Consider the following 57,671-nt stretch of genomic DNA (forward strand, 5'->3'; position numbering starts at 1 on the left):
TGACATAATGACTAAAAAATGATATTTAACTATTTCACCATCGGGTTGCGTAACCTTTCGAAAAGAAAGGGCTACACGGCGTTAAACATTTTAGGGCTTGCTATTGGCATTACCTGCTGTTTACTGATCTTTCAGTATGTATCGTACGAGCGGAGCTATGATACTTTTCAGAAAAATTCATCGCAGATAGTTCGGCTCCGGTTGGATCAGTATAAACAGGGCAAAATGATGTGGCAGTCTGCTACCTCCTACCCCGGCATTGCACCCACAATGAAAAAAATGTATCCCGAAGTAGAAAACTACTGCAGGATAATTGATGACGAATTATTGTTGAGCAATGATGCAAGGAATGTAAAATTCTCGGAAACCAAAGGTTATTATGCCGATCCGTCAGCCATAAATATGCTGGGTGTTGAAATGATCAGCGGCAGCAATACGACATCGTTAATTGGCCCCAACAAGATCATTATCTCGCAAAGTATGGCCAAAAAATATTTTGGAACTGATGATGTTGTTGGTAAAACACTGCTTGCCCGCAGCAGCAGCTTAAATGAATCATTGCAAATAGGTGGTGTATTTAAAGACTATCCTAAAAATTCGCACCTCATAATAGATTACCTGGTGTCGTACAATACACTGGAGGCTGAGTTGGCTATAAACGGTGATAAAACTGACCGGGCAAACAAATCATTCGGCTGGTACGATTTTTATACTTATTTCCAGCTAAAACCCGGTACCGATCCTCAAAAATTTCAGGCCGAATTATCCGGCATTGCCGATAAGTACATCAACAGTAAACCTTATGCCAAAGCAAATAATATAAAAGACTATCTCTATACAATTCCGCTTAGGGATATCTACCTGTACTCAAACTATAACCAGGAGGCCGAAACAAATGGCAGCGGCAGCGCAGTAAGCTTTATGTTTTTAATAGGCTTTATTATTATGGGGATTGCATGGATAAATTATATCAACCTGTCTACCGCCCGCTCAGTTGAACGCGCCAAAGAAGTTGGGGTGCGCAAAGTTTTAGGCGCAGCCAAATCAAACCTGATCAGGCTGTTTATGCTGGAGAACGTGATATTAAATTTTATGGCGATAGTTATTGCAGCAATAACTGTGTTTGCCTTAACCCCGTGGTTTAATAATTTAATGGGACGTGAAACGGCTATGGGTTTCAGCTTGTCGGCCAAATATTGGCTCATATTTTCGGGGATCTTTATTGCAGGCACATTGCTATCGGGCTTATACCCTGCATTTGTACTTTCAGGCTACCAGCCGGTTGCCGTTTTGAAAGGTGCGTTTAAAAACACCTCGGGCGGGCTGTTTTTGCGCAAAAGTTTGATCATTGTGCAGTTCAGCATTTCTGTTATCCTTATAGCAGGCACCATTATCGTTTACCAGCAGGTAAGCTTTATGCGGAACCAAAAACTTGGGGTTAACATCAATCAAACCCTTGTACTTAATGGCGCGCAGTCGGTTACCGATTCGCTGTATAAAAACGAGTTTCAAGCTTTTAAGTCTGATCTGCTAAAAAACACGGGGATTAAAGGTATGGCTGCATCCTCAAGCGTTATGGGTAAAGAAATTTACTGGACAAGCGGCTTTGAAAGCCTTGATCATAAAGAGCTGGGCGGCGGCACCTTGTACCAAATGGCTATCGATTATGATTTTCTCTCTCAATTTCAGTTAAAGCTGCTGGCCGGCAGAAATTTCTCAAAAGATTTTGTAACCGATAAAAAAGGCGCGATAATAAACGACAAGGCCTCCGTACAACTGGGCTTTAAAAATCCGCAGGATGCAATAGGCAAAAAAATTACATCAGGAGACACGCTTACCATAGTTGGTGTAATACAAAGCTTTCACCACCTGGGTCTCCAAAAACCTATCGACCCGCAGGTCATCCGTCTTCGGCCTGAAGTGCGGGGGGCATATTCCATCAAGCTGCAAACAGCCGACCTGCAGAACACTATTGCAGGCGTAAGAACTACATGGAACAGGTATTTCCCTAATGATCCTTTTAACTATTTCTTTTTAGACGATCAGTTTAACGGCCAGTACAAAAACGATCAGCAATTCGGCAAAATGTTTACGCTGTTTGCATTCCTTGCTATATTGATTGCATGTTTTGGCCTGCTGGGTTTATCAGCCTATAACATTTTACAGCGCACAAAGGAAGTGGGCATCCGCAAAGTATTGGGCGCATCAACACAAAGCGTAGTATATATTTTATCAAAAGATTTTATGGTGCTGGTGGTGATATCATTTGTATTATCCGCACCGGTATCATGGCTGGTAATGCATAGCTGGCTGCAAGGTTTTGCCTACCGGATAAATATTAGCCTATGGGTGTTTGGAGCAGCGGGAATTATTGCAGTAGCTATTGCGCTATGCACCATAAGCTACCAGGCAGTTAAAGCAGCATTAACAAACCCGGTAAAAAGTTTGCGCTCCGAGTGAGTTTTGTCATTGGGCATTATTCATTGGTCATTGCCTGTCCAGTGAATAAATGACCAGCGACTGACCCCACCAATGACTAATGACATAATAACTAATGACCAACAACAATGATAAAAAACTATTTAAAAATTGCCTGGCGTAACCTTGTACACAACAGGGTTTCGTCACTGATCAATATCGGCGGATTGGCTGTTGGTATGGCGGTTGCTGTATTGATCGGCTTATGGATCTGGGATGAGTTGTCGTTTGATAAATACCATAAAAACTACGACGATATTGCCCGGGTTATGCAAAACCAAACAGCTAACGGAGAAGTCAATTCTTTGAAAGCTATGCCTATCCCTGTAGCTTATGAGCTTCGCCATCTTTATGGCAACGATTTTAAATATGTAGTGTTATCCTCATGGACCAACCCTCACCTTCTTTCATTTAAAGATAAAAACATTTCTATGCCGGGCAATTTTATGGAGCCCGATGCACCGGAAATGCTCACCTTAAAAATGATCAAAGGTATAAAGAACGCATTAACAGATCCATCGTCAATATTATTATCCGAATCGGTATCCAAAGCTATTTTTGGTGATGCCGACCCAATAAACAAAATATTAAAGTTGGATAACTTTACTTTGAAGGTAGCAGGCATATACCAGGATCTGCCTTCAAATGCAAGTTTCAGTGATGTTAAATTTATTGCTCCCTGGGGTTTATATGAGCATACACCAGAAATGCAGCAAGCCAAAACCAACTGGAATGCTAATTCATTCCAGGTTTTTGCACAGGTGGCTGATCAAAAAAACATAGCCGAGGTTTCAGCAAAAATAAAAGACCTTAAACTTAACAATGAAGACCCGGATGGCAAAAAAGGAAATCCGCAAATTTTCCTTTTCCCGATGAGCCGCTGGCATTTATATGCCGAGTTTAAAAATGGCGTAAATACCGGTGGAAGCATCAAATATATCTGGCTCTTTGGGATAATTGGCATTTTTGTGTTAATGCTGGCGGGAATAAATTTCATGAACCTGAGTACAGCGCGGTCCGAAAAACGGGCTAAGGAAGTTGGGATCAGGAAGTCGATTGGGTCTTTGCGGGGGCAATTGATCTGGCAATTTTTAAGTGAATCTTTGTTGGTGGCAGTACTGGCTTTTTTAGCCGCGTTGTTCCTGGTGCAATTAACCCTTCCATTTTTTAATGATTTAACGGGTAAACAACTATTTATTTTATGGAGTAACCCATCGTTTTGGCTAACAGGGATAGGATTTGTAATTATTAGCGGACTATTTGCCGGCAGTTACCCTGCTTTTTACCTTTCCTCTTTTCAACCTGTAAAGGTATTAAAAGGTTCATTTAAGGCCGGTAAAATGGCCAGCATTCCCCGTAAGGTACTTATTGTTGTTCAGTTTACATTTTCAGTAACAATGATAATTGGAACCATAGTGGTACTGCGGCAAATTCATTTTGCTAAAGATCGCCCTATTGGTTACAGTCGCTCCGGATTAATTATGGTTAGGCCATATTCAGAGAACCTGCACAGGAATTTTGATGCACTTAGGAATGAGTTGCTTCAAACAAGAACAATAACAGAAATTGCTGAATCAGGAAACCAGATAACAAAAGGGAGCAGATCAAGCGGCGGTTTTAGCTGGCAGGGTAAAGACGCCGGTACCGCAGGCGAATTTGCCACTTTTGCCGTAACCCCCGGATACGGTAAAACAGTAAACTGGCGATTTATCCAGGGCAGGGATTTTACAAATTCATCTGCTTCAGATTTAAATGGATTGATCTTAAATGAATCCAGTGTAAAATACATGGGGCTTAAAAATCCTGTTGGCCAAATAGTAAGCTGGGATGATAAAAAATATACGGTATTGGGTGTTACCAAAGACATGATCGTAGAATCGCCATATGAACCTGTAAAACCGACTATCTTTTACATTGAAGGCGGCCCGGGCCTGGTAAATGTGCGCATCAATCCTACAATGAGCGCAAGTACAGCAATAAGCAATATCGAAGCCGTTTGCAAAAAACATGCCCCCGGAGACCCTTTTGATTACAAATTTGTTGATGACGAGTATGCCAAAAAATTCGGAGACGAAGAACGCATAGGTAAGTTGGCAACTTTCTTTGCCAGTTTGGCAATATTCATCAGTTGTCTTGGTTTGTTTGGCATGGCATCATTTATGGTAGAGCAACGGACCAAAGAAATTGGAGTGCGAAAAGTGTTGGGCGCTACAGTATTCAACCTATGGCAGATGTTGTCAAAAGATTTTGTATTCCTGGTTGTTATTTCATTACTCATTGCAACCCCTGTATCTTATTATTTTATGCACAACTGGCTGCAGAATTATCAATATCGTTCTGAAATAACATGGTGGATCTTTGTTGTAACCGGGCTGGGCGCCATGATGATTACGTTACTTACAGTTAGCTATCAAAGTATAAAAGCAGCACTGGCAAACCCGGTGAAAAGTTTGCGTTCCGAGTGATTAGAGATTAGGGACCGGAGGTTAGGTGAGAAACAAGTAATTATATAATTATAAAAAATAAATAACAGGAAGTTAACAGTTTGCAGTTGGCCGTAAGCAGTTAATGCCCTTAGATAAATTGAATATCTGGAAAAGTAATTCGGCAAATGACTAAACTCATTTGTTGAATTACCTATGGCATTATTACTAATTACCAATAACTAACAAAATGATAAAGAATTATTTAAAAATTGCCTGGCGAAACCTGATCCATAACAGGGTTTCATCAATGATAAACATTGGCGGGCTGGCTGTTGGTATGGCTGTAGCTATGCTGATAGGCTTATGGATCTGGGATGAATTATCTTTTGATACCGGTTATAAAAACCGCGACTGCATTGCAAGAGTAATGGACAACTCCTTTATCAACGGCCAAACGGAAACCTGGGGGTCATCGGCATGGCCACTGGCTCCGGGCCTGCGGAGTAATTTTGGCAGCTACTTTAAACATGTGATCATTACTTCGTGGACCGGCGATCACCTTTTAACCTATGGCGATAAAACCGTTACGCAAAAAGGGAATTACATGGAGCCTGCAATTACCGATATGCTATCAGTAAAAATGCTGAAAGGTACTGCTAAAAGCTTAAACGACCCTACATCTATCATACTTTCCCAAACAACAGCAAAAGCAGTTTTCGGTGATATTGACCCAATAAACAAACTGATAAAGATAGACAAGAAGCTGAATGCCAAAGTAACCGGCGTTTACAAAAACCTGTCCGAAAACTCATCCTTCGGCGATTTGACTTTTATTGCCCCATGGCAAATGCTGGCTATTAGCCAGAATTATCCCGGCAGGTTTAATAACCCATGGGGCGCCAGCTGGTTTCAAACATTTGTACAGATTGCCGACAATGCCGACATGGCACAGGTATCAGCAAAAATTAAGGATTTAAAACTAAACGCACTGCGGGGCCTGAATAACAGCGATGCCCGTTACAAATCGCAGCTGTTCCTGCATCCCATGGGCAAGTGGTATTTATACGGCGAGTTTAAAAACGGGATAAACACAGGTGGCCGCATTCAGTACGTTTGGCTGTTTGGCATAATAGGCATGTTTGTATTGCTGCTGGCTTGTATTAACTTTATGAATCTGAGCACGGCACGCTCCGAAAAACGCGCTAAAGAAGTTGGCATCCGCAAGGCAATCGGGTCCGTTCGCAGCCAGCTTGTTGCGCAGTTTTACAGCGAATCGTTATTGATCGCTATCCTTGCATTCTTTTTATCATTGCTTTTGGTACAGCTGTGCCTGCCCGAATTTAACCAGCTTGCGGCTAAAAAAGTAAGCATCCTTTGGGGCAATCCATTATTTTGGATGTTGGGCGTAGCATTCACTTTATTCACCGGGCTTATTGCGGGGAGCTATCCGGCATTATACCTGTCGTCTTTCAGCCCGGTAAAGGTGCTGAAAGGAACATTCAGGGTGGGCAGGTTGGCTGCTATTCCACGCAAAGTACTGGTAGTGGTACAATTTACCGTTTCGGTAGTGCTCATTATCGGTACCATAGTAGTTTTTCAGCAGATCCAGTTTGCCAAAAACAGGCCTGTTGGCTATAGCCGAAATAACTTACTAAACGTGAGCCTGCAAACGCAGGATTTAAACAAACAATACCAGGCATTAAGGAATGATCTGCTTGCCAGCGGTTCAGTAAGTAACGTTTCCGAATCAGAAAACCCGGTAACAGCTGTATATATCAGCAATGGCGGTTTTACCTGGAGAGGAAAAGATCCCGGTGTACAGGAGCAATTCAACAGCATGTCTGTAACTGCCGACTTTGGAAAAACCGTAAACTGGCAAATTAAGGAAGGCCGGGATTTTAATCCTGCATTCCTGTCAGACTCTTCCGGCTTTATTATTAATGAAGCTGCCGTAAAATTCATGGGCTTTAAACATCCCATTGGCGAAACTATCGAATGGATTGGTAATGGCAAGTATAAAATTATTGGCGTGGTAAAAGATATGGTTAACCAATCGGCTTATGAAACGGCAAAACAGTCATTCTTCTATTTACCAAGAAATTGGAGTCAGTTATCAAACATCAACATAAAAATTAACCCGCTGGTTAGCGCACATAGCGCAATGGATAAGATCAGGGGAATTTTGAAGAAATACGATCCTTCATCTTCTTTTACTATCCGCTTTGTTGATGAGGATTATGCGGGCAAGTTTGATAATGAAGAACGCATAGGCAAACTGGCCAGCTGTTTTGCAGGCCTTGCCATATTTATCAGCTGCCTGGGCCTTTTTGGTATGGCATCGTTTACAGCTGAGCAACGCATTAAAGAAATTGGTGTGCGCAAAGTATTGGGCGCGACGGTATTTAACCTGTGGCAATTGCTATCAAAGGATTTTGTGGTGCTGGTAACCATATCATTACTGATAGCATCGCCAATGGCTTATTATTTTATGCACAACTGGTTGCAAAGCTACCAGTACCGCACCGAAATAAGCGGCTGGGTCTTCGCTGTTGCCGCAGTTGGCGCGATGATAATTACGCTGTTAACGGTTAGCTATCAAAGCATAAAAGCTGCATTGGCAAATCCTGTAAGAAGCTTGAAGAGTGAATGAGTTTTGTCATTGGGCATTAGTCATTGTGTCATTGGTCATTTCCTGTCCGGTGATTAAATGACCGATCACCGAACCCACCAATGACCAATGACACAATGACTAATGACCAACAAAAATGATAAAGAACTATTTAAAAATTGCCTGGAGAAACCTCATTAAGAATAGGGTTTCATCAATGATAAACATTGGAGGGCTGGCTGTGGGCATGGCTGTAGCTATGATAATAGGTTTATGGATCTGGGACGAGCTGTCTTTTGATACTGGTTATAAAAACCGCGACCGTATTGCCCGTGTGATGGATAATCAATTCATCAACAACGAAATGCAAACCTGGAATACATCGGCATGGTCGCTTACGTCTGCTTTGCGCAATAGCTATGGCAGTAATTTTAAACACATAATTATTGCGTCGTGGACCGACGTGCACCAGTTAACCTACGGCGATAAAACAGTTACACAAAGCGGTAATTATATGGAGCCGGCCATTACCGATATGCTTTCGGTAAAAATGCTTAAAGGTAGCGCCTCAAGTTTAAACGACCCTTCATCTATCATCCTGTCGCAAAGCACAGCAAAAGCAGTTTTTGGCGACGTCGACCCTATAAACAAATCAATAAAAATTGACAGGCAGCTAAATGCCAAAGTAACCGGCGTGTATGAAAACCTGCCCGAAAACTCGTCATTTGGCGACCTTGCCTTTATTGCACCCTGGCAAATGCTTGCTGTTAACCAAAATTATCCCGGCAGGTTTAACGGCAACCCGTGGGGCTACAGTTGGTTTCAAACATTTGTACAGGTAGCCGACAATGCTGATATGACGCAGGTATCGGCAAAAATTAAAGATGTAAAGTTAAATATACTTAAAAGCCTAAATTCCAGCGATGTGCGCTTTCGCTCGCAAGTTTTTTTACAGCCCATGAGTGATTGGTACTTACGGAGCGAATTTAAGAACGGGGTTAACACAGGCGGCCGCATTCAATATGTTTGGCTGTTTGGCACCATCGGCGCATTTGTATTGCTGCTGGCTTGTATCAACTTTATGAACCTGAGTACCGCACGCTCCGAAAAACGGGCTAAAGAAGTAGGTATCCGTAAGGCAATAGGGTCTGTACGCAGCCAGCTTGTCGCCCAATTTTATGCCGAATCGATGCTGATTGCTGTGATAGCATTTTGCCTGGCACTGCTATTAGTGCAGTTGAGCCTGCCTGCCTTTAATGATGTTGCTAATAAAAAGGTGGGCATACTTTGGAGTAATCCTGCGTTTTGGGTTGGCGGAGTTGCATTTACCCTGTTTACGGGGCTTATTGCAGGCAGTTATCCTGCTTTGTATTTATCGTCGTTCCGCCCGGTTAAAGTGCTGAAGGGCGCGTTTAAAGTTGGCAGATTGGCCGCCGTCCCCCGCAAGGTTTTGGTGGTAGTTCAATTTACCGTGTCGGTAATACTTATTATCGGTACCATTGTTATTTTTCAGCAGATCCAGTTTGCCAAAAACAGGCCTGTTGGCTATAGCCGAAATAACTTACTAAACGTGAGCCTGCAAACGCAGGATTTAAACAAACAATACCTGTCGTTGCGTAATGATTTACTGGCAAGCGGAGCAGTAACAAGCGTGGCCGAATCCGAAAGCCAGGTAACCAATGCATTTAGCAGTGCCGGCGGATTTAACTGGCGCGGCAAAGACCCCGGCTTACAGGAAAATTTTACGACCATGTCGGTAACGTCGGAGTTTGGCAAGACGATTAACTGGCAAATTAAAGAAGGCAAGGATTTTAACCCGGCGTTTCCATCAGATACCGGCGCCTTCATTGTTAACGAAGCTGCCGTAAAATTTATGGGCCTTAAGCATCCAATTGACGAGACAGTGGATTGGGCAGGTTATGGTAAGTTTAAAATTATCGGGGTAGTAAAGGACATGGTTAACGGCTCGGTGTACGAAACCACTAAGCAATCCTTTTTCTACCTGCCAAGGCGCTCGACTCAAATGGGAAACATCGCTATAAAAATTAATCCACTGATTGGAGCCCATTCAGCAATGGATAAAATAAATGTTTTATTAAAAAAATACGACCCTTCAACCTCGTACACCATAGGTTTTGCCGACGAGGAATATGCCAAAAAATTCGATAACGAAGAACGCATAGGCAAACTGGCCAGCTGTTTTGCGGGCCTTGCAATATTTATCAGCTGCCTGGGTTTGTTTGGCATGGCATCGTTTACAGCCGAGCAACGGATTAAAGAAATTGGCGTGCGCAAAGTATTGGGTGCAACTGTATTTAACCTGTGGCAATTGCTATCAAAGGATTTTGTGGTGCTGGTAATTATATCATTGCTGATAGCATCGCCAATGGCCTGGTATTTTATGCATAACTGGCTGCAAAGCTACCAGTACCGCACCGAAATAAGTGGCTGGATCTTCGCCATCGCAGCAGTTGGCGCAATGATAATTACCCTGTTAACTGTAAGCTATCAAAGTATAAAAGCAGCGCTGGCAAATCCTGTTAGAAGTTTAAAGAGTGAATAGTCATTGGTCATTGTGTCATTAGTCATTTGGATAACTCCATCAATAACTAATGACCAATGACACAATGACCAATGACGTAATGACTAATGACTAATGACCAACACCATGATAAAGAACTATTTAAAAATTGCGTACCGAAACCTTGTTAAGAACAAGGCGCATTCGTTCATCAACATTACCGGATTATCGGTAGGTATGGCGGTAGCTATGCTAATAGGCTTATGGATCTGGGATGAATTATCGTTTGATAAGAACTTTAAAAACTACAACAACCTTGCCCAGGTGAGGCAAAACTTTAACATTAACGGCGAAACCGGCACAGGTACGAGTGTGCCCTGGCCAATTGGCGCCGAGATCTTTAAAAACTATGGCAGCAGCTTTAAGGCTGTCACCATGGCTTCATTTACCTATAACCACATACTTACCCTTGGTGATAAGAAATTAACCAAAAGCGGAACATTCTTTGAGCCGCAGGCGCTGGATGTGTTTTCGATAAATATGCTCAAAGGCAGCAGGGCCTCCCTTAATGATCCGGCATCTGTTATCCTCTCCGAATCAACAGCCAGGACTTATTTTGGCGATGCTGACCCGATGAATAAGGTGATGAAAATTGATAATAACCTGGTTGTAAAAGTTACCGGTGTTTACCAGGATTTTCCTTACAGCTCAACTTTTGCCGATGTAACCTTTATTGCCCCATGGGAGCTTTTATCAACCTCGCAGGGTATGAGGCAGCAAAAGGATACCTGGCGGTGTAACTGTTATATGGCTTTTGCACAGGTTGCTGATAACGTTGATATGAAAACCGTTTCGGCAAGGATAAAAGACGTAAAGCTTAGCAAAGTCGATAAAAGCGAATTGAAGGAGAAACCAGAGATTTTCCTTGATCCGATGAAGAACTGGCACCTTTTTTCTGATTTTAAAAACGGCAAAAACGTGGGTGGCCGCATCCAGTATGTTTGGTTGTTTGGCATCATTGGTGTTTTTGTGCTGTTACTGGCCTGTATCAATTTCATGAACCTGAGCACTGCACGATCTGAAAAACGGGCCAAAGAAGTAGGCATCCGTAAAGCCATTGGTTCCTTACGGTCGCAGCTTATTTACCAGTTTTTAAGCGAATCACTGCTGGTGGTTGTTTTTGCATTTGCGCTGGCTATCCTGTTCGTACAGCTTGGGCTTCCATTTTTTAATGATGTATCGGGTAAAAAAATGGTTATCCCATGGGGCAGCCCTTTGTTCTGGCTAATGGGCATTGGTTTTAGTTTGATAACAGGGCTTATTTCCGGCAGTTATCCCGCATTGTACCTGTCATCATTTCAACCGGTAAAAGTATTGAAAGGCACGTTTAAGGTTGGCCGGCTGGCAGCTATCCCGCGCAAAGTATTGGTGGTAACGCAATTCACTGTTTCAGTTACGTTAATCATCGGCACCATTATAGTTTACCGGCAGATCCAGTTTGCCAAAAACCGCCCGGTGGGCTATACAAGGGATGGTATTGTGATGCTGCCCATGGTTACCGGTGAAATTCATAATCAATTTGCTGCAGTTAAAGACGAGCTATTTAAGTCAGGCATCATCACCAGCATTGCCGAAGCAAGCAGCCCTACCACCGGCGTATATGGAACAAATGCCGGTTTCGACTGGAAGGGTAAAGACCCATCCCTTGCCGTTGATTTCCCTAATACGGATGTATCGCTTGATTATGGCAAAACCGTAGGCTGGCAGTTTAAAGACGGACGCGATTTCTCTGCGCAATTTTTAACTGATTCCGTTGCATTTGTGATCAACGAAACCGCCGCGAAATTCATGGGGCTTAAAAACCCGGTTGGCGAAACCATTCGTTGGGATGGCGTACCGTTTAAGGTGGTTGGGGTAATTAAAGATGTGGTTACCGAATCGCCATACGAGCCTGTGAGGCCCATGCTTTATCACCTTGCAAAAGGAGGCGTCGATTTTGTTATCCTAAAAATAAATCAAAAAAACAGCACAAGCGAGGCTATAGATAAAATAGGCCGGGTGTTTAAAAAATACAATCCCGCCCAGCCATTTGATTACCAGTTTGCGGATACGGAATATGCCAAAAAATTCGGCAACGAAGAGCGGATAGGCAAGCTGGCAAGCGCTTTTGCCGGCCTGGCCATATTCATCAGTTGCCTGGGGCTGTTCGGCATGGCATCATTCATGGCGGAGCAACGCATAAAAGAGATCGGCGTGCGCAAGGTATTGGGTGCAACCGTATTCAACCTTTGGCGTTTATTATCAAAAGATTTTGTGATCCTGGTAACCATTTCGCTGCTGATTGCAACTCCGGTAGCTTATTATTTTATGCACAGCTGGCTGCAGGGTTATACCTACCGGTCAACCATAACCTGGTGGATTTTTGCTGTAACTGCTTTTGGCGCCATGGCAATTACCCTGTTAACGGTAAGCTACCAAAGTATAAAAGCAGCATTGACGAATCCGGTGAAGAGTCTTAAAAGTGAGTGAGGGTTGGTCATTGGTCAATGGTCATTAGTCATTTGTGTAGCTGCACAATTCCCACTAATGACCGATGATGTAATGACCAATGACCAAACCACCAATGACTAATGACATAATGACTAATGACCAAACACCATGCTTAAAAACAATCTTAAAATTGCCTGGCGCAATCTTTTAAAAGATCGTCAGTTTGCGCTTCTTAATTTGATAGGCCTTGCAAGTGGCCTTGCTTGTGTTTTCCTGATCTATTTATGGGTAAACGATGAGCTAAGTTTCGATCAATTTCACAAAAACAGGAAACAAATTTACGAAGTAATGCAAAATGTACCGCTTGCCGATGGCGGATTGCTGACTTTGGAAGTTACTCCCGATCATTTAGCTAAAGCATTAACAGATGAAATACCGGAGATTAAAGAAACGGTAGTTATAAAGTCGCCTGATGCTGACGGCAGCCCGAAGGGGATCCTTTCAGTTAACAATTCAGGTATCAAAGCCGTTGAATTATATGTAACCCCTAATTTTTTTAATGTTTTCTCTTATCATCTTATCAAAGGGGATAAAAACGCATTATTTCCCAATCACCAGAGCGTTCTTTTGTCATCGGCCATGGCTGTTAAATTATTTCACAGCACGCAAAATATTGTAGGCAAAATGGTAAAATGGGACCGGGGTGCCAACGGCCCGGAAAAGCTAAACGGAACCTACATGATATCAGGTATTTTTGAAGGCCCGCCTGCTAATTCAACTACCCAGTTTGATCTTTTGTTTTCAAATACTTTATATGCTGAAAATATAAGGCATAATATTAATTGGTTAAGTAGTAGCCAATCTACCTATGTTGTTTTAAAAGATGGAGCTGATGAAAAATTGCTTAACAAAAAGATCAAAAATTTCATCAGGTCAAAATTCAAAGCAGGGGATGACGGATTAAAATGGGCCGGCACTTTATTTCTTCAGCGTTATTCAGACAAATATTTATATAACCGCTATGAAAATGGAGCAGTTGCAGGTGGCCGCATTGAATATATTAAGCTATTTTCTATTGTAGCCATCTTTATATTGGTTATTGCCTGTATAAATTTCATGAACCTGTCTACCGCAAAAGCATCAGGCCGGATAAAGGAGGTTGGCATAAAAAAAGTGGTTGGCGCAGGCCGCGGGACACTTATTTTCCAATACATCACCGAATCGGTGTTAATGTCGCTTTTGGCGCTCATTATAGCTGTGGGGCTTGTTTGGCTTATGCTCCCTGCATTTAAAGAGATCACCGGGAAAAATCTCAGCCTTAATTTCAGTACCGGTTTTGTATCTTATTTAATATTGATAGCCGTAGTTACAGGCATTATTTCAGGCAGCTACCCGGCATTGTATCTTTCGGGTTTCAGGCCTGCCGCAATATTAAAGGGCCAGTTAAATGCTTCGGGCGGCGAATCAATAGTTCGTAAAGTATTGGTTGTTTTTCAATTTACCATCTCTATAGTGCTTATCGTGTCGGTAATGGTTGTTTACCGGCAAATGCAATTGATCCAAACCAAAAACCTGGGTTATAACAAAGATCATATCATTAATTTTTCAAACGATGGAAAGCTGCAACAAAATGAGCAGGCATTTTTAACAGATGCTAAAACCATACCGGGTGTAGTAAATGCAACAGATATGGAGGGAGATATGCTTGGGAACCACAGCGGTGGCGGAGGAATAGATTGGGAAGGAAAAACTCACCGGATAGAGTTTAGCGGCTTATATGCTGATTACGATTTTATGGAAACGATGGGTTTAAAAACTTCGGCAGGCCGCCCATTCTCCCGTAAATTCGTTTCTGACACTGCCGGAGTAATTTTCAATGAAACAGCCATTGCAGAAATGGGCATTAAAGACCCGATTGGCAAAATAGTTAAGCTTTGGGGAAGGCCGGAGAAAATAATAGGTGTGGTAAAAGATTTTCATTTTGAATCGCTGTATAAAAAAGTGGGGCCATTCTTTTTAAGTTACAGAAAAAACGCAGCCAACCTGGTAATTAAATTAAAAGCCGGAACCGAAAAAGAAACCATTGCAAGACTTGCAGCACTTTACAAAAAATATAATCCCGGGCTCCCGTTTGAATATAAATTTTTAGATGACGATTACCAGGCTTTATATGCATCGGAGCAAAGGGTAGCTGTATTATCACGTTATTTTGCAGGGATAGCTATAATCATATCATGCCTTGGTCTTTTTGGTTTAGCCGCCTTTACCGCACAAAAACGACAAAAAGAAATAGGCATAAGAAAAGTTATCGGAGCTTCTGTAAGTAATGTGGTCGTAATACTATCAAAAGATTTTTTGAAGCTTGTATTTATTGCAATACTCGTAGCATTTCCACTGGCATGGTGGACTACCAGCCAATGGCTGCATAGCTTTGCTTATCGCATTAACATAGGCTCAGGTATATTTTTAGCTGCAGGCGTTTCAACAATAATCATCACTTTAACTACCATTAGTTACCAGGCAATTAAAGCGGCATTAATGAACCCGGTAAAGAGCTTGAAATCAGAGTGAGGGTTGGTCAATGGTCATTAGTTATTTGTGTAGCTGCTTACTTGCACAATCCCTATTAATGACCAATGATATAATGACTAATGACCAAACCACCAATGACATAAGGACTAATGACAACAATGACTAATGACCAACTAAATGATATCAAACTATTTTAAAATCGCATGGCGTATTCTTATCCGCCAAAAACTATTCTCGCTCATTAATATAATGGGCCTGGCAATTGGTATGGCGGCATGCCTGCTTATTGTGCAATACATTAGCTTTGAGTTAAGCTATGATAACTTCCATAAAAACGGGGCCAATATCTACCGCATAAAGCATCAAAACTATAACCAGGGCAACCTGGTCGAGAATATGCCCAAAACCTATTCGGCAGTCGGGCCGGCTTTAAAAGCCGGGTTTCCGGAGGTGAAAGAAATTACCCGCGTTTCAAATTTTGAGGGGCTGGTAACTTCACAACAGCCCAATGGTTCATTAATAGCTTTTAACGAAAGCAGGGTTTACCAGGCCGATGCCTCCTTTCTCCGGCTGTTCTCTTTCCCGATGATAGAAGGCGGAATTACGGCGCTTAATGATCCTAATACGGTTGTTATCAGCCAAAGCACTGCAAAAAAATACTTCCCGGGCCAAAATGCTATTGGTAAAATCATCAGGGTTCAGCAGCAAACCTCCGGTACTGATATCAAGGCAACAGTTACCGGTATTTGTAAAGACGTGCCGGCAAACTCACACCTTCAGTTTGATTTCGTGCTGTCAGGCGACGCAAAGGCCGGGGATTGGGTTTACCCGGATTCATACACCTATGTGTTGCTATCTCCCCAGGCCGATGCCAAATTACTGGAAGCAAAGCTACCTGCTTTTATAAAAAAATCTGCCGTTCAAAATGGGCAGAATGCAGCGAGCCCAACGCAGGGCAAAACCAATATCAATAACATTGCGCTTTCGTTACAGCCGCTGCGCGACATTCATTTGTATTCCAACCTTTCAAACGAGATCAGCAATGGCGGTAATGGTAATTTGGTTTGGTACCTGGGCCTTATTGCGGTGCTAATCCTGCTGATTGCTTATATCAACTACGTAAACCTTTCAACGGCTAAAGTAATTGAGCGCGCAAAAGAGGTTGGGATCCGCAAGGTATTGGGCTCACAGCGGGCGCAGCTTATCAAGCAGTTTTTGTTCGAATCGTTATTGCTAAATGTTATTAGTGTGGCTGTTGCAATATTTATTGTACTGCTTTGTATGCCATGGTTTAGCGCGCTTTGCGGTGTGCGGATTGGTTTTACCTTGTGGAAAGATCCTTATTTTGCATTCGGATTCATCGGGTTATTGATAGCGGGAATTTTGTTATCAGCTACCTACCCTGCCCTCATCCTTTCAAACTATAAACCTGTTCAAATCCTGAAAGGCAAATTCATCAACAACGCCCATGGCATCCCGCTAAGGAAAGCACTGGTTGTTTTCCAGTTTGTTGCCACCATTGCTTTTATGATGGGCACGCTGGTGGTTTACCGCCAGGTTAATTTTATGAAAGCCAATAATATGGGGATGGACATGAAGCAAACCCTGGTTGTTTTAGCGCCGCAAAACGTAAGAGCTACCGACCAGGATGCGGCTAACTTCACCGTAAAAGACAGTGTTTTTCAAACCGAGCTGGCCCGCGATCCGCGGATAAAAAGTGTTACCTCATCGTCAAGCATTCCAGGGCAAAGTATCGGCTATATTATGTCATACACGCGCCACACACAGGCCGGTGAAAAAAGCCTGCGGTTATCAACTTTAGAGATCGGCAACAGGTACCTCAACCAGTTTAAGGTAAATGTTGTTGCCGGCGAAAAGATCACAGCTAATACCAATTTCTCTAAAAGTCCGATGATGCTGAACGAGGCTGCCGTTGTATCCCTTGGTTTTAAAAATGCGCATGATGCTATCGGCAAATTTGTTGAAACAAAAAACGGCCGGGGCAGGGTGTTTGAAAACGAGGTTATAGGCGTGATCCAAAACTTCCATCAAACCTCGTTAAAAGATGATTATACCCCGTTGGTGGTTCGTGCAATAGATCCGTCGAGCGTAACCCATTACGAGGTAAAGTTTAGCAGCAGTAATTTACCGCAAACCATTGCACAGGTAGAAAAAACCTATAAAAATGTATTCCCTGAGGCTGCATTTCAATATTTCTTTTTAGATGAGTTTTTTGACCAGCAATATAAAGTTGAGCAGCATTTTGGCCAGGTGTTCAGCCTATTTTCGGGCTTCGCCATTTTTGTGGCTTGTTTGGGGCTATTCGGCTTAACGCTGATCACCATAACACAACGTATAAAAGAAATAGGTATCCGCAAGGTATTGGGTGCATCAGTATCAAACATCCTGATGCTTATCTCAAAAGACTTTGTTGGCTTAATATTAATTGCTAACGCGATAGCCTTGCCACTGGCATACTGGGGCTGCTATAAATGGCTACAGAACTACAAGTTCCGCATTGATTTTAGCGCCTGGTTTTTTATAACGCCTATGGTTATGGTGTTTTTAATTGCCATAATAACGGTGAGTTATCAAAGTATTAAAGCTGCACTGGTAAACCCGGTGAAGAGTTTGCGTTCAGAGTGAGTTTAGTCATTGGTCATTGTTTCATTAGTCATTTTGATAACTGCCTATTTGTATAGTTCCCGCTAATGACCAATGACCAATGACTAAGCAACTAATGACACAATGACCAACCACAAAGAGCTTAAATCTTCAGAAGTGAGATTTGGGAGTTAGTTAGTAAGCGTTCCGGGATGAGATCCGGGACGCTTTTTTGTATATTTGAATAACCAATCTCAAGTCTCTAACCTCCAATCTCTATCACCATGTGGATCTGCCCTTTATGCTCACAGGAATTTGTAAATACCAACCAGGTGCATTCATGCAGGGATAAGGAGCTTGCTGATTTCCTGAACGGGAAATCACAACATACCATTGAACTTTTTGATCACCTGGTAAATGAGTACAAACAAATTGGCGATGTGCGGCTGCACCCTGCAAAATCAATGATAAGCTTTGCTGCCCGTAAAAGGTTTGCTTATATTATTCAACTTGGTAAAAACTTTGTTGATGTGGTGTTTCCGTTTAAGCAGGCCTATGAGGATAATTTATGTTTTAACAAGATAAAGCCGGTACCCGGCAGCGATGATTATAACCATCATTTCCGCATGTATTTTAAAGAAGATATTAATGATGAAGTAAGAATGTATATGAAGATGGCTTATGAAATAGGCTGTTGATAATCTTATTTAAACTCTGTGATATTTATGTTCTTCTGCATCGGATAGCCACAAATAACGCCGCTTATTGCATTTGGCACAGAAATATATTTTAATTGGCAAAAAGAAAAGTACATTCCGCAAAAACCAACCTTTCGGAACCGAATAGTGAAACATGGCTTTGCACTTGTGACAGATGAGAAGAGGCTTACTCATGATATCATATATACGATAATACCTTTCCTATGGTTGTCTAACCGGTTAGAAAATAAGACAGTCATAGCATTTTATCCCATGACTGTCCTGACGCGGTAAATTCAAAAAGATCAGCCGTTGTATTTAGCTGCCCATTTAGCTTTAATTGAAGCTCTTGCATTTATAAATTCAACATCAGTACCTTCGGCAATGGCGTCTAATGGAAAACGTAACGGGCGCGTTCCGTCTTGCATATTAATAAGCTTTAACACCCCATCTGCAATGGTTTGCGGGTTCATGTCAAACTGTGCCATTTTTCCAAACATTGCAGCACCCATAGCATTAAATTTTTGCGCTGCAGCATCGCCATATTCAGCAACAATTTCAGCTTTGTCGGCATTTAACCCGGGTTTGGTGCCATTGTTCATTTCTGTAGGATATACTCCCGGCTGAATACTTACATTCTCGATATTATAATCGCGCAATTCATCCTGCATCCCTTCGGTAATGCTTTCCACCCCAAATTTTGAAGCTAAATAAGGGATCATAAAGGGCAGTGTATGACCGCTGGCGCCGCTGGTGATATTAATAATCAAGCCACTTTTGTTTTTGCGCATTGATGGTAATACCGCCTGGTAGGTACGCAGCACGCTGTAAAAATTCACCTCGAACATTTCTTTAACCTGGTTAATGGTGTAAGCCTCTAATAACCCAAAGCCTGATACGGCAGCGTTATTAACCAAAACATCTATCCGGCCAAATTTTGCCAATGTTTGGCTGATGGCATTTGTTACCGAACTATCGCTTGTTATATCTATTTCGGCAACAGTTATATTGCTGATAGCAGAAAGCTCTTTTGCAACCACTTCATTTTTCCCGTTTGTGCCGCGCATGCCGGCAATTACTTTATTTCCGGCATTAGCCAGGGTTATTGCCATTAATTTACCGAAGCCTGTGCTGGTGCCGGTAATGAAAATTATTTTGTTCATTTTATTAATCTTTTATTGTTAATTGAATGAAACAAAATTGCATATAACAAGCCCCAACATCCATTGACCTTTGATGTGAAAAAACTTGACAAATATCAAGAGGGATCTATTTTTTCACCGCCGATTTGCGCACCCTGCTTAAGGTTTCGGGAGAAATACCGAGGTAGGATGCGATCATATGCTGAGGTACCCGCTTAGCTATTTGAGGCGATGTTTTAATAAAGTCAAGGTATTTTTCTTCGGCTGTTTGGCTGATAAATGAATGGACCCGGTTTTGTGATACAACAAAGCTTCTCTCAAGTAGACCGATCACAAAATCTTTAAAAGCAGGGATCTTACTTTTTATCAACTCAAAGTTTTCAATGCTATAAAGCAGCACAACAGAGTCTTCAATAGCGTCAATATTTGATTTTGCAGGCAAGCCGGATAGCAGGCTTTCCCGGTCGCCGGTCCAGTAATTTTCTATCGAAAAAAAAACAATATGCTCAATGCCTTTATCGTCAACATGGTATTTTCTTAAACAACCCTGGCAAACAAAGGCGTTTAACTTCCACACATCTCCCTCCTGTAAAAGGTATTGGTGCTTACGCAATTTTTTCATCACGCCATATTGCTCAAACAGTGCCCATTCCTCATCAGTAATGGTTATTTTATCGATAAGATATTTTTTGAAGACGTGGATCATAATAATAGTGCTAATGTAAACACGATTTTTATGATTTAAATGATTATCAGGATTGATTAGCTAAGTTTAATCCTTAACTAATTCAAACATTATATGCTTTCAGCAAATCCTCAACAAGGATTCCGTTTATCGTCATGCCGGTTAAATTACAATCAGTAATACTTACATTATTAAGGTTACAATCGGTAATGGTGCTGTTGTTTAAATCACAATTCTCAAACGTCAATGGCCTTTGCTTAGCGGCAGGGTCATAATTGGGGTGGCCCTTGGGTGGCATACCTATGTTATGGATATAGGCTCCGCCAAGCTGTGCACCTTCAATCTCAAGGTCGCTTAAATTGGCGTCCATTATTTTTACGCCTGTTGCGCACACGTCTTCAATACATGCATTGTTCATGCAGAACTCTCTAAATTTTGAATCGTCAAGATTTGACCATTTTACGTTCAGGATCTTCCTGGCTTCAAGAATCTCCAAATGTTCATTAGCCGGTTCTGTTTGGGTTGACTTGCTTTCCATAGTTTTTGATTTTATCAAAAATAACAACAAAATCAATGCCCGGCAAAGTGCTGTAATGCCTTTATTACGGTGTATTTGTGCCATACTTTCATAAAAATCCAATCAGATTAGGCCCGTTATATAATGAGCCAAAAATTTATTTTCAAAAACACTTGACTCTTACCTTACGTCATAGCATAGCTTTGTGTTAAGGTATTGATCAAAGTAAAAATGAAGGATAATTATTCTGTAAAACAATTGGCTAAGCTGGCGGGTGTAAGTGTGCGCACACTGCATCTTTATGATCAGCTGGGCCTATTAAAACCATCCATACGGACCGAGAGCCGGTATCGCCGGTATGGTGAAAAAGAATTATTACGGTTACAGCAAATACTTTTTTATAAAGTGCTTGACTTTCCTTTAAAAGAGATAAACCCTATCCTTGATGACCCCGATTTTGACCTGATCAAAGCACTTGAAGGGCACAAAGAATTACTAACCATAAAAAGGGAACATCTCACAACCTTGCTCAATACCATTGACAAAACAGTTAATCATTTAAAAAACAAAACCATGAGCAATTACGAAGAATTATACGAAGGCATGCCAAAAGAACAAACTGAAGCATACCGCAAAGAAGCTATTGAAAAATGGGGCGAGGATGTTGTTATACGATCAGAAAAGGCTTTGCTTGAAATGCCAAAGCTTAATATGGAGCAATTAAAAACTGATCAAAAAGATATTGCCCAAAAACTTGCATCCCTTGTTAATGAAAACCCTGAAAGTGAAGTTGTACAGGAACAGATAGCCCGGCATTACGCCAACATCCGCAGCTTTTGGGGTGTAACAGACCCTACCGACCTGAAAATTGAAACCTACAAAGGCTTAGCAAATTTGTATGTTGCAGATGAACGGTACACAAATGTTGAGGGTAAAGCCAACCCGGCGTTTGCTGCATTTATGCATAAGGCAATGATGAATTTTGCGGATAGTAAATTGAAATAAACAGGTCTTCCACTCTGTGTTTCTCTGTGCATCCCTTTGTGACCTTTGCGGTTAAATTAAACCGTAGCGTTCGCAGAGAATGCACAGAGACCGCTGAGATTAGCTTGTTTTAACATGTCTTTTCAAAACATCAAACAGCTTTTCTATATCCCTTGATGTTGTATATAAATGAGGCGCAATGCGAATGCTCTCTCCTCTGAAACCCACAAAAATATTTTCATTTTTCAAATCAGTTTTTAACGTATCGCTTACACCACCCGGCAAATCGAGGCCGATCATATGTTCAACTCTTTCAGCAGAGTTTGGGAAACCAAGCCCCAGCAAATTTGCCTGTTGCTCTATTTGTTGCGTTACAATTTTTAATTGTGATTGGATATTAACCACACCCCAGTCTAACACTTGTGTAAGCGCTGCTATTGCCATTGGTACGTTTATAAAGCCGGGGAATTCCCCCATATCAAAACGTCTTGCTCCCGGCCTGTAATCATCACGGTAGTTAACCAACCCTGCAAAATTTTCACTGTCGTTTTTGGTGAGCCATGAGTATTCAATTGGTTTACCAGCCGTATGCCATTTTGGTGCGGCATATAAATACCCCAATCCATAAGGCCCCAGCAGCCACTTATACCCTACCGACACCAAAAAATCAGGCTGAACTGTAGTCACATCAATTGGATATGCCCCCATTGCCTGGCTGGCATCTATCACCAAAGCAGCACCAACTGACCTGGCTTTTCCGCCTACTTTCACCAAATCAACAAGTGCACCGTTTGTCCAATGGCAGTTTGATATGGCAACTACGGCTGTATTTCCATTAATTGCAGATAATATAGCCTCTGTCCACGTTGATCCGTCCTTTTTTACGGTTAAAATTTCAGCGCCTTTAGCTTTTGCCAGCTCGGCCCATGAGTAATAATTGGATGGGTATTCTTTATCCATCACCAATATTTGCTGACCTTTCGCAACAGGCACATTGGCTGCAGCAATGCTGATACCATAGCTAACCGATGGAATAATAGCCATGCTATCAGTCCCGGCATTAATAACCCGGGCAGCGAGTGCGCGTAATTTTTCAGGATCAGCAAACCAGTCTGCCGACTGGATCTCCCATGGATGAACCTTCTTTTGCAGCGCTTGCAAACCAGCTGCTGTAACTGATCTTAATTGCGGCGAAAGGCTGGCGCAGTTCAAATAAGTTACGCCTTGGGGGAGATCAAATAATTCAGCTATTCCGTTTTCCATTTATAATGAGGTATTTGTGATGCGGTAAAGTTAGCCTGTTTATAACCTTAAAAGGTTGATAAAAGTCAATTACTACTAATATTTCATAGTTAAAGTCATAGCAAATTCTGCTGCATACTATTATCTTTATCCCTTATATGATCCCCTCTAAACTATACCCACAATTGCTTGTACTGCTATCGGTGTTTATCTTGCAAAGCTGCTCCAATAATTTACCCGGGGTATGGAAAAATGACAGGATAGATGCCGGTAAAAGATCTGATTTCCATGAGCTTAACAACGAAGCTCTTGGTTACCTGAAAGCTAACGGCTTTAAACGTTTAAAATTAATGATGTCGAAGGACTTGAATCACAATAGCTATACAGAACGAATAGTTGGGCGCATCAGCAATTACCTTAATGATAGCAAATACAGCTTATCTGATGAATATTATATAGTCAATAAATACAGGGATGCCGACACTGTAAAATCCGCCGGCAGTCCTACAAATGATTATGGCTTTTTTTACCAAAACCCTGAAAAAGAAATGTACATCGCATTTTTTTTACCAAAAAGCGCTGAAAATAAATATATGATCAGCCTGATTTTTTCCAAATTTGATTATGGCTGGAAAATAAGCGAACTTGATGTTGAGCCCTATACCATTAACAGAAAAACCGGGCCGGAACTTTTTAAAATGGCTAAAGAAGCTTATAGTAAAAACTACCTGATCGATGCGGTAAACCTGGCAGCTTTAGCAAATATCTGTATGAAACCTGTTGACATTTTACAATACCCGGATGAAGGTGAGCTTCATACTTTTTATGGGCAAATTGTAAATGAGGCAAACGACAAATATAAATTTCCGTTTACCCTTACTGATGTACCTACAAAACCCCGGATAATAAGGATCTTTAATCAAACAGATGAGAAAGGAAGTTTCCCTATGATCCAGTATTTAACTGCCATTAATTTAAAAGATACCACTGCCATTAAAAACGAAAATATGCAGATCAGGAAAGTGATAGGCAAGGTAATGCCCGGACTGGATAAGGATAAAAAATATGTGTTTTATGCTGCATTTAATGAAAAGCCATCGAGCTTAAAAGAAGTTGATCGTTTTGAGATGACTGATAAGCTTCAATAAATATTACTACTTGGTTATTATGAGGCTTCATTTTTTAACACAGTTGAGGGTTCTTTATCGATATAATATAGCATTTATTTCTTACATCTCCTCTCCAACAACCCCAAATACGCAATACTTTTAGCAGAAAATATCGGCGGATGAGCAGCATCCTTTTCAGCGGCCTTGTTATATAGATAAAAAAATACAAACGGATCATCCGATCTATCAACCATTTGTTGTTTATAGCCATTTTTAACTATTATCTGCGCCATGTAAAAGCCCGGCATATGTCCGGTTGTTCTTTTCAAAAGGTTCCGGTAATACCTTTCTGTTTGAATATTATCCTTGTTTAAAGCCAGCACCATTATGCATGAATCTAAACTTTTAATGGTGGCAGGTGCCGGGTCAATTAGCCATTCTTTAATGTCCTCCGGCTTTTCCCAGGTTTTATCAATCATATCGGCAATACCCTCGTTCGGGATATTATGAATTGCCCAGAGCAAGCCTGCATCTTTTGGATCCTGGTTTTTACTGATGTCTGTTTCTTCTCTTAAGCGGTGGTGAAGCTCATGCGCTTCTAAAGTGCCGGTTTTTGTTTTTGAATTATCAATAACCGAAAGCAGGCTGAAAAACAGGCCATTTGGGTACGAGATCGCATCGTTTGATAAACAATTGTAATACAGCTTAATATCTTTTAACCGGTGCTGCGATCTTTTCGGCAGGTATTCATAAACATATTGATAGGCTTGGTTAAAGTAATCCGGCTTTTCGGTGATATTTGCCAGGTATGCTTTAAGCTGTACTTCCTCATCTTTATAGCGTTTTGCCAAAATACAATACCAGTCTTTTGCCGTCAGCCTGGCTTGCAGCATGGAATCATTTGTCGGCAGATAAGCTATCTCTATCGCTTTACGATAGCGGATCAGCCTAACCGAATCAAACTCAGATAAAGCATAGGTTTTATTGCCTTCAATATTTATAAAACGTCCCCACTGTGCATCGGTAATTGGTTTATTATGCTTTAACGAATCGGTAAGTTCCCAGTATTTGGTAACGGCTTCAGTGTTGATGGTTTGGGCATGGGCAGATTGATCGATTGTGAATATGGCTGCAATAGCAAAGCAGAATAATTTATATGTAGTTTTCATTGTCTTTTATTTTTGGTTGGTTAATTATTTCCCGTCGACATGCCGTCCGCCAATTGGTCGAATCGGCACCCCACAGGACAAGTCGTCGACATGCTGGTCACTTAGCGTATGGGGTCATGAAACAAGTTCAGGATGACGTTTATTTATTAATCTTTTCCTTTAACCATTTTAATCCTGTAATAATTTTCTCGTCCTTCTTCAAGTCATCAAAATTATCGCCGCCAAGAACTTCCAGGTCTGGCTGTATATTATCCGGGTAAACATGGCCGTTCCGGTCTGCCTCTACGGAGGTTGCCAGGAAAAAGCCAATCTCGTTTGTAAATTGAAATGAGTTGTTTGAAGTGGTATACCCGCCGGAATTCTCGCCAATAAACAAAGTGTTTTTGCGGCCTTTAAATGAGATGACAGTTGCCTCGCCCGAGCTGCGGGTATAGGGGCCTATCAACACCACAACTTTTAAATTATATAAGCTTTTAGCAGGCTGCTTTTGGATGTAAGCTGTATCTATCCCGTCATAAACCATATTATTCTTTACGCCCCATGCTTCTTCTGTATTGCTTACCGGAAAAACAAAAGCGCCCAGTTTGTCAGGTTCAAACAAAGTTATTAGCCCGCCTATCATGGCCCACATATCACCACCGGGATTTAAGCGCAGATCAATGATCAAACCCTTTAACTTTTGTGGCTCCAGCTTAATTAAGGAATCCTGAATTTGCCGGGCAATTTTATTAACATCACCCGGGTGGGTAGGGTTATTATCAGGCACCAGCAGATAACCAAACCCTTTTTCAAGTATCCGAGGCATTAGCGTGTATTCCGTTTTTATTTTCTTTAATAATACCTGGTGGGTTGCTGGATCAACAGGTTTATCGTTCCCCCGCCAGCCATATGATTTATTGTTATAGGTTATAAAGCCATGATGATCGCCCAATAATTTATAAAGCAGCTTAACAGATGGGATAACGTCCTTTACAGTTACTGCATTTGCAGCGGTTAGCCTAACGCTGTCTTCCACTTTTTTCCAATCCACTTTGTTGCGGTAAAGGGAGTTGTGTTTGGTAAAGCTAAGCACAGTATCGAGCAACAGATGAGCACTATCATTTTTTAGGTTGATGTTCTGGGCCGCTGAGATACCAGGAGTTAAGGCGATTGCCAGTATTAAAATGCAGATCAATTTACTTAATGTTTTCATCTCGTTATGTTTTTATAATGACGCAAAGATGTCCGGGATCGGCAACCTGTTCTATTTTATGATCCCAACCCTGTTAATTATTATCCCAACCCGCTATTATCAGCAAAAAGCATATTTTTAAAGCGTTGATATAAGAAAAGGAGCTGTTGGGATAAAATAGCTGCATGATGAGTGCGGGCAGTATATATTTGAATTATGAAAAAAAGCCAATTATATATTTATTACTTGCTGGGCTGGGCATTGTATGTGCTGTATATCTGCATTAATAATTGGGTTGATAAATTGGGCCCGCAGCCCTATGTATGGTCAAACATGGCGGCAAGCTTTGTTGAGTTTACCTTTTGCTTTTTTATTGTTTACCCCAGGTTTTTAAAGCGTAAAACCATACCCCTTTTAATAGCCGGACTGCTCATTGCCGATGCTTTGTTTGTTGGCTCACGATGCTTAATTGAGGAAGTTTTTTATGTGTGGCTGATTGGCCATGGCAATTATACAGCTGATACCACTGTGCTTTATTATATTGGCGATAATTGGTGGCGGGCGCTGCAACCCATCCTATTCAGCTTTTTAGCATGGGCGCTTGTTGATACCTTTAAAAGGGAACGTGAAGCCGAGCAATTGAGCCGCGAAAAAACACAGGCCGAACTACTGTTTCTTAAAACACAGATCAATCCTCATTTTTTATATAACACACTTAATTATATCTATTCGCTGGCTTACCCGGTATCTGATAAGCTGGCTGATGCCATTATCAAACTTTCGCAATTAATGCGCTATATGCTTACCGATAGCGTTGACGGCATGCTGAACCTGCAAAAAGAAGTTGATTACCTGGAAAATTATATCGAGATCTACCGCCTGCGTTTTGAAGATAGCTTTTTTGTTGATTTTAAAGTGGAAGGAGATATCGGTAATAAAAACATTGCCTCACTTATTTTAATTCCATTTGTTGAAAATGCTTTTAAACATGGGGTTGTTAATGATGCCACAAGGCCTGTAAAAATTAAGATCAGCGTAATTAAAGATAGACTAACACTGACCGTAAGCAATAAGATCAACCACAACCAAAAAGATAATTCAAGCGGAATAGGTTTGGCAAACATCAGGCGAAGACTGGAATTGATCTATCCCGGCAGGCATGAATTATTGATTGCTGATAACGGAGAGACTTATAAAACCACGTTGAATATTATATTGAATAATGCCTAAAGTTGCCTCACCTAAATCCTCTCCTTTGGAGAGGGGTTTGGGGTGAGGCGAACAATTTGTTACATTTAATTTTACCTTTAAAATATGATCCGCTGTCTTGCTGTTGATGACGAAGCTTATGCTACCAAAATAATTGCCGATTACATCAGCAAGGTGCCTTACCTTACGCTGCTCGGCACCACAACAAGCGCCATTGAGGCTTTAACCCGGGTACAAGGCGGTGAAATTGATCTCATCTTCCTGGATATTCAAATGCCTGATTTAACCGGGATCCAATTTCTAAAACTTTATGGCGGCAAGTGTAAGGTGATTTTAACAACAGCTTACCCTGAGTATGCACTCGATGGTTTTGAGCACGATGTGGTAGATTATTTGTTGAAACCCATTGCATTTGATCGTTTTTTAAAGGCCGCGCAAAAAGCTTTTAATTTAATAAATCTAGTTAAAGAACAGGTAGCTATTCCGGCACCTGTAGTTAACACCACTATAGCCGTAAATAACCAAACGGATTATATGTTTATTAAAGGCGAAAGCAAGAATAAATTTTTAAAGGTTGATTATAACGACATTCTTTACATTGAAGGTCTGAAGAACTATGTTTCCGTGTTTACCTCCGCACAAAGGATAGTAACCTATCAATCCCTGCGCGATTTAGAAACAACCTTACCCAAGCCACCGTTTTACCGGGTTCATAAGTCATACATTATTTCTGTTGATAAGATCCGGATGGTTGATGGTAATACCGTTTATATTGGTGATCAATCTATACCTATTGGTGAAACTTACAGGGATGGTTTTTTGGGGATGATAAGGGAGGCGGAGTAAGCAACTAATGCAATTTACTACTTATGTCATTGCGAGCGCAGCGCGGCAACCGCACGTATGCATATCCGCCAGGCAAGTTCTACATCTTTCTACTCGCTCTGTAAGCGTGCGATTGCTTCGTACCTCGCAATGACAAGAAGGGCTCCTAAAACCTAAACCCAACAGATATGTACGGCAATGAGCCCTCCTTTGAAAAACCAACGGCTGCCTGGATCAGTACCAGCTGAGCCGGGATAACATAAATACCGCCACCATAACCATCATGCCAGGCATTGGAACTATCTGTTGCCGACCATACTCTGCCAATATCATTAAACCCGATTATCCCGACACTGCCGGGTAACAGGTACGAGGTAAAATCCAATACTTTTAACCGTAGTTCAAGGTTATTGTAAAGCATGGTGCGGCCGGTAAAACGCCAGGTGTGGTAACCGCGCAGTGTTTGCGGTCCGCCGAGTTTGATTTGCTGAAAATAATCGGCATTGCCAAAGTAAGTGCCTCCGCCTGTGCGGTCGGCTATGATAAGTACAGAATCTCTATCGGGATTAAGATAAAAACTAAACTCTGATAGCACCTGTGTGTAGGCATTATGCGACCCATTCAGCGCTTTCATGGAGTTTACCGTTGTGTTCCAGTAAACGCCGCTGGTGGTTATGGTGCCTTTATTACGGGTATCATAAGTTGCACCACCCACTAAGCCAACAGACCATTTTGTAGAAAACACATTTTCATCAGGGTGGGTTGCATTATAATCGTTCAGGAACCGGCTGGTATTGTTACCAGCCTGGCTGTTATAAAATTGCCCGCCTATTCCGGCGTTAAGCACCCAATTACCATACCTGTGATACAGTGAAACATCAGTAGTAACCAGATCGTACCTGTTACGGTAGTAAGTAATTTTCTTATCCCCCTCGTTTACAAACGGAGTTCCGTTACCTATCCCAAAAAAGTTGCTTACATTATTCGGCCCTCTTGATAATGCATTAATGCGGATATCATTATTACCAATAGCATTTTTAAAATCGGCAACGTAAGTAAACAAAAGCGACTTACGCGAAAGCGAATAATTGGTTAAAAATTCCTCCCTGAATGAGTACGGCTCACCCCTAAAACCATGCTTTTCATACGAAAAACCACCGATCAGCAAAATGCCGATATCTGTATTATAATTAGCCAGTATAATTGGTTCAAACCGGTCGTATTTAAAGCTGGTTTTGTTGTAATTATTTACCCCGGTATCCTTACTGGTGCGGATCCTTGCATCAGATGATGGAGGAATAATATTGGTAGAGTCGGACCGGTCATATATATAAAGCTTGCTGCGGTTATTCAGCTTTTTATCTACATAAAAACTATCAACCCCTGCACCGCCTATCATCCGTACTTTTATGGGTGAGGGGGTATCCCCGGTTACTGAAAATACATCATTGCCATCAAAACCGTAAAGCCTTATTTCTTTTGTAACGTCAGGTTTAAATATGCGGTGATAGGTAGTTTTATCAATATCACCACTTTTACTTATTTTTTTAACCGTTACTTCAAGGTTGCCGCCGCTTTGCTCATTAATGCTGAAACTATCACGTTTGTCTGATGCCGGGATCTCTACATAAATGGATAAAAAACGGTAATACTCCAGTGCCTGTTTCATCAGGTTGTTACGCCGGGCTTTCATTTTTGTGATGATCGCATTACCCGAAAGCTTAAAAATAGTATCGGGCATTAATTTAACCGCAGCAGTGATCAGGTTATCGGTCAGTGTTTTTTGAACGTAGGTAATTTGCTCGCGCCAGTCGTCTTCACTCAGCTGGTTTAAAAAATAACGGTCAAAATAACGTGCGTTAAAGTTCCAGCCTTCAATATCCCTGATTTCATCACTATACCCCTGGAATTTTGATTTAAGCCATTGGTGCGATACTATCCACGGAAAAACACCCGATGTTCTGTAAAAAACCTGGTCGCGGTCGCGGGGTACAGGTTCATATAAACTACCTTTCTTTTCATCAATCTTTTCCCAGCGCCACTGGTCTTCATGCCGGTCCCAGTCGCCAAGCAGCAGATCCAGCAGGCGCGCTTTCAGCACTGTCTTTTCATCAACGTGGTTATCGTTATCATCCTTCAGCTTGCGCTGTACTTTTTCGGTATTGTCTGTTTTCTCTGCGTCCAAAGGCTCGCGTTCCTCAAACAAAAAAACCTTATTGGCAAAGTCTTTAGCATACTTGCCCAATGCTGGATCATCTTTTACATAAACTATCTGCGGGTTTGAATGCGGAATACCTAATGCCTGAGCCAATGGCGGCACAGTTAGCGCAGCAAAAGGATGCGCTGCCGATACCTGGTCCTGTAAAATATCCTTAGCTACTGTTGGGCGCAGTCTTGGCGGTAAACCTCGCTCCGGGTATTTCTGGATAGTTCGCAGCACCCATTGCTGCCCGGTTGAATCCTGTAACCTGAGCGACATGGTTTGTAAGCCGCCGCCCTTTTGTAAGATCTTTAAACCTCCCTTTTCATCCTCCAGCCTGAATACACGCACTTTAACAGGTGCGGCCCACAAAGCGCGGTAGTTGTCACCAAACCAAAAACGATGCGCTTTGCCAACCTGGTTATATTCAGGTTCAACAGCTATGCGGATGCTGTCGTTCTTTACCTGCTGGGCATAAGCCCCTGCATAAAAAAGTAAGAATATCAATAATAGGGTAAGGCTTTTTTTCATAGTAGCGCGGTAATTGTAATGAATGATCCGTTTGTTTCCAGGCACGATCAGGGGTTATCTGCTGAATTTCAGATTTTATCACTCAGCAATAAATATACGTCAATAATTTTAGTTAGAAAAAAGGTGAGATTTCAGTTATCAAATAACGCTTTTTAGGATGCCGGTTTAAAAATGAGTTATTTTGTAAACGCTTAACACATTAAAATGGCAGAAGGTTTTTTAAATACGCTGTTTGATAAAGAAATAAAAGATTCTTTTTCAATTATCCGTTACAACAACCAGCAGTTTGACCTTCAGCCGTTGTGCCGGCTTACTTATAACCGTATCTTTTTAATAAATACCGGAAGCGGTGCTATCCGCGTGGACAATGAAACTTATCCCGTTATCGGTAACGAAACATTTTTGCTGGCGAAAGGGCAGGTATATGCTTTTGATCAGTATACTACTATTTCTGGCTATGAGCTTTGTTTTGGCGATTGCTTTTGGGAGAAAACACCGGCAAGTGCCAGTAATTGCAAAGCAGTGCTGTTCAACAATGCCGCTGCAAACCAACACCTGCGTATAAATGCGGAAAGCTTTTCAGAGCTGGACACCTTATTCCGGGTGCTTTATACAGAATACATTGGGACCGATTATATCAATAAATTAGATGCACTGGCTGCCTATTTAAAGATAATTATGATAAAGATTGCTAATGTAAACGCATCTTTAATTAACGGGTATGATAACTTTGAAAACCAGCTGTACCGCCAATTTTTAGAGCTGGTGAGTAACCAGTACCAAACTACGCATGAGGTTGCAGACTTTGCCAATCAGCTGGGGATCTCTGCAAGAAAGCTTTCTGACCTTTGCAAACGCTGCAGCGGTAAAGGAGCGAAAGATATTATTAACGGGCAACTAATTGCCGAAGCCAAACGTTCCCTGCAGTTCTCTTCAAAGCCGGTTAAGGAAATAGCTTTTCAGCTTAACTTCTCCGCACCTGATCAGTTCAGTCATTTTTTTAAGAAAAACACGCAAATCTCTCCAAATGATTACCGCGATCATTTTGTAAATATTGGCAGGTGATTAGCGGTTTTTAACATTCCGCAGGCTATTTAGCTCCGCTACCTTTGTTGATACAAAATCAACAAATATGTCAGTAAATAAATTAAAAACAGTAGCAGGGATCAATATTCCCGATAGCGCCATTGCCACGCAGGCCACAGAGCTTTTATTAACACACGGAACAGAATTCATTTATAACCATTCTCTAAGGGTTTTTCTTTTTGCATCGCTTAATGGTAAACGCAACAATTTGCAGTATGATGCCGAATTGCTTTATGTAAGTTCTGTGTTTCACGACCTTGGTTTAACCAAAAAATACAGCAGTCCCGATCTTCGCTTTGAGGTAGATGGCGCAAATGCCGCCCGCGATTTTCTTAAAAGCCATGGCTTGCCAAAAGAATCGCTCCAGCTGGTATGGGATACCATTGCCCTGCATACCACCATCGGTATAGCCGAACATAAGGAGCCCGAGGTTGCCCTGATGTACTCAGGCGTTGGCCTTGATGTAATGGGAGAAGGATATGAAAACCTGAGCGAGGAAAACAGGATAGAGATCATCAGCGCTTTTCCGCGTAATGATTTTAAGAAGAAGATAATACCCACATTTTTTAGCGGCTTTGAGCATAAAACAGAAACCACCTTTGGCAATATTAAGGCCGACGTTTGTGCCTTTATGATCCCCAACTTTCAGCGCAAAAATTTCTGCGATTGTATCTTGTGCTCACCCTGGAGCGAATAAACTAATCTATCCAAAATTCAGTACAGGGCGATGCCCTGCCCTGAGGTATTTAGCCCTTTCAGGGCTTTTTTGTTTTTCCGGATTTTCCCCTGCCCCTGAAAGTCTGATACGCTAGTGCAAGCTGAAGCCCAATGTCATTAACTTAACGTGAGTTCGACATAAATTCAGATGTAACATTATGATTATCAGTAACTTACACATGTTTAATACTTAATAAATAACTAAATTGTTGATAATCAGCATGTTTCACAGCGTTCCGGGTGTTCCGCGTACAAAAGTGGAACGCTTGCAGCCCAAACTTGCACTTCGCCTCATCTAAAGCTACGAATAATCTCTTCTCAATTCATGAATTGAGAAGACGCGACCCTTCCTGCGCGGTACTATTGCTAAATGTACGAAACGCGCTTCCGACCAAATGCACTTTTTGCCCTACTAAAGTATCACACGAGTTTTCGTGGTGGAAATTTTATGCCTTGTCGAATAATTAAAAATCGGGGTAATTATCCGGCTTGATTTGCAGTGTAATAAAAAAACACAACCCGGTATAGGGGTAAAATTTAAATCAAATGTATTATCAGTATAAAACAGAAACAATAACCCTTAAACACAACAATATGATACCTGCATTAACTATATGGCTCTTTAAAAAATACGGGAGGCCGTTTTTAAATAAACATAATATCACATTTAGCCGGGTAATGGTGCCGGTTAAAAAGTTATCCGTAACTATTTTGTTTTTGGCAATTAGCTCGCTGGCTTTTGCACAGGAACAAACGCTTAATTATAATGTGCTGCACAGCGGCAATACCGTTGGGCATATGAAATTAGAGCAGGTTAAGGATGGCGACGATACCTTTTTAAAGATCGCATCAGATGTTAAAATGCGTTTTGTATTCAGCATCCAGGTAAACATCCAGGAAGATTCGCATTACCGCAACGGAAAGCTGCTTTGTTCACACGTGTCGCGTAAGGTCAACGGTAAACAAAAGGCAGATAAGCTTACCAAGGCAAATGGCGACAGTTACCAGTTAACCGATGATGGCAAAATCAGCTCTATCAACCAAAAACAGATCAGCAATAACCTTACTATGATGTATTTACAGGAGCCGGTTGGCCTGTCGCAGATCTACTCAGATAATTTCCAGCAGTTTGTACAGGTAAAACAGGTAGAAAGTCATACTTACCGCATTAACCTGCCCGACGGCAATTACAATTTTTACACCTACACGAATGGTATTTGCAGCAAGGTTGATATTCACCATTCATTATATACCATTCAAATTCAGCTTGTATAACCATGAAAGTATTAGTAACAGGAGCCACAGGTTTTATAGGCCGCAATTTATGCCTTCACCTTGCCGAACAGGGTTATAATGTAGTGGCGTTGTGCCGCAATACGGCCCACCCCTACCTCATCTCTCATAAAAACATTACTCCGGTAAAAGGCGATATCCTCGACAGGGAAAGTTTAGCAAAAGCAATGAACAGGTGCGGGCAGGTGTATCATACTGCAGCACTGGCTAAAATGTGGTGCCGTGATAAAAATGATTATTACAATATCAACGTAGTAGGCACCCGCAATGTGCTGGAACTGGCGGGTGAATCAGGCGTAAACAAAGTGGTGTACACTTCAACCTGCGGCGTATGGGGACCAACCATAAAGCACCCTATGAATGAAAATGACCCGCGGATTGATGGCTTTGCCATTGACTACGAGCGCACCAAGTACCTGGCAGAAATTGAAACCCGCATTTATTCGGCTAAAGGACTAAATGTGGTAACGGTTAACCCTTCGAGGGTTTATGGTGAAGGACCAATTACCGACAGCAATACCGTTGGTAAAATGATAAGCGGTTATTTAAAAGGTAAATGGCGCATCATTCCCGGTAAAGGCACGCAGATCTCGAACTATGCTTATTTGGATGATGTGATAAAAGGGCACATAGCGGCCATGGAACAGGGGACACCGGGTAACAGGTATATTTTAGGTGGAGAGGATATCAGTTTTAATACATTTTTCAGCACACTGCAAAGCATCACCGGCAAAACATATGGCATGGTTAAGCTGCCGCAAAGGGTGATAGAAGCTTATAGCCGGTTCGAATTGCTGAAGACCACCCTTACTGGTTTGCCGCCCGTATTTTTACCTGAATTTGCCGAGCGTTTAAAAAAGGATCAGAAATATAGCAGTCAGAAGGCGATTACCCAGCTCAATTACAGCATCACTCCTTTTGAGGAAGGCATGGCTAAAACCATTAATCATATTAAAAACTTATGATGCCGCTAACCGCCATAGTAACCGGGGCAAGCGAGGGCCTTGGTAAATCATTAGCGCTTGAGCTGGCCTCGCGCCAGATAGACCTTGTGCTGGTATCATTGCCGGCAAGTGGTTTATCAGAACTGGCTTGTTTTATCCGTAAAAACTTTGAAGTTAAGGTAACCATATTTGAGGCTGATCTGACGCTTGCAGAAAGCTGCACTTCATTATTCGCCTTGTTAAAAAGTGAAGAGCTAACTGCACATATTTTAATTAATAATGCCGGATTAGGGAATTGGTCGTGGTTTGAGGATAAAAACATAGGATTCTATAAAAAGCAGATAGAGCTGAATGTAATTGCCCCTGTATTGCTTACCCACCTGTTTTTAGCACAACTTGATGAAGAGCGTACTGCTTACCTGTTAAATGTGGGCAGCCTTGCGGGCAGGTTTGTTGTACCTAAAAAACAGGTATATGGCGCAACCAAATCATTCATCAGCTACTTTACACGATGCCTGCAGCTGGAAATGGAACGCTCAAATATCAGCATCAGCCTGCTTAGTCCGGGCGGAATAAATACCAAGCCGGAATTGCTGGTACTTAACCACATGCTAAAGGGTATTGCAAAAGCTACCATTACCGAGCCCGACAGGGTTGCTTATGAAGCCATCCATGGTATGTTTTTGGGCAAAAAGGAAATTATCCCCGGCGGTGTTAACAAGCTGATGGTTGTGCTGAACACCATTTTGCCGGGCTTTATTAAAGATATGATTATTAAAAGTAAGTTAAAACCGGTGGTGAAGTTGTGAGGAAATCCCACACACGTCATGCCGTCCGCCAACTGGTCGGATCGGCACCCCACGGGACACTCCCGCATGCATGGTGTACACTTAGCAAGTGGGGTGCTGAAATAAATTCAGCATGACATATTGTTTAAGAATTTAGAATAACCAACCAGGCGTCCTGGAGGGGCAATGCAAGCTGATAATCGCCCTTAAGGGCGCCTGGTTGAAAAAATTGGTGTTTAGCGTAAAGCCATTATCTTTGAAAGGTACAATCAACCTTTTAAAGTGGAAAACAGCGAAAGCACTGTTATTAATTTAATTAAGGAAGGAAATGGGCAGGCGTTTGAAAAAATATTCAGGGAGTATTTTAAAAGCCTGCACGCTTATGCTTATACGTTTATGAAAGATGATGAACAGGCGGAAGAGATTGTTCAAAATGTTTTTTGCCGCATTTGGGAGAAACGTGATCAGCTTAGTCCGGATGGTTCATTAAAAGCTTACCTGTACCGTTCTGTTCATAACGAAAGTTTGAATTATTTGAAACACCAAAAAACACGGGCAGTATTCCAGATGCATTATAGCAATAGTGAAGAACAAGGTGGTAATGAAGCTTCAGAAAAAATAATGATCGCCGAACTTGATGTACATATTCAAAAAGCGCTGAGTGAGCTTCCGCTGCAATGCCGTACCATCTTTCAACTTAGCAGGTTCGAGAATTTAAAATACAAGCAAATAGCCGCGCAGCTTAACCTGTCGGTAAAAACGGTTGAAAACCAAATGGGCAAGGCGTTAAAAGTATTGCGCTTAAAGCTGGCAGAATTTTTACCCATTGTTTTATATATGATAATACGGTTATATAAATGAGTGCAGATAAAGAACATATAACTGATGATGCGCTGGTAAAATACCTATTGGGGGAAACCAATGCAGCAGAAAACCGCGAAACGGAGCAATGGATAAATGAAAATGACGCCAACCGGAAATACTATGCCGATTTTAAACTGATCTGGCAGGAAAGCGAACGCATTGCTGCAAACAGCAACCCTGATGAAGACGGGGCGTGGCTGCGTCTGCAAAATCGGATCAGCATAAACAATGATCAGCAAATTCAGCCAATAAAGTCCGCATCAAAATTTACCTGGTTAAAAATTGCAGCATCCATATTGCTGATAAGCGTTATCGGCTATTTTGCATTCGATCAATTTTTCGGCACAGAGCTTATTAGCAATAGCAGCACGGTAGCGCTAACAAAAGGGTTACCGGATGGCTCTTCGGTTACGCTAAACAGTAACTCACAGCTTAGCTATCCAAATCATTTTAGTGGTGGCCAAAGATTGGTGGAACTTAATGGCGAAGGCTTTTTCAAAATAACTCCCGATAAAACAAAACCTTTCATTATAAAAATAAATGCTGTAACGGTTACCGTTGTTGGAACGTCATTTAATGTAAAGAACGTTAAAGGCAAAACAGAAGTGACAGTTGAAACAGGCATAGTAAAGGTTAATTCGCATGGCAAACAGGTGCTATTGCACCCGGGCCAAAAAGTAATTGCTGATGAGGGGCTAAGTAACCTTACGGTGCAGGAAACCAGGGGCAGCTTATATAATTACTATATAACCAAAGCCCTTATTTGCGACCGTACGCCTTTGTACGAACTGGTTGACAAGCTTAACCAGGTTTACGGCAGTCACATACAAATTGCCGGCAAACAACTGCATAATTTGCCAATTACAACAACATTTAAGGGCCAAACTTTACAACAGGTATTAAATGTTATTGCCGAAACTTTCAAAATAAAAATTGAAAGCAAAGGGAACCTGATCCTTTTAAAATAGCCGTAATGCAGTCTAAACTTATTGTTCAGCTTAAGGGGTGGCTTTTTTTATTGCTAACCATTGCATTAGCACCATGCTATGCACAACCAGTTTTGAACCGTAATATTAGCATGAATGTAAACAGCCAGCGGCTTGGCAGTGTGTTACAGTTAATGGAAGAGCGAGGCAAATTCAACTTCTCTTACAACAGCAACCTGATCCCTAAAGATAGCCTGGTAAATATCCATGTAGCCAATCAAACTGTTAAGGAGGCGCTTGATCAGCTGCTGAAAAACCGGTTTGAATACCGCGAAGCAGAAAACTTTGTGATACTGCGTTATGCACCTTCACAACTGGCAATGGTTACCGATAAGTTTTTAAATGAAGATCAGTATTGCACTATTAGCGGGTATATAGCTAATGAGCGCAATGGCCAAAAACTGGAGAATGCCAGTGTGTATTGCAGGCGCACATTAGAATCGGCACTTACTGATGCCGGGGGACATTTTGAGATCAGGGTTAAAAACGAAAATCAGCCAGTAACCATAACTGTAAGTAAGGAGAATTATAAAGATACATCCATCACCTTTTTATCAGATATAAAAGTAATTGACAATAAAGCCGGGAACGATAAGAATTTTAGTTACCTGCCCGGCGATCCTTCCCGGCTTGAAAAATCGGGTGTGGGCCGCTTTCTTGTTTCATCCAAACAAAAAATACAATCGCTAAATCTTGGCGGCCTCATCACCCAGGCGCCTTTCCAGGCCTCGCTTGTACCGGGGCTGGGTACACACGGATCATTAAGCGGGCAGGTAGTTAACGCCGTTTCACTTAACCTTATAGGTGGCTATAACGCAGGTGTTGACGGTACTGAGATAGGCATATTTAACCTTGATAAAGGCGATGTCAGATCCTTTCAGTTAGGCGTTTTGTTCAATACGGTTGGCGGCACCGTAGAAGGCATTCAGATAGCCGGCGCTTTTAACCAGGTGCTAACCAATGTACGTGCCTTTCAACTGGCAGGGGGATTTAACACTGTACAAGGTAATGTTAAAGGCATTCAATTGGCATTAGGATTTAATGAAGCAAATAAATTAGATGGCGTACAAGTTGCGGCTCTTAATATTGCAGGTGGCAATGCATCAGGCATCCAGTTTGGCGAAATGAATATCGCACAAAAAAAATTCAGCGGGGTTCAACTCGGCGGTTTATTTAATTACGCGCAAAACTTAAGAGGGTTACAGATAGGCCTCGTCAACGCGTCTGATACCTCATCGGGTATAAGTATTGGCCTTATTAACCTTGTGCAGCATGGCTATCACAAACTAGTGCTAACCAGTAACGAAACAACCAATGCTACCCTGCTATACAAAACAGGTACGCCGTGGTTATATAACATTTTGCTTGCGGGCGCAAACCTTTCTACAAAGAACAAACTGTATGCTTATGGTTTAGGCTATGGAAACGAGATCTCCGTCTTTAAATTCCTCGCCTTTAATACTGAAGCTACCGCAAGATATTTATACCAGGGTAACGGCAGGTACCTGAACCTGCTTTACAGGTTGGATGGAACATTAAATATTAAACTCAGCCGGTCGTTCAGCATTATGGCAGGCCCGTCCTTAAACCTTTACTACACCGATCAAAAGAACCCGGTTAACGGATATCAATTTGTTGCCAACCTGCCCAATCATCACCTAACCAATAACCCGCATTATAGCCGATGGATCGGGTGGACAGTAGGGGTCAGTATATTTTAGTAATTACCTGTATTGTTTCAGTGCAGCCAGCGCAATCTCAGCCATATCTTCCAGCGATTTTTTGGGCATTTTTGTTTGATTTTTTATTTTGTTACTGGGTGACAAATAGAAAAATACAAAAGCTTGATTTATTATTTAGAGTTGATTTGTAGAGACGCGATGCATCGCGTCTAAAACCATTAAGGTAGCCATCATGATTAGAATTATTTGCCTGGTTTGTGAAACGTGTTGGCAACCTTTCCGCAGTTAGACGCGATGCATCGCGTCTAAAACCATTAAGGTAGCCATCATGATTAGAATTATTTGCCTGGTTTGTGAAACGTGCTGGCAACCTTTCCGCAGTTAGACGCGATGCATCGCGTCTCTACAAGTACGTATATTTATAATTCCCTATTCTAAATGAAAAACCTTTTCAAGATTTACAACCACCGGCGAATTATCCGGGTTTACATCCATAATATCGGCCATATGATCCCACCATTTTTTCATAATAGCTTCACTACCCAAATTTTGTGATAAGCCTTCGCTGCTTAGTTTTTGTACCGCAAATAAAATATCGGTTTCTTCGTCAAAAAAAATGCTGTAATCACTTACGCCATTTTCTTTTAGCAGTTTTGCTAACTCAGGCCAGATCTCATCATGCCGCTTTTTGTATTCGTCCTTAAAGCCCGGCTTAAGTTTCATTTTAAAAGCTATCTTTTCCATTGTATTGTTTAGGTTGACGAATTTTTTTCGTTATTCATATTGGTTAACGTCCGCTAAGCTGAATGGTTACCGGCCCAACCAATCCCGACTTTAACAGCGGCGATTTTTCATCATAAAAATTGTGCGTTGCGAAGGTCAGCCGTTTGCTGTTTCGGGGTTGCCCGTTAAGCAGCCATTCAGGCCAGCGTTCGTCCTTCACGCCGTCATCCGGGAATTTTGAATCGCCAATCAGCCTGTTTGGCCAAAGGTTTACCACTTCAATTTCCAGCTTATTCCCTTTGTTTAATACGGCTGTGGTAATGTCTACCCGCCACGGTGCGGTCCACACCACACCCAGATCTTTCCCATTAAGCTTTATGCGGGCAAGGTTATTTATTTCGCCAAGATCAAGGTAGATGCGGCCGGTTTTACTTTGATTGAAAGGAGCAGGCTGATCAAAAACTTTTTTGTATACCGCAGTTCCCGAATAATATTTTATCCCGTCTTCGGGCCTGGTGGTCCAATCCTGTAATTTATTAAAGATGACATTTGCCGGGCCTCCCCATTTAGGATCAAAGGAAACTTCCCAGAGGCCATTTAATGTACCGATCACTTTATATGAAGTAAAGTTTTTGTTGATTGATGATCTGGCGATGTTTCCCTTTGCAAAAACAACAAAAAAACTTTGGTAAGCATCAAACTGCATAGGGATAGTTGTTTGCGAACCATTTACTTTATACTCCGGCAAAGCCCTGATCTCATCTGTTATAGGGTCCCAAAGCTGGGGGGCGCCTTTAACGCTTCTGAATATAGTTTGAGCTTTAATTTGTTCCCCGGTACGGTTAGCTACAAAATACAGATCCCAATCGGCGGATGCGCGGTGAGTATATCTTATTTGCCCATCGGTTTCAAAATCAGGTTTAACATTCATTGATTTTAATAATTCAGCCGTAAGCTCATATTCCGGGTAAAGGTTATCTATCTTTTTGTCAAACTCCCCGCCCCAAATTACTTTGCCTTTTCCGTAGGCATGTACTGTTTGTTTTTGGGGTTGCTGACCTTTGCTCCAAATTATGTTGGCCAGTTCATTGATCTTTTCATCACATGCCGGGTAACCGGATAGGCCCGGAGATTTTACAGGTGGTGCGCCTACCACAACTGCACCTGCTTTTATCAACTCGCCAATCTTTTCCAGCAATGCAGGCGTCATAGTTTTCACATCGGGCAATACCATTATCCTGTAGCTTGCTCCACCCGGGAAAATTATCCTGCCATTTTTTACGCTTGCTTTATAAAGCTGACCCGGTGCACAACCGTCAAAATTATATCCCTTTCTATCCGGGATAACCACATCCCCTTCTATGGCCGAAAATGGCGGTCTGAATACATGCGGCGAACCTTCGGGAGTTAAATACAAAACATCGGCAACAGTATTGCCTTGTTGCAAAAGATAAGAACAACGGGAAACATATTGATGATATGTGCCAACCATGGGCCACCAGGTTTGGTTCCTATCCCAATGCACACCATAAGGGCCCATTGTCATGCCCGGCCGCAGTGAATCTGCCAGTACCTGGTTTTGAAACGTGTGGAACACAAAACGGTTTATACCGTTGGCAAAGGCCCAGTCACCCTGGTTTTTCATTGCCCCGGGGTATTGTTTCCACCCTTCATTATCCTGTGCGGTAAAAGCCTCGGCCGGCACTAATGATTTTCCGTTTACATGCGCTATTGATGTTGCCTCAAAACAACTGAATGACGAGTTAAAGCCATATCCTTTGCTCCAAAACTCAGCCATTGGCACATCAGCAATGTTACCCAATTCCAAATCGGCAGTCGGGTTCATATCATAAGGCTCAATAGAAAGGCCGAGATTATTTTTATGCCCGTATTTTTTTACCGCAGCCGCATGGTATTCCAGCACCAGTTCCTGCGATGTTTGGCGCAGGTCCCACAAAAAGCGCTCGCTTATTTCAAGGCTTTCAATAATATTACCGGCATAAACAGGGTAAAACGGCAAGGGATCATACCCCCTACGCTTTATAAATTCAGTCCTGAAATGCGTCGTCCAATTTTGCGAGCCCATTTCCCAGCTATCCATGTGCAGGCGTTTCAAACCACCTGCCAGCTTAGCATTTGGTTTACCTGTTTTTCTTAAAAGCTTACCCACATAGTTATCCAGGTGAGCATTCAGGGCAATAGTATCAAATTTATCGCTTTCAAAACCCAGGCCAGGCACCGGGGCCGGGCGTGTTATAGCGCCGTTATTACGGCTGCCAAATCTTACAATCGTCCAGTTGCCGGGCGGCACTATCCAGTTCAACGTTCCATCACGCTGCAGTTTACCGGTAAGGTCAATTATTTTATTTGGGGGGATGATAGCCTCCAGTGGTAATTGATCATATGCCGGCAGCGAAGGCAGAAACTGCTTCACTCCTTTTACCGATGAATAGGGAGCCCGGTAATACAGCGCTTTTTCATTTATATCATCTATTTTTTTGCTGACAGAAGGTGTTGGATAGGCCAACACGGCTACATCTTCATAAAAATCATCCCATTGCTTTTTTAGTTCGGGCGTAAATGCGCCTTCGCCAAAATAGGGTTTCATTGGTGCAGGCTTAGGAAGAGTTATTTTTCCTTTATCACCACCGGTTACATTTACGGTACTTGATACCAAATGCTGCATAGATTGGCTTGCAGGCACCCATGGACCGCCGCTGCCTGTCCAACCGGGGCCTATGCCTAAAGTTATTTCAATACCAAGGCGTTCTGCTTCCTTTACGGCATGTTTAAACAGTTCCTGCCATTCATCACTCAAAAAATCAACCTTACCACGCGGGATGCCCACATTTACTTCCAGGAAGATCAGGTTGCCGATCCCAGCCTTTTTCATGGCTTCCAGGTCTTTTGTGATAGACCGGGCAGTCATGTTGCCATCCATAAAGTACCAGTAAACGCCCGGCTTTGCGCTCGCCGGCGGATTGATGAACCCTTTCCTTAGGTTGCTTAGCTGGGCATTTGCCGATTGCGGGCAATACATCCAAACAATCATTAAAAAGGAAGCAACAAAAAGGCGGGGAAATATTTTCTGGTTTTGCATAGTTATAAAACGGAATCTACAAATCTATTTTAACACCATCTTACTTATATGGCAATTTAGCTTTTTTAACTTCAAATATTATCCTCAATTTCACCCAACACAGGCAACGCATTCATGTTAAACGCATCTGTGTTAAATTATCTCTATATTCGTGTTAGTTTAAATGCAGATGAATGCCCACAATTCATTTACTGACCTGGAATTAACCGACTTATTAAAGTCGGGAAGCCAGTCTGCATTTACTGAAATTTACGATCGCTATAGTGGGTTATTATACATTTTTGCTTGTAAAACCGTAAAGGATGAAGACCTGGCAGAGGACCTTGTACAGGAAATTTTTATTTATTTGTGGGATAAAAGACAAACAATTTCTTTCAAATCATCATTATCATCCTACCTGTACACCGCACTACGATATCGATTTTTCGACCTGGTTGATAAACAAAAGGTAAGGTCGGATTATGTACAGGCCTTTCAATTATTTATAGATAAGGGAGAATACCAAACCGATAACTATATAATTGAAAAAGAACTTACCGCCATTATTGATAAGGAGATAAATAACCTGCCTGCAAAAATGCGGGAGATATTTTTATTGAGCCGTAAAGAAAACCTTGACAATAAGGAAATTGCTGAGCGCCTTGACATCTCCGAAAAAACGGTTAAAAACCAGTTAAGCATGGCATTAAAAACCCTTAGGGTTAAATTGGGCTTGCTTACATTTATCTTCCTTTTACTTAATCATTAACAAATCAACATTTTTTTACTTTTTAACCGGGACTATTTACCGGGTTAACCTACATGTAGCAGACCGGGCAGGTTAAGGCACGGTAGCTACAGATGAAAAAACGCGATGCAAAAGATTTGATCAGTAAATATCTTAGGGATGATATAAGTCCTGAAGAGCGGGTATTGGTTGAACAATGGTTTATTAAAGATTTAAAAGACAGCCACAATTTGCCAACGCATGACAGAATTGAAGCGGCAGATAAACGGGTAAGGGAAAATTTGTTAAAACATATAGGCGAGCAAAAATCAATTATAAAGCCTATAAATATATGGCCGCGTTTTTTGGCTGCTGCATCTATATTATTGTTTGTAGCTATTGGCGGCTATTATATTTTACACAAGTCGCAGGTGAAACTCCAAATGGCAGCTAACAATATTCATGATATTGCCCCCGGCGGCAATAAGGCTATCCTAACCCTGGCAAACGGCAAACAAATTGTATTAACGGGCGCTAAAAATGGCCGGCTGGCAATGCAGGGAAATATAGCCGTCACCAAAAGTGCTGATGGCGAATTAGTATATGATAGCCAGCCAGCAAATGTTACGGGGGAAATTACTTATAATACCATGGCCACCCCACGTGGCGGCCAATACCATTTAAAACTGGCCGATGGCACCAATGTATGGCTTAATGCTGCCTCGTCAATAAAATATCCGACCACATTTGCAGGCAAAAGCCGGGAGGTTGAAATTACCGGTGAAGCTTATTTTGAGGTGGTACATAATGCGGCAATGCCTTTCAGAGTAATTAGTAACGGGCAAAAGGTTGAAGTACTGGGCACGCATTTTAATGTGAATACCTACATCGATGAACCCGCAATAAAAACCACTTTAATTGAAGGCAGTGTAAAGGTTACCACCGCTAAGCATATCACCATGCTAAAACCCGGGCAGCAAGCTGTCATCAACAGCGAAGATAATACCCCTATAAAAATAATAGACAACGCGGATGCCGAGCAGGTGCTGGCCTGGAAAAATGAGGAATTTAATTTTAGTGATACCGATATCCAGACTGTTATGCGCCAGATAGGGCGCTGGTATGATGTGGATATTGAATATGCCGGTAAAATACCCGGCGACCGGCTTTCGGGAACTTTTTCGAGGAATCTTACAGCTTCAAAAGCTTTAAAATTATTAAAATTCAGTGGTATTAACTTTAAAATAGAAGGGAGAAAAATTATCGTAAACTAAACTTTTACTCCCTCTCAATTACCCGGCTGCAAGGTTGCCGGGTTAACGGTGATCCATAAAAAAACCGGAAAGTGGTTGCAACACAGTCCGGCAAGCAGTATGGGTAAACCGAATCAAACTAATTAAGCTAACAAGTTTTTCACTAACCCAAAACCATACAAAAGTATGCAAAATTCTACTTTTTGTCTGCCTCGCTATAAATATAAGGGGCTTAAAAAATTACTCCTGGTTATGAAGCTAACCACTTTAATAATTTTAATAGGTTTTATGTATGTAAGCGCTGCTACCTACGGGCAACGCGTAAATATTAATGCGCACGATATTACCATTGATAAATTATTTAAAGAACTAAAAAAACAAACCGGCTATTCATTTCTATATAAATCAGGAATACTTAAAGACCTGCAAACAATAAATGTGGATATTACCGATGCCACCATAACCGAGGTGCTCGATAAATTCCTAAAAGACAGGCCGCTTGATTATTTAATTGTTGATAAAAGCATTGTGATACGCCGCAAAGCAAATGCACCGGTAAAAGAAAATGGCCCCATGCTATTTGTAGGCAGGGTACTTAATGAAGATAAAAAGCCATTGCCCGGCGTTACCATAAAAGTAAAAGGCGCACAGGTTGGGCAAACCTATACTAACGAAAAAGGAGAGTTTTCCATCCTTGTAATCAACGACGATGATATTTTACAGTTTTCGTACGTTGGTTATGAAAGCCTGGAGCTGAAAGTTAAGGGGCTAAAAAATCCTTTATCCATTACATTAAAAGCAGCCACAAATACACTTGACCAGGTACAGGTACTTGCTTATGGCAGTACCACCAGGCGTTTAAGTACAGGCAGCATTGTACAAATAAGTTCGCAGGAAATTGAAAAAAATCCGGTTCCCAACGTGTTACAAGCTTTGCAAGGCCATGTTCCGGGGGTGTTTATACAGCAAAACACCGGCTTGCCTGGTGGTTCATTTGGCGTTGCCGTGCGCGCAGGTAGTAGCATTAGTGGCGGCACCGTAGCGCAACCTGCCCCTTTATATATAGTGGATGGTGTTGCTTACCCGGCTGGTCAAAACCTCCCGCTTATATTCCAGGGCAGTGTAAATGGTGCAAATCTTGGCCCGTTAAGAGGCGGTAACGCATTAAATTATTTAAACAGTAATGAAATTGAAAGCGTTACGGTTTTAAAAGATGCGGATGCTACTTCCATATATGGCTCACGTGGCGCTTATGGTGTAATATTAATAAAAACCAAAAAAGGCATTGCAGGCCCACCGCAGGTTAATTTAAATGTGTATAGCGGTGTTACACTCAGGGGTACCTCTCCGGATCTGCTTAACACAGACCAATATTTAATGATTCGCCGCGAGGCTTTTAAAAATGACAATGCAACTCCCGGAGTAAATGATCTTGATTTGAATGGCACCTGGCCAACAAACCGTTATACCAACCTGGTTAATGAACTAACCGGAGGTTCAGCGGCAACTACAAATGCCAACCTATCTTATTCAGGTGGCAGCAATAATACCAACTACCGGATAAGCGGCGATTTTAGCTCACAAAACTCCATTCAAAAGCATGGTGGCGATGTGAAAAATGGTGGTCTTACTATTGACCTTAACAGTACATCAAATAATAAGAAATTTAATATTGATGTTAAAACCACATTTTCATCAGATGTTAATACACTTATCCCGTTCGATTTTAATAATGGTACAGGGCCATTGTCATACGGCGGTTCAGGCCTTTTTACAGCGCCAAATGCCCCATCGTTATTTTTGCCCGACGGAAGTTTGAACTGGGAAACAGGCAGCAACCCTGCATCGGCAATTTATTCGCTTTCAAAAATTGTAACTAATAACCTGCTAAGCACTGTTGCGTTGAGCTATAAACCTGTTAAGGGATTATCTATTAATGCTACAGGTGGTTACAACCTGCTTACCGGCAAGGAGTTTAATGCAAGCCCGTCAACTGTTTTTTCTCCGGACCTGGGTAACCTTGCTCCGTATACTTATAGTATCATCAATAATTACTCAACCCGTACCTGGGATTTTGATGCCAACGCCGATTACCAAACCCACCTGGGCAGTAAGGGTGAACTTGATGTAAGAGTAGGTGGAACAACGCAGGATGTACTAAGCTATTCATCAATTATCAGGGGATCAAATTACGCTTCCGACGCATTAATTTATGATCCGGCCGCAGGTGGTAACCCTGTACTGGCATCGTATTCACAAACGCCAATACGGTATATAGGTTTTTTCGGGCATCTAAATTACATATGGGACCAAAAGTATATCCTGAACTTGAATACCAGGTATGACGGGTCAACCAAATTTGGACCGGGTAAGCGCTTCGGTACATTTGGATCAATTGGTGCAGGCTGGATCTTTTCGCAGGAATCTTTATTTAAAAATCTGAAATTCCTTGATTTTGGTAAAATAAGAGCAAGCTACGGTACCGTTGGTGGTGATAACATAGGTAATTACAATTTTCTGTCATATTACTCAAACACAACGGCATATCAGGGCAATAGCGCCGTTACCCCTACCACTTTATCAAACCCGGAACTGCATTGGGAATTAAAAAAGGAGCTTGGCATTGGCCTGGATCTGAATTTTTTACATGACAGGATAACTTTTACCGGCGATTATTACAGAACCCGAACAACCAACCAGCTTATTGGGCAGGCACTGCCAACAATTACGGGTTTCTCTGTTTATACAATAAACTCGCCGGCATTAATTCAAACTACTGGTTTTGAACTTTCATTAACTACAGTAAATGTTAAATCGAAAAACTTTACCTGGTCTACTAATTTTAATATCAGCATTCCGCATAGCAAGCTTATTTCATACCCTGGCTTAAACCTGCTTGCGTTAAATTCAAATTATATTATTGGCAAACCGGTTACAGGTGTTAAACTTTACAATTATGCGGGAGTAAACCCACAAACAGGCAATTATAATTTCACAAACAGGAATGGCGTAACTGCCGAATACTGGCCTATATTTAGCCCTGCAAAATTAGACCAGATACTGGATAAAACTGCTTTTGTTGACCTTGCTCCGAAATATTATGGTGGCTTTGGGAACACTTTCCAATATAAAAACTTCAGCCTTGATGTTTTCTTTGACTTCAAGAGCCGCATGGGTCAAAACTTCCGTGGGTCGCAAAGCTTTTTGCCAGGTTACTTTAATATAAATACGGGTGTAGAGGCCTTAAACCGCTGGCAAAAACCGGGCGACATTACCAATGTACCAAAGGTGAGCCAAAATGGGCTGGTAAATTTATTTGAGCAAGGTACGTTTGATCAAAGCTCAGGCGCCTATACCAAAGTAACCTATGCGCGTTTAAACAACTTAAACTTTACATATAGGTTTCCATCCCTCGTTGCAAAAAAACTTGGACTCAATAACCTCAGTGTTTTTTTACGCGGACAAAACCTGCTTACAATTTCAAACATAAAGTATAAGGGTCTTGATCCTGAAAACCTGACAATTGGTGCTACACCGCCGTTGCGCGTTTTTACTGCCGGACTTAATGTTACACTGTAAAAATTTAAGACATCATGAAATTATTCAACTATAAAATAGCAACAGGCATTAAATGGACAACCTTTGTATGCCTGCTTACATTAATATTTTCAACCGGTTGCCGTAAGTATTTAGACATCCCCCTGCCGGTTGATAAGGTTGCAGGCGCCAGCGCCTTTGTAAACGACAACTCAACATCAACAGTTGTTAACGGCAATTTTTCAAACCTGGTAAACGGCGTTTTAACCGGATCGCCGGTAATGGGCGAAAACAGTGTAGGTTACAGAACAGGGTTATATGCTGATGAGTTGCAAAGCATTTCTGCAAGTGACATTTTGGGTAAAGCTTATTTTGGCGATGCCTTAACCAGCTTAATTGGTAATGGCACGCAGTGGTCGGGCTTTTACAAGCAGATCTATAACTGTAACCTTACCATTGAGGGAATAAACAGCGCAAAAAACCTTAAGTTTAAAAACCAATGGCTGGGCGAAACCTTATTTACCAGGGCTTTTATATACTTTAACCTGGTAAACCTGTATGGTGATGTTCCATTAGCTTTAACATCAGATTTTAATAAAACACAGACGCTTGCACGTGCGCCTAAAAGCGATGTTTACCAGCAGATTGTAGCCGACCTGAAACAAGCACAGGGACTTTTAACCAATGATTATTCTGATGGTTTAGGCGCCGTTACCGACAGCAGAGGCAGGCCCAACCTACAGGCAGTTAATGCATTGCTGGCACGTGTTTATTTATATAATAATGATTATGTAAATGCAGCTAAAGAGTCGACCAAAGTAATAGTTGACAGTAGATATCAGCTGGTTGCCCCTTCAAAGGCATTTTTAGCTGCAAGCAGCGAAGCCATATGGTATTTGGTGCCGCCAACAGGAAGCTGGGTAGCTGAATTTAGTTTATATAACGGCAATATGCCTGCTTCATTAGCATCACCGGCATTGATTTTAACTTACGGCATCAAAAGCGCAATGATGCCTAACCTGGTAAATGCCTTTGAACCTGGAGATACCCGGTTTACCAATTGGGTACGGCCTACAACCGTAGCAGCTACGGGCACAACCCCCGCTACTGTTTATTATTTCCCCAATAAATATAAATCAAACACACCGGGAACCGAAAATGTGGTAGTGCTGCGACTGGCGGAGCAATACCTTATAAGGGCAGAAGCTCTGGTACAACAGGGTGATCTTAATGGCGCAAAAGCCGATATTAATACAGTACGCACACGAGCCGGATTAGGTGGTGTAACCGCAACAACTAAAGATGCTATGCTTGCCGCCATTGCAAAGGAACGGGAAACAGAATTGTTTACTGAATTTGGTCACCGCTTTTTTGATTTGAAAAGAACCGGGACACTTGATGCAGCAATTACTGCAGTTTCAGCATTAAAAGGCTCAACCTGGAACCCGCAAAGAGCAGTATGGCCTATACCCCTTACTGATATTACAAACGACCCAAGTTTAACTCAAAACCCAGGATATAACTAAGATAAAGTTTCATTAACAGGTCGGCAGCATTTTTTGATGCTGCTGGCCTTAATTACCACAGAAACGGCATTATTAGCGAAAGCCATCTGTGCCGGTTTTCGCCAACCTTAAACTTTAAAAATTTCATCACTGCCAGGCCACATACTGCCCCGGCAGCTTGTGACAGCTATGTAATTATTAATTTATAAAAACCAACAACAAATGAAACTAATTAAAAAAATGAGCATGGTAATAAGCAGCGTGCTTATGCTATCAGCAAGTGCTTTTGCACAAAACAAACCAAACTTCACCATCCATGGCGATTTGAATAAACTGACAGCTCCACCAGCCAAAGTCTATCTTATTTATGCCCCATTTTTAAATCAGCCAACAGACAGCGCCACAGTTACCAGTGGTAAATATGAATTTAAAGGATATACAAAGGAAGCCATTGGCGCCGAAATTAGCCTTACAGCTAAAACTGATCCTGCAAACCCTAAAGACAAAGCCACAATTATTTTGGATAAAGGCGAATTAAATGTAGTAACAGGCCCAGCGTTTGATCAAATTACCGTAACAGGTTCAGGAGCAAAGGCACATACTGATTTTGCCGGCGCCATAAACAAAGGCCATTCGGAAATATTGGCGGTAAACAAAGAGATGGCCAGTGATAGCTTTAAAAATGATGCTGAATATAAAAAGGCGGTAACAGCACGTTTTTATCACGCCATATCATCCAGCCTTAATGATCTGATAGTATTTGCACGTGCTAATCCACAATCGCCGGTTAGCCCTTACCTGGCTTATGTATTAAGTTCTTCGGGCTTTGTAACACATGCCATGAGCGATACACTGGCTCAAAATGTCCCCAATTTAAGTGAGCCTACAAAATTACACCAGGCTATAAATGATGTAATAGCTAAACAGAAAGACCTGGATAATAAAGTGGCAGCCAATAACAAAGAGCTGGACAGCAAAGCCCCTATTGGCAGCAAGGCAATTGAATTTACCCAGCCGGATGCAAACGGTAAACCTGTTAGCCTGGCATCGTTTAAAGGCAAATATGTACTGGTTGATTTTTGGGCAAGCTGGTGCGCACCATGCCGTGCTGAAAATCCGAATGTTGTAAAAGCTTATGACACGTATAAAAGCAAGGGACTTTCCATAGTAGGCGTATCGCTTGATGGTAAAAACACCAAAGCAGCATGGCTTGCCGCCATTAAAAAAGACGGATTGACCTGGACACAGGTATCTGACCTTACCGGCTGGAACAACGAAGTTGCCAAGCTGTATGGCGTACAATCCATCCCGCAAAATTTCCTTATTGATCCTAATGGCAACATCATCGGTAAAAACCTGCGCGGGGATGAGTTGAATAAGAAACTGGCTTCATTATTTAACTGATAAAATCAGCTTATAAATATTTACATGAACACTAAACAACTTTTAGTTTCGGCTTTGGCTGTGTTGTTATATTGCAACGCCGGAGCTCAAACCATCCCGCTTGATAAAGCAGTGCGCACGGGTAAGCTGGCTAATGGATTTACGTATTATATCCGTAAAAACAATGAGCCGCAAAAACGGGTGCAATTATACCTGGTTAATAAGGTGGGTTCAGTTTTGGAAGATGACGACCAGCAGGGGCTGGCCCATTTTATGGAGCACATGAACTTTAACGGCACCAAACATTACCCCAAAAATGATTTGGTTGATTACCTGCAAAAAGCAGGGGTACGCTTCGGTGCCGATTTAAATGCTTACACCAGCTTTGACGAAACGGTTTATGAATTACCCCTGCCAACCGATGATGCCACAATGACCGCAAGCGGCCTGAACATTATGCGTGATTGGGCACAGGAAGCCCTGCTTGATTCAGTTGAGATAGAAAAAGAACGCGGTGTGGTGCTTGAAGAAGAACGCCTTGGCAAAGGGGCAAGCGACCGCATGGCCAGGAAGTTTTACCCGGTAATGCTTAACCACTCGCGCTATGCAGAACGTTTGCCAATAGGTATTGATAAGGTGCTGATTAATTTTAAACCGGCAATTATCAAACGTTTTTATCATGACTGGTATCGCCCTGATCTGCAGGCGTTGATTGTAGTGGGTGATGTAAATGTTGATGAAGTGGAGAAATTGATCCGCGAGCAATTCGCTGATCTTAAAAATCCGTCAAATGAAAGATCAAGAACAAAATACAGTGTTCCTTTAACAGGGCATGCTCAGTTTTTAACGGTAACCGATAAGGAAAAACCGTCAACAGAAATTGAAATCCTGTACAAACATAAAGCTCCTGTATTAAAAACAGAGGCGGACTACCTGGAATCAATTAAGCGCAGTTTGTTTAACCAACTGTTGGCCGCACGCCGTTATGCCGAAATAAGCCAGAAAGCCAAACCTGCATTTACTAATATGAATGCAAACATCCAGGGTATTTTAGGCGGGCTTGATGCTTTCACTTTTGATGTGACGCCAAAAAGCGGACAGCTGCAGCAGGCCGTTGAACAAAGCTGGCTGATAGTTGAAAAAGTAAAACGTTATGGCTTTACACGGGCCGAGCTTGACCGGGCAAAACAAAACTACCTGCGATCATTAGAGAACGGGTTGAAAGAAAAAGACAAAACACCGTCTGACAGTTATGTAAAGGAATATCAGCGCCTGTTTTTACAGCAAGAGGCTTCACCGGGTATCGTTTGGGAAAATGATTTCGCAAAAAAACATATTGATCAAATTAAGCTAGCTGATGTGACAGCTTTGATGAATGATTACTTCAAGTCGGCAGATGTTGATATACTGGTATTGGCTCCTGAAAAAGATAAAAGCACGCTTCCTGATTCAGCCACCCTTTCATCATGGATAAACAATGTAAATAAAAGTGATATCAAGCCGTTTAAGGATGATGAGGTAAGCCAAACCTTGCTTGCCATAAAACCAAAACCGGGTAAGGTAATTGCAAAAAGCGCTGTACCACAAATAAATGTTACTGAGCTTACCTTAAGCAATGGTGTTAAAGTTATTTTAAAGCCCACCGATTTTAAAAACGACGAGATTCGTTTTACGGCGTTCAGTCCGGGAGGCACTTCATTGTATAACGATGCTGATTATGATAATGCGGCAAATGCGGCGGCACTTATGAGTCGTTTTGGCCTGGGTAATTTAAACCCGGTGCAGCTCTCAAAAGTATTAAATGGCAAGCAGCTTAATGTGGCAGCCAGTATAGCAGCCCGTTCCGAAAACATTAACGGCTTTACATCCATAGCCGACCTGGAAACAGCTTTGCAACTGGTTTATATGCAGTTTACCAAACCACGTAAGGACAGCACACTTTTCAACAACATTATTAATAATGCTAAAGAATCGCTTACTAACCGCTATGCTGATCCAAACAATGTATTTGCCGATACGGTGAATTATGTAATGGGGAATTATAGTTTCCGGTCATCCCCCACAAGTGCTGAAAGATTGGATAAAATTTCAATGCAAAAAGCTTACAACATTTATAAAGAGCGTTTTGCCGATGCAGCGGGCTTTACCTTTGTTTTTGTTGGTAATTTCAATATTGAAACCGTTACCCCATTGCTGGAGCAGTATCTCGGATCGTTACCCTCACTCCGTAAAAATGAAAAGCCGCGCGATCTGGGCATCCATATCCCCGCAGGCCTGCTTACCAAAAAGGTTTATAAAGGCGCTGAGAACAAAGCAATAGTGCGCCTGTTAATAAGCGGCGATTATCAATACAGCGCACAAAACAACCTGTTGCTAAAAGCCCTTGGTGATATTTTGCAGATAAAAGTACTGCAGCACCTGCGCGAAGAAGAAAGTGAAGTGTATAGCCCCAGCGTACAAACACTGTACAATAAATACCCAAAAAACAGGTATGCGTTTACGGTGTCATTTGGTTGTGCCCCTAAAAATGCCGATCACCTGATAGCTATGGTTAAAAAAGAAATGGAAACCCTTATAAGCAACGGTGCAGAAGCTGATGACATTCAGAAATTTAAAGCCGCTTATGAAAAAAATGTAGAGCTGGCTTTAAATGATAATGGCTTTTGGCTGAGTTACCTTTCCAGTCAGTATGAGAATGATGAAAACGTATTACAGGTGCTGGATGCAAAACCAAACCTTGCAAAGGTGACACCCGAAACATTGAAACAGGCAGCACAGGTATATTTAAGCGGTAATAATATCATCCGTTTTGAATTACTACCCGAAAACATGTCTACCAATTAATAACAATCATATAATTACACTCCGTTCTTTTTACTTTTTCGTTAATAAAGTTTGACAGTTTATAAGCGCCGTTGAGTGGACGGCGCTTTATTAAAAAGCGTTCCGCGATAATTCACAGAACGCTTTTTTTATTATCCATTATACTTTACTGCAAACGCCTTTGCAAATTCTTCAAATTTTCTTTTGCCTAAAACAGGTTTGTGTTTATCATAATCTTCCCATAATACGCGACTTCTTATGGCTGTACCCATCTCTGTCAGGTTTTTTGATACGTCTTCTGATAAACCACCCTGCTGCATGCCGGCAAGTGATTGTTCATCGGTAAATTCAATCCATGGCAGTTCAGGCTTGCCTATTGCTGCGCCTAAAATGGCTGCCACCTCGCCGGCTGTTTTGTCATCGCTGGCAATATAGCGGACGGTTGTGCCTGAAAATGGCTGGACAATTTCTTCAAATGCGGCATCGGCAATATCTTTGGGGTGCACTAAAACCAGGCGGGTGCCTGCATTATAATTTCCGCCAAGGATGCCCATATGTTTGATCATGTCGATATTATGGTTAAAATTATAATAGAATGAGGCCGGGCGAAGGTGTTTGATATTCACATTATCCAATTTATTTAGGATCTCTTCTGCGTCATGCATCCCGGTAATGGGTCCTGTGCCTGACGGTAAATGCGCACCAATGCTGCTTAAGTTTACAATATTTTTTATGCCCGCTGCTTTAAGGGCGGTTGCGAAATTTTGGCCAATTTTCCTGATAAACGCTTTATAATCGTTTGATTGCGCCTGCTGCGGTACCATAGTATAAACAACATCAGCCCCTGTAAATGCCTGGGTTAAAAAGTCAACATCTTCTACTAAGCCTATTGCGGCTTTAGCACCCGAAGCTTCAATGTCAGCTTTTTTGCTTTCGCTGCTGCTTACTACTGTTACCTGGTGGCCGGCTTTTACTAACTGCGCGGTTAAAGGGCCGCTGATATTTCCTAATGATCCTGTGATTGTAATTTTCATTTTGTGTTTTGATTTGTTGGAAACAAAGGTATATTTGTACTTACTTTTATACAAGTACTTACCCCAAAGTATGTGCCATGACAAAAATCAAAGAAAACTCGACCAGGAATTTTAACAAGATTACCTCATCATGCCCGGTTACTTATGCTATCAGCAAAATTGGCGGCCACTGGAAACCCATTATACTATACCAGTTAATGAGCGGACCAAAGCGTTATAGTGAATTGAAAAGGGCCATCCCTGAAGTTACTGAAAAAATGCTGATCCAGCATTTAAAACAATTACAGGATGATGACCTGGTGATAAGGAAAGCAGAAAACGTAGTTCCGCCTTTTGTAACTTACTTTTTGAGTGAGGCAGGCGAAGACCTCACCATCGTATTAAATGCAATGGCCGAATGGGGAGTCCGCGATAGTAACAGGCATTTGAAGTCGGCCTAACTGAAAAGCTCCTGCGAGTCGGTATAATAGGTTTTCCTGGAACTTATTACATCCTGGTGAATAGTTTCGCCAGCAGGCGTTTGTTTCTTTTTAGAATGATGCACCTGCATAAAATCTCTGAACTCCCCGCTGATAATATCCGGATTGTTTTTTAAGATCTGTTTTTCGGCATCATCCAAAACATGTTTAATTGATTGCGCCAGCTGTTTTACTTTATCAGATGGAATTTTGTTTGACGGGGAAAATGGCGATAATTTAGCATCATACAAGATCTCATCGGCATAGGCATTCCCAATCCCACGCAATACCTTTTGATCCATCAATACTGTTTTAACCGGGGTACGCGTGGTGCTTAGTTTATCATGCAGGTATTTCTCATCAAAATCCAAAGCGTCCGGTGTATCCAATTTTTCAGGATCGAGGGTTGGTGTTGCAGCTTTTTGAAAGTCAGTAAGGGCAAGGCCTTTGTCTCCTTCAAAAAGCAGCTCAACAATGGTAAATTTATGATCGTTGGTTTTATCAAACAACTGCAACTGACCGTGCAGCATCAGGTGGGTAGCCAAAACATGGTTATTATCAAACTCAAACTGCAATTCCTTACCTACCCTGATCACTTTTGTAAGCGTTTGCCCTTCCAAAGTTTCCTGTAATTTATTTTCGGGCACGTTTAGCTTTTGGGTTACCTTAACAATTACCTTTTCCAGCTTCTTTCCTTTAAACAGCTTGGTGAGGTTGCGGCTAAAAACCTGCAGATCGGGTAATTCGGGCATGGTATTTATTTTTATTAAATGAAACTGCTAAAGTACTGATTGGTTTTATTTAATACCAATATCAAGCGACTGTCTTTAATCTTTTAATGAAAGCGGATTGATCTAAAATATCAATCCGCTTTCGTTATTTTTAAGCAATTGCCTCATAGCTCAAAAATACCTTACCGTTATTAAATGCTCTTGAGTTAGCAAGCCTTAGAGATAACATTTGGGGCAGTCCTTCAAACAGGGTGCGGCCTTTTCCAAGAGAAACGGGGCTAATTACCACTTGGTAGTTATCTACTAAACCTGCTACCGCTAATTGGGCGACAATACTGCCGCTCCCTAATATTACCATGTCGGGGCCTTTTTCTTCTTTCATTTTTCTTACTTCTTCTATCAAATCGCCCTTTATCAGTTTGGTATTGTTCCATAAAGCTTTATCCATTGTTTTTGAAAACACTATTTTTTTGCCGCTATTCATTTTTTCGGCAACAATGGGTGCGTGCTGACTGGCAATAGGAGTTGGCCAATAGCCCGCCATCATATCATAAGTTACTCTTCCAAATAGCAGCTCGGCGTCGCCGCTGGCATTACCGGCCACAAATGCCTGGTATTCGGCATCATCATTACCATTATGAGCCCAGCTCATATCGCCATTTTCGCCTGTAAAATATCCGTCAAGCGTTACATGGCTAAACACAGTTAATTTTCTCATCACGTTTTATTTAAATGGTTATTTAATTAATGAATTACCTGCATATCAAATGAGTTTTATTGAATTGGACATGGGTTTCAATTATTTTTTGAGATGAGTTATTTAAGTGATAAATAAATTTAACCGCGTTTGTCCAAATTGGGAAACGCCAATTGTTATCAGTTAAAATACCTGCTACGGAGCAGAAATAAAAACAAGA

At 41.7% G+C, this 57,671-nt stretch carries 39 protein-coding genes; 27 read left to right on the forward strand and 12 right to left on the reverse strand.

Annotated features, from left to right (window positions below):
* The first annotated feature begins 18 nt into the window (after window positions 1–18).
* The 8 genes from BUE31_RS09870 to BUE31_RS09905 all read left to right on the forward strand — a co-directional run bounded on the left by BUE31_RS09870 (window position 19) and on the right by BUE31_RS09905 (window position 18,357).
* Window positions 19–2,460: an ABC transporter permease gene (locus BUE31_RS09870; protein WP_073402860.1), complete on the forward strand. Its 2,442-nt coding sequence runs from the start codon at window positions 19–21 to the stop codon at window positions 2,458–2,460.
* A 107-nt stretch (window positions 2,461–2,567) separates the two neighbouring features.
* Window positions 2,568–4,943: an ABC transporter permease gene (locus tag BUE31_RS09875; RefSeq protein ID WP_073402862.1), complete on the forward strand. Its 2,376-nt coding sequence runs from the start codon at window positions 2,568–2,570 to the stop codon at window positions 4,941–4,943.
* Between the two features lie 208 nt (window positions 4,944–5,151).
* Entirely contained in the window at window positions 5,152–7,554 is a 2,403-nt protein-coding gene (locus tag BUE31_RS09880; RefSeq protein WP_073402864.1) for an ABC transporter permease, read from the forward strand.
* A gap of 115 nt (window positions 7,555–7,669) precedes the next feature.
* Window positions 7,670–10,075, forward strand: a complete 2,406-nt coding sequence (locus BUE31_RS09885) for an ABC transporter permease (protein WP_073402866.1) — start codon at window positions 7,670–7,672, stop codon at window positions 10,073–10,075.
* Between the two features lie 105 nt (window positions 10,076–10,180).
* Window positions 10,181–12,562, forward strand: a complete 2,382-nt coding sequence (locus BUE31_RS09890; RefSeq protein ID WP_073403153.1) for an ABC transporter permease — start codon at window positions 10,181–10,183, stop codon at window positions 12,560–12,562.
* Between the two features lie 129 nt (window positions 12,563–12,691).
* Window positions 12,692–15,094 carry an ABC transporter permease gene (locus BUE31_RS09895; RefSeq protein ID WP_073402868.1) on the forward strand — a complete coding sequence of 801 codons (2,403 nt, stop codon included), beginning with the start codon at window positions 12,692–12,694 and terminating at the stop codon, window positions 15,092–15,094.
* A gap of 138 nt (window positions 15,095–15,232) precedes the next feature.
* Window positions 15,233–17,701, forward strand: coding sequence for an ABC transporter permease (locus BUE31_RS09900; RefSeq protein WP_073402870.1), 2,469 nt, complete (start codon window positions 15,233–15,235; stop codon window positions 17,699–17,701).
* A 242-nt stretch (window positions 17,702–17,943) separates the two neighbouring features.
* The gene (locus tag BUE31_RS09905) at window positions 17,944–18,357 is read left to right on the forward strand and encodes a DUF5655 domain-containing protein (protein ID WP_200801898.1); all 414 of its coding nucleotides are present in this window, start codon (window positions 17,944–17,946) and stop codon (window positions 18,355–18,357) included.
* A gap of 305 nt (window positions 18,358–18,662) precedes the next feature.
* On the opposite strand, the gene BUE31_RS09910 is transcribed toward BUE31_RS09905, so the two are convergent.
* The 3 genes from BUE31_RS09910 to BUE31_RS09920 form a co-directional block, all read right to left on the reverse strand.
* Window positions 18,663–19,520, reverse strand: coding sequence for an SDR family oxidoreductase (locus BUE31_RS09910; RefSeq protein WP_073402872.1), 858 nt, complete (start codon window positions 19,518–19,520; stop codon window positions 18,663–18,665).
* A 106-nt stretch (window positions 19,521–19,626) separates the two neighbouring features.
* On the reverse strand, window positions 19,627–20,205 hold the full coding sequence (locus BUE31_RS09915) for a Crp/Fnr family transcriptional regulator (RefSeq protein WP_073402874.1): 579 nt from the start codon (window positions 20,203–20,205) through the stop codon (window positions 19,627–19,629).
* A gap of 82 nt (window positions 20,206–20,287) precedes the next feature.
* Window positions 20,288–20,806: a pentapeptide repeat-containing protein gene (locus BUE31_RS09920; protein WP_143167077.1), complete on the reverse strand. Its 519-nt coding sequence runs from the start codon at window positions 20,804–20,806 to the stop codon at window positions 20,288–20,290.
* A gap of 126 nt (window positions 20,807–20,932) precedes the next feature.
* Between BUE31_RS09920 and BUE31_RS09925 the strand changes: the two genes are divergently transcribed.
* Complete coding sequence (locus BUE31_RS09925) at window positions 20,933–21,706, forward strand: MerR family transcriptional regulator (protein WP_073402876.1); 774 nt, start codon at window positions 20,933–20,935, stop codon at window positions 21,704–21,706.
* A gap of 99 nt (window positions 21,707–21,805) precedes the next feature.
* On the opposite strand, the gene BUE31_RS09930 is transcribed toward BUE31_RS09925, so the two are convergent.
* Complete coding sequence (locus tag BUE31_RS09930; protein ID WP_073402878.1) at window positions 21,806–22,948, reverse strand: aminotransferase class V-fold PLP-dependent enzyme; 1,143 nt, start codon at window positions 22,946–22,948, stop codon at window positions 21,806–21,808.
* A gap of 137 nt (window positions 22,949–23,085) precedes the next feature.
* On the opposite strand from BUE31_RS09930, the gene BUE31_RS09935 reads away from it, so the two are divergent.
* Window positions 23,086–24,075 (forward strand): hypothetical protein, encoded by a 990-nt coding sequence (locus tag BUE31_RS09935; protein WP_073402880.1) that lies wholly within the window; start codon window positions 23,086–23,088, stop codon window positions 24,073–24,075.
* Between the two features lie 74 nt (window positions 24,076–24,149).
* Here BUE31_RS09935 and BUE31_RS09940 read toward each other — a convergent pair whose 3' ends face one another.
* Window positions 24,150–25,205 (reverse strand): DUF5700 domain-containing putative Zn-dependent protease, encoded by a 1,056-nt coding sequence (locus BUE31_RS09940; RefSeq protein WP_073402882.1) that lies wholly within the window; start codon window positions 25,203–25,205, stop codon window positions 24,150–24,152.
* Between the two features lie 139 nt (window positions 25,206–25,344).
* On the reverse strand, window positions 25,345–26,397 hold the full coding sequence (locus BUE31_RS09945; protein WP_073402884.1) for a S41 family peptidase: 1,053 nt from the start codon (window positions 26,395–26,397) through the stop codon (window positions 25,345–25,347).
* 195 nt (window positions 26,398–26,592) lie between these two features.
* Between BUE31_RS09945 and BUE31_RS09950 the strand changes: the two genes are divergently transcribed.
* Both BUE31_RS09950 and BUE31_RS09955 read left to right on the forward strand, forming a co-directional pair.
* Complete coding sequence (locus BUE31_RS09950; protein ID WP_073402886.1) at window positions 26,593–27,606, forward strand: sensor histidine kinase; 1,014 nt, start codon at window positions 26,593–26,595, stop codon at window positions 27,604–27,606.
* Window positions 27,607–27,690: 84 nt separating this feature from the next.
* Entirely contained in the window at window positions 27,691–28,431 is a 741-nt protein-coding gene (locus BUE31_RS09955; protein ID WP_073402888.1) for a LytR/AlgR family response regulator transcription factor, read from the forward strand.
* 145 nt (window positions 28,432–28,576) lie between these two features.
* Here the strand turns inward: BUE31_RS09955 and BUE31_RS09960 are convergent, their stop codons facing one another.
* Entirely contained in the window at window positions 28,577–31,141 is a 2,565-nt protein-coding gene (locus BUE31_RS09960; RefSeq protein WP_073402890.1) for a BamA/TamA family outer membrane protein, read from the reverse strand.
* A 204-nt stretch (window positions 31,142–31,345) separates the two neighbouring features.
* Between BUE31_RS09960 and BUE31_RS09965 the strand changes: the two genes are divergently transcribed.
* The 8 genes from BUE31_RS09965 (at window position 31,346) to BUE31_RS10000 (ending at window position 39,540) form a co-directional block, all read left to right on the forward strand.
* Entirely contained in the window at window positions 31,346–32,206 is an 861-nt protein-coding gene (locus tag BUE31_RS09965; protein WP_073402892.1) for a helix-turn-helix domain-containing protein, read from the forward strand.
* Between the two features lie 67 nt (window positions 32,207–32,273).
* Window positions 32,274–32,924 (forward strand): HD domain-containing protein, encoded by a 651-nt coding sequence (locus tag BUE31_RS09970; protein ID WP_073402894.1) that lies wholly within the window; start codon window positions 32,274–32,276, stop codon window positions 32,922–32,924.
* A gap of 614 nt (window positions 32,925–33,538) precedes the next feature.
* Window positions 33,539–34,219 carry a DUF6134 family protein gene (locus BUE31_RS09975; RefSeq protein ID WP_143167078.1) on the forward strand — a complete coding sequence of 227 codons (681 nt, stop codon included), beginning with the start codon at window positions 33,539–33,541 and terminating at the stop codon, window positions 34,217–34,219.
* Between the two features lie 2 nt (window positions 34,220–34,221).
* A complete protein-coding gene (locus BUE31_RS09980) occupies window positions 34,222–35,202 on the forward strand; it encodes an SDR family NAD(P)-dependent oxidoreductase (RefSeq protein WP_073402898.1) in 981 nt (326 codons plus the stop codon).
* Window positions 35,199–35,990, forward strand: coding sequence for an SDR family NAD(P)-dependent oxidoreductase (locus BUE31_RS09985; RefSeq protein ID WP_073402900.1), 792 nt, complete (start codon window positions 35,199–35,201; stop codon window positions 35,988–35,990). The genes BUE31_RS09980 and BUE31_RS09985 overlap by 4 nt, the downstream gene beginning before the upstream one ends.
* A gap of 261 nt (window positions 35,991–36,251) precedes the next feature.
* The gene (locus BUE31_RS09990) at window positions 36,252–36,830 is read left to right on the forward strand and encodes an RNA polymerase sigma-70 factor (protein ID WP_073402902.1); all 579 of its coding nucleotides are present in this window, start codon (window positions 36,252–36,254) and stop codon (window positions 36,828–36,830) included.
* Window positions 36,827–37,801, forward strand: a complete 975-nt coding sequence (locus BUE31_RS09995; RefSeq protein ID WP_073402904.1) for a FecR family protein — start codon at window positions 36,827–36,829, stop codon at window positions 37,799–37,801. The genes BUE31_RS09990 and BUE31_RS09995 overlap by 4 nt, the downstream gene beginning before the upstream one ends.
* A gap of 5 nt (window positions 37,802–37,806) precedes the next feature.
* Window positions 37,807–39,540, forward strand: a complete 1,734-nt coding sequence (locus BUE31_RS10000) for an STN and carboxypeptidase regulatory-like domain-containing protein (RefSeq protein ID WP_073402906.1) — start codon at window positions 37,807–37,809, stop codon at window positions 39,538–39,540.
* A gap of 390 nt (window positions 39,541–39,930) precedes the next feature.
* Here the strand turns inward: BUE31_RS10000 and rhaM are convergent, their stop codons facing one another.
* Together rhaM and BUE31_RS10010 are read right to left on the reverse strand one after the other, a co-directional pair.
* On the reverse strand, window positions 39,931–40,245 hold the full coding sequence (gene rhaM / locus BUE31_RS10005) for an L-rhamnose mutarotase (RefSeq protein WP_073402908.1): 315 nt from the start codon (window positions 40,243–40,245) through the stop codon (window positions 39,931–39,933).
* A 43-nt stretch (window positions 40,246–40,288) separates the two neighbouring features.
* Entirely contained in the window at window positions 40,289–43,324 is a 3,036-nt protein-coding gene (locus BUE31_RS10010) for a glycosyl hydrolase (RefSeq protein WP_073402910.1), read from the reverse strand.
* Between the two features lie 169 nt (window positions 43,325–43,493).
* On the opposite strand from BUE31_RS10010, the gene BUE31_RS10015 reads away from it, so the two are divergent.
* From BUE31_RS10015 to BUE31_RS10040, 6 genes are all read left to right on the forward strand, one after another.
* Complete coding sequence (locus BUE31_RS10015; RefSeq protein ID WP_073402912.1) at window positions 43,494–44,072, forward strand: RNA polymerase sigma-70 factor; 579 nt, start codon at window positions 43,494–43,496, stop codon at window positions 44,070–44,072.
* A 92-nt stretch (window positions 44,073–44,164) separates the two neighbouring features.
* On the forward strand, window positions 44,165–45,304 hold the full coding sequence (locus tag BUE31_RS10020) for a FecR family protein (RefSeq protein WP_073402914.1): 1,140 nt from the start codon (window positions 44,165–44,167) through the stop codon (window positions 45,302–45,304).
* A 231-nt stretch (window positions 45,305–45,535) separates the two neighbouring features.
* Window positions 45,536–48,862: a SusC/RagA family TonB-linked outer membrane protein gene (locus BUE31_RS10025; protein ID WP_159440655.1), complete on the forward strand. Its 3,327-nt coding sequence runs from the start codon at window positions 45,536–45,538 to the stop codon at window positions 48,860–48,862.
* A gap of 14 nt (window positions 48,863–48,876) precedes the next feature.
* Window positions 48,877–50,346, forward strand: a complete 1,470-nt coding sequence (locus BUE31_RS10030; RefSeq protein ID WP_073402918.1) for a RagB/SusD family nutrient uptake outer membrane protein — start codon at window positions 48,877–48,879, stop codon at window positions 50,344–50,346.
* A 201-nt stretch (window positions 50,347–50,547) separates the two neighbouring features.
* Window positions 50,548–51,729 carry a TlpA disulfide reductase family protein gene (locus BUE31_RS10035; protein WP_083619611.1) on the forward strand — a complete coding sequence of 394 codons (1,182 nt, stop codon included), beginning with the start codon at window positions 50,548–50,550 and terminating at the stop codon, window positions 51,727–51,729.
* Window positions 51,730–51,753: 24 nt separating this feature from the next.
* On the forward strand, window positions 51,754–54,552 hold the full coding sequence (locus BUE31_RS10040) for a M16 family metallopeptidase (protein ID WP_073402920.1): 2,799 nt from the start codon (window positions 51,754–51,756) through the stop codon (window positions 54,550–54,552).
* 131 nt (window positions 54,553–54,683) lie between these two features.
* Here the strand turns inward: BUE31_RS10040 and BUE31_RS10045 are convergent, their stop codons facing one another.
* Window positions 54,684–55,565 (reverse strand): NAD(P)H-binding protein, encoded by an 882-nt coding sequence (locus BUE31_RS10045; RefSeq protein WP_073402922.1) that lies wholly within the window; start codon window positions 55,563–55,565, stop codon window positions 54,684–54,686.
* Window positions 55,566–55,642: 77 nt separating this feature from the next.
* On the opposite strand from BUE31_RS10045, the gene BUE31_RS10050 reads away from it, so the two are divergent.
* On the forward strand, window positions 55,643–56,005 hold the full coding sequence (locus BUE31_RS10050) for a winged helix-turn-helix transcriptional regulator (RefSeq protein WP_073402924.1): 363 nt from the start codon (window positions 55,643–55,645) through the stop codon (window positions 56,003–56,005).
* Here BUE31_RS10050 and BUE31_RS10055 read toward each other — a convergent pair.
* Window positions 56,002–56,775, reverse strand: a complete 774-nt coding sequence (locus tag BUE31_RS10055; protein WP_073402926.1) for an Fpg/Nei family DNA glycosylase — start codon at window positions 56,773–56,775, stop codon at window positions 56,002–56,004. The genes BUE31_RS10050 and BUE31_RS10055 overlap by 4 nt on opposite strands.
* A 130-nt stretch (window positions 56,776–56,905) precedes the next feature.
* Window positions 56,906–57,472 (reverse strand): dihydrofolate reductase family protein, encoded by a 567-nt coding sequence (locus BUE31_RS10060; RefSeq protein ID WP_073402927.1) that lies wholly within the window; start codon window positions 57,470–57,472, stop codon window positions 56,906–56,908.
* Window positions 57,473–57,671 lie beyond the last annotated feature (199 nt).

Source organism: Mucilaginibacter sp. OK098, from assembly GCF_900142915.1.
In the GTDB taxonomy this organism is placed as follows: Bacteria; Bacteroidota; Bacteroidia; order Sphingobacteriales; family Sphingobacteriaceae; genus Mucilaginibacter.

What these genes read in the sequence shown, in the direction of transcription:
- BUE31_RS09985 (WP_073402900.1), top strand. Translation starts at nt 35,199, where the DNA reads ATGATGCCGCTAACCGCCATAGTAACCGGGGCAAGCGAGGGCCTTGGT.
- BUE31_RS09955 (WP_073402888.1), top strand. Translation starts at nt 27,691, where the DNA reads ATGATCCGCTGTCTTGCTGTTGATGACGAAGCTTATGCTACCAAAATA.
- BUE31_RS10000 (WP_073402906.1), top strand. Translation starts at nt 37,807, where the DNA reads ATGCAGTCTAAACTTATTGTTCAGCTTAAGGGGTGGCTTTTTTTATTG.
- BUE31_RS09975 (WP_143167078.1), top strand. Translation starts at nt 33,539, where the DNA reads ATGATACCTGCATTAACTATATGGCTCTTTAAAAAATACGGGAGGCCG.
- BUE31_RS09915 (WP_073402874.1), bottom strand. Translation starts at nt 20,205, where the DNA reads ATGATCCACGTCTTCAAAAAATATCTTATCGATAAAATAACCATTACT.
- BUE31_RS09925 (WP_073402876.1), top strand. Translation starts at nt 20,933, where the DNA reads ATGAAGGATAATTATTCTGTAAAACAATTGGCTAAGCTGGCGGGTGTA.
- BUE31_RS09945 (WP_073402884.1), bottom strand. Translation starts at nt 26,397, where the DNA reads ATGAAAACATTAAGTAAATTGATCTGCATTTTAATACTGGCAATCGCC.
- BUE31_RS09965 (WP_073402892.1), top strand. Translation starts at nt 31,346, where the DNA reads ATGGCAGAAGGTTTTTTAAATACGCTGTTTGATAAAGAAATAAAAGAT.
- BUE31_RS09980 (WP_073402898.1), top strand. Translation starts at nt 34,222, where the DNA reads ATGAAAGTATTAGTAACAGGAGCCACAGGTTTTATAGGCCGCAATTTA.
- BUE31_RS09910 (WP_073402872.1), bottom strand. Translation starts at nt 19,520, where the DNA reads ATGAACAAAATAATTTTCATTACCGGCACCAGCACAGGCTTCGGTAAA.
- BUE31_RS09905 (WP_200801898.1), top strand. Translation starts at nt 17,944, where the DNA reads ATGTGGATCTGCCCTTTATGCTCACAGGAATTTGTAAATACCAACCAG.
- BUE31_RS10020 (WP_073402914.1), top strand. Translation starts at nt 44,165, where the DNA reads ATGAAAAAACGCGATGCAAAAGATTTGATCAGTAAATATCTTAGGGAT.
- BUE31_RS09890 (WP_073403153.1), top strand. Translation starts at nt 10,181, where the DNA reads ATGATAAAGAACTATTTAAAAATTGCGTACCGAAACCTTGTTAAGAAC.
- rhaM (WP_073402908.1), bottom strand. Translation starts at nt 40,245, where the DNA reads ATGGAAAAGATAGCTTTTAAAATGAAACTTAAGCCGGGCTTTAAGGAC.
- BUE31_RS10010 (WP_073402910.1), bottom strand. Translation starts at nt 43,324, where the DNA reads ATGCAAAACCAGAAAATATTTCCCCGCCTTTTTGTTGCTTCCTTTTTA.
- BUE31_RS09870 (WP_073402860.1), top strand. Translation starts at nt 19, where the DNA reads ATGATATTTAACTATTTCACCATCGGGTTGCGTAACCTTTCGAAAAGA.
- BUE31_RS10050 (WP_073402924.1), top strand. Translation starts at nt 55,643, where the DNA reads ATGACAAAAATCAAAGAAAACTCGACCAGGAATTTTAACAAGATTACC.
- BUE31_RS10055 (WP_073402926.1), bottom strand. Translation starts at nt 56,775, where the DNA reads ATGCCCGAATTACCCGATCTGCAGGTTTTTAGCCGCAACCTCACCAAG.
- BUE31_RS10035 (WP_083619611.1), top strand. Translation starts at nt 50,548, where the DNA reads ATGAAACTAATTAAAAAAATGAGCATGGTAATAAGCAGCGTGCTTATG.
- BUE31_RS09895 (WP_073402868.1), top strand. Translation starts at nt 12,692, where the DNA reads ATGCTTAAAAACAATCTTAAAATTGCCTGGCGCAATCTTTTAAAAGAT.
- BUE31_RS09885 (WP_073402866.1), top strand. Translation starts at nt 7,670, where the DNA reads ATGATAAAGAACTATTTAAAAATTGCCTGGAGAAACCTCATTAAGAAT.
- BUE31_RS09875 (WP_073402862.1), top strand. Translation starts at nt 2,568, where the DNA reads ATGATAAAAAACTATTTAAAAATTGCCTGGCGTAACCTTGTACACAAC.
- BUE31_RS09960 (WP_073402890.1), bottom strand. Translation starts at nt 31,141, where the DNA reads ATGAAAAAAAGCCTTACCCTATTATTGATATTCTTACTTTTTTATGCA.
- BUE31_RS09930 (WP_073402878.1), bottom strand. Translation starts at nt 22,948, where the DNA reads ATGGAAAACGGAATAGCTGAATTATTTGATCTCCCCCAAGGCGTAACT.
- BUE31_RS09880 (WP_073402864.1), top strand. Translation starts at nt 5,152, where the DNA reads ATGATAAAGAATTATTTAAAAATTGCCTGGCGAAACCTGATCCATAAC.
- BUE31_RS09940 (WP_073402882.1), bottom strand. Translation starts at nt 25,205, where the DNA reads ATGAAAACTACATATAAATTATTCTGCTTTGCTATTGCAGCCATATTC.
- BUE31_RS09950 (WP_073402886.1), top strand. Translation starts at nt 26,593, where the DNA reads ATGAAAAAAAGCCAATTATATATTTATTACTTGCTGGGCTGGGCATTG.
- BUE31_RS10060 (WP_073402927.1), bottom strand. Translation starts at nt 57,472, where the DNA reads ATGAGAAAATTAACTGTGTTTAGCCATGTAACGCTTGACGGATATTTT.
- BUE31_RS10015 (WP_073402912.1), top strand. Translation starts at nt 43,494, where the DNA reads ATGAATGCCCACAATTCATTTACTGACCTGGAATTAACCGACTTATTA.
- BUE31_RS09935 (WP_073402880.1), top strand. Translation starts at nt 23,086, where the DNA reads ATGATCCCCTCTAAACTATACCCACAATTGCTTGTACTGCTATCGGTG.
- BUE31_RS09970 (WP_073402894.1), top strand. Translation starts at nt 32,274, where the DNA reads ATGTCAGTAAATAAATTAAAAACAGTAGCAGGGATCAATATTCCCGAT.
- BUE31_RS09995 (WP_073402904.1), top strand. Translation starts at nt 36,827, where the DNA reads ATGAGTGCAGATAAAGAACATATAACTGATGATGCGCTGGTAAAATAC.
- BUE31_RS09920 (WP_143167077.1), bottom strand. Translation starts at nt 20,806, where the DNA reads ATGGCACAAATACACCGTAATAAAGGCATTACAGCACTTTGCCGGGCA.
- BUE31_RS10030 (WP_073402918.1), top strand. Translation starts at nt 48,877, where the DNA reads ATGAAATTATTCAACTATAAAATAGCAACAGGCATTAAATGGACAACC.
- BUE31_RS10025 (WP_159440655.1), top strand. Translation starts at nt 45,536, where the DNA reads ATGAAGCTAACCACTTTAATAATTTTAATAGGTTTTATGTATGTAAGC.
- BUE31_RS10040 (WP_073402920.1), top strand. Translation starts at nt 51,754, where the DNA reads ATGAACACTAAACAACTTTTAGTTTCGGCTTTGGCTGTGTTGTTATAT.
- BUE31_RS09900 (WP_073402870.1), top strand. Translation starts at nt 15,233, where the DNA reads ATGATATCAAACTATTTTAAAATCGCATGGCGTATTCTTATCCGCCAA.
- BUE31_RS10045 (WP_073402922.1), bottom strand. Translation starts at nt 55,565, where the DNA reads ATGAAAATTACAATCACAGGATCATTAGGAAATATCAGCGGCCCTTTA.